The organism is Streptomyces sp. NPDC018610 (assembly GCF_044391765.1).
Lineage (GTDB): Bacteria > Actinomycetota > Actinomycetes > Streptomycetales > Streptomycetaceae > Streptomyces.
The window spans coordinates 347,314-394,142 of the sequence record NZ_JBISAL010000011.1; the positions used below are offsets into that span (position 1 = coordinate 347,314).

44 protein-coding genes and 1 tRNA gene are annotated in these 46,829 nt (G+C 68.3%); 37 read left to right on the forward strand and 8 right to left on the reverse strand.

Going from position 1 to position 46,829, the window contains the following annotated elements; translation table 11 throughout:
- Positions 1-401: 401 nt before the first annotated feature.
- The 3 genes from ACH5A8_RS27980 to ACH5A8_RS27990 all read left to right on the forward strand — a co-directional run bounded on the left by ACH5A8_RS27980 (position 402) and on the right by ACH5A8_RS27990 (position 2,693).
- A complete protein-coding gene (locus ACH5A8_RS27980; RefSeq protein WP_399006478.1) occupies positions 402-785 on the forward strand; it encodes a very short patch repair endonuclease in 384 nt (127 codons plus the stop codon).
- A 180-nt stretch (positions 786-965) separates the two neighbouring features.
- The gene (locus tag ACH5A8_RS27985; protein WP_399006480.1) at positions 966-1,274 is read left to right on the forward strand and encodes a hypothetical protein; all 309 of its coding nucleotides are present in this window, start codon (positions 966-968) and stop codon (positions 1,272-1,274) included.
- Positions 1,275-2,276: 1,002 nt separating this feature from the next.
- Positions 2,277-2,693 carry a hypothetical protein gene (locus ACH5A8_RS27990; RefSeq protein WP_399006482.1) on the forward strand — a complete coding sequence of 139 codons (417 nt, stop codon included), beginning with the start codon at positions 2,277-2,279 and terminating at the stop codon, positions 2,691-2,693.
- A gap of 248 nt (positions 2,694-2,941) precedes the next feature.
- Here the strand turns inward: ACH5A8_RS27990 and ACH5A8_RS27995 are convergent, their stop codons facing one another.
- A complete protein-coding gene (locus ACH5A8_RS27995) occupies positions 2,942-4,300 on the reverse strand; it encodes a hypothetical protein (protein ID WP_399006484.1) in 1,359 nt (452 codons plus the stop codon).
- A gap of 41 nt (positions 4,301-4,341) precedes the next feature.
- Positions 4,342-6,222 carry an N-6 DNA methylase gene (locus tag ACH5A8_RS28000; protein ID WP_399006486.1) on the reverse strand — a complete coding sequence of 627 codons (1,881 nt, stop codon included), beginning with the start codon at positions 6,220-6,222 and terminating at the stop codon, positions 4,342-4,344.
- Positions 6,223-6,870: 648 nt separating this feature from the next.
- Between ACH5A8_RS28000 and ACH5A8_RS28005 the strand changes: the two genes are divergently transcribed.
- A complete protein-coding gene (locus tag ACH5A8_RS28005; RefSeq protein ID WP_399006488.1) occupies positions 6,871-8,106 on the forward strand; it encodes a PIN domain-containing protein in 1,236 nt (411 codons plus the stop codon).
- Between the two features lie 1,488 nt (positions 8,107-9,594).
- Here ACH5A8_RS28005 and ACH5A8_RS28010 read toward each other — a convergent pair.
- Complete coding sequence (locus ACH5A8_RS28010; protein WP_399006490.1) at positions 9,595-10,689, reverse strand: DUF1152 domain-containing protein; 1,095 nt, start codon at positions 10,687-10,689, stop codon at positions 9,595-9,597.
- 81 nt (positions 10,690-10,770) lie between these two features.
- Here ACH5A8_RS28010 and ACH5A8_RS28015 point away from each other — a divergent pair, with 81 nt between their 5' ends.
- The 16 genes from ACH5A8_RS28015 (at position 10,771) to ACH5A8_RS28090 (ending at position 21,261) form a co-directional block, all read left to right on the forward strand.
- On the forward strand, positions 10,771-11,511 hold the full coding sequence (locus tag ACH5A8_RS28015; RefSeq protein ID WP_399006492.1) for a GntR family transcriptional regulator: 741 nt from the start codon (positions 10,771-10,773) through the stop codon (positions 11,509-11,511).
- Positions 11,512-11,787: 276 nt separating this feature from the next.
- Positions 11,788-12,225, forward strand: coding sequence for an ATP-binding protein (locus tag ACH5A8_RS28020; protein ID WP_399006494.1), 438 nt, complete (start codon positions 11,788-11,790; stop codon positions 12,223-12,225).
- A gap of 92 nt (positions 12,226-12,317) precedes the next feature.
- Positions 12,318-13,046 (forward strand): GntR family transcriptional regulator, encoded by a 729-nt coding sequence (locus ACH5A8_RS28025; RefSeq protein WP_399006496.1) that lies wholly within the window; start codon positions 12,318-12,320, stop codon positions 13,044-13,046.
- Positions 13,047-13,173: 127 nt separating this feature from the next.
- Entirely contained in the window at positions 13,174-13,524 is a 351-nt protein-coding gene (locus tag ACH5A8_RS28030; protein ID WP_399006498.1) for a hypothetical protein, read from the forward strand.
- Positions 13,525-13,529: 5 nt separating this feature from the next.
- The gene (locus ACH5A8_RS28035) at positions 13,530-14,909 is read left to right on the forward strand and encodes an FtsK/SpoIIIE domain-containing protein (protein WP_399006500.1); all 1,380 of its coding nucleotides are present in this window, start codon (positions 13,530-13,532) and stop codon (positions 14,907-14,909) included.
- Between the two features lie 85 nt (positions 14,910-14,994).
- Positions 14,995-15,201 carry a hypothetical protein gene (locus tag ACH5A8_RS28040; protein ID WP_399006502.1) on the forward strand — a complete coding sequence of 69 codons (207 nt, stop codon included), beginning with the start codon at positions 14,995-14,997 and terminating at the stop codon, positions 15,199-15,201.
- The gene (locus ACH5A8_RS28045; RefSeq protein ID WP_399006504.1) at positions 15,201-15,830 is read left to right on the forward strand and encodes a DUF2637 domain-containing protein; all 630 of its coding nucleotides are present in this window, start codon (positions 15,201-15,203) and stop codon (positions 15,828-15,830) included. The genes ACH5A8_RS28040 and ACH5A8_RS28045 overlap by 1 nt, the downstream gene beginning before the upstream one ends.
- 18 nt (positions 15,831-15,848) lie before the next feature.
- Positions 15,849-16,049, forward strand: coding sequence for a hypothetical protein (locus ACH5A8_RS28050; protein WP_399006506.1), 201 nt, complete (start codon positions 15,849-15,851; stop codon positions 16,047-16,049).
- Positions 16,049-16,240 (forward strand): mobile element transfer protein, encoded by a 192-nt coding sequence (locus ACH5A8_RS28055; RefSeq protein WP_399006508.1) that lies wholly within the window; start codon positions 16,049-16,051, stop codon positions 16,238-16,240. Before ACH5A8_RS28050 ends, ACH5A8_RS28055 begins: the two co-directional genes overlap by 1 nt.
- Before the next feature lie 16 nt (positions 16,241-16,256).
- Positions 16,257-16,451, forward strand: a complete 195-nt coding sequence (locus tag ACH5A8_RS28060; protein WP_399006510.1) for a hypothetical protein — start codon at positions 16,257-16,259, stop codon at positions 16,449-16,451.
- A gap of 14 nt (positions 16,452-16,465) precedes the next feature.
- Positions 16,466-16,714: a SpdD protein gene (locus tag ACH5A8_RS28065; protein ID WP_399006512.1), complete on the forward strand. Its 249-nt coding sequence runs from the start codon at positions 16,466-16,468 to the stop codon at positions 16,712-16,714.
- Positions 16,715-16,844: 130 nt separating this feature from the next.
- Positions 16,845-18,164, forward strand: coding sequence for a replication initiator (locus ACH5A8_RS28070; RefSeq protein WP_399006513.1), 1,320 nt, complete (start codon positions 16,845-16,847; stop codon positions 18,162-18,164).
- Positions 18,140-18,334: an AlpA family transcriptional regulator gene (locus ACH5A8_RS28075; protein ID WP_285563476.1), complete on the forward strand. Its 195-nt coding sequence runs from the start codon at positions 18,140-18,142 to the stop codon at positions 18,332-18,334. Before ACH5A8_RS28070 ends, ACH5A8_RS28075 begins: the two co-directional genes overlap by 25 nt.
- Positions 18,331-19,704, forward strand: a complete 1,374-nt coding sequence (locus tag ACH5A8_RS28080) for a tyrosine-type recombinase/integrase (RefSeq protein ID WP_399006516.1) — start codon at positions 18,331-18,333, stop codon at positions 19,702-19,704. Before ACH5A8_RS28075 ends, ACH5A8_RS28080 begins: the two co-directional genes overlap by 4 nt.
- Positions 19,705-19,892: 188 nt before the next feature.
- Positions 19,893-20,747 carry a nuclease-related domain-containing protein gene (locus ACH5A8_RS28085; RefSeq protein WP_399006517.1) on the forward strand — a complete coding sequence of 285 codons (855 nt, stop codon included), beginning with the start codon at positions 19,893-19,895 and terminating at the stop codon, positions 20,745-20,747.
- 226 nt (positions 20,748-20,973) lie between these two features.
- Positions 20,974-21,261 (forward strand): hypothetical protein, encoded by a 288-nt coding sequence (locus ACH5A8_RS28090; RefSeq protein WP_399006519.1) that lies wholly within the window; start codon positions 20,974-20,976, stop codon positions 21,259-21,261.
- A 256-nt stretch (positions 21,262-21,517) separates the two neighbouring features.
- Here the strand turns inward: ACH5A8_RS28090 and ACH5A8_RS28095 are convergent.
- Positions 21,518-21,589, reverse strand: a tRNA-Arg gene (locus ACH5A8_RS28095).
- A 190-nt stretch (positions 21,590-21,779) separates the two neighbouring features.
- On the opposite strand from ACH5A8_RS28095, the gene ACH5A8_RS28100 reads away from it, so the two are divergent.
- The 16 genes from ACH5A8_RS28100 to ACH5A8_RS28175 all read left to right on the forward strand — a co-directional run bounded on the left by ACH5A8_RS28100 (position 21,780) and on the right by ACH5A8_RS28175 (position 40,920).
- Entirely contained in the window at positions 21,780-22,295 is a 516-nt protein-coding gene (locus ACH5A8_RS28100) for a response regulator (protein WP_399006521.1), read from the forward strand.
- Between the two features lie 224 nt (positions 22,296-22,519).
- Positions 22,520-23,665 carry an ArgS-related anticodon-binding protein NrtL gene (gene nrtL, locus ACH5A8_RS28105; protein WP_399006523.1) on the forward strand — a complete coding sequence of 382 codons (1,146 nt, stop codon included), beginning with the start codon at positions 22,520-22,522 and terminating at the stop codon, positions 23,663-23,665.
- A gap of 24 nt (positions 23,666-23,689) precedes the next feature.
- Positions 23,690-25,081 (forward strand): diaminopimelate decarboxylase, encoded by a 1,392-nt coding sequence (lysA, locus tag ACH5A8_RS28110; RefSeq protein WP_399006525.1) that lies wholly within the window; start codon positions 23,690-23,692, stop codon positions 25,079-25,081.
- A gap of 227 nt (positions 25,082-25,308) precedes the next feature.
- Entirely contained in the window at positions 25,309-26,601 is a 1,293-nt protein-coding gene (locus tag ACH5A8_RS28115) for a homoserine dehydrogenase (protein ID WP_399006527.1), read from the forward strand.
- A gap of 6 nt (positions 26,602-26,607) precedes the next feature.
- On the forward strand, positions 26,608-27,666 hold the full coding sequence (gene thrC / locus ACH5A8_RS28120; RefSeq protein WP_399006529.1) for a threonine synthase: 1,059 nt from the start codon (positions 26,608-26,610) through the stop codon (positions 27,664-27,666).
- Positions 27,667-28,336: 670 nt separating this feature from the next.
- A complete protein-coding gene (gene thrB, locus ACH5A8_RS28125; RefSeq protein WP_399006531.1) occupies positions 28,337-29,254 on the forward strand; it encodes a homoserine kinase in 918 nt (305 codons plus the stop codon).
- Positions 29,255-29,659: 405 nt separating this feature from the next.
- Positions 29,660-31,708: a transcription termination factor Rho gene (gene rho / locus ACH5A8_RS28130; protein ID WP_399006533.1), complete on the forward strand. Its 2,049-nt coding sequence runs from the start codon at positions 29,660-29,662 to the stop codon at positions 31,706-31,708.
- A 390-nt stretch (positions 31,709-32,098) separates the two neighbouring features.
- Positions 32,099-33,244: an LCP family protein gene (locus ACH5A8_RS28135; RefSeq protein WP_399006535.1), complete on the forward strand. Its 1,146-nt coding sequence runs from the start codon at positions 32,099-32,101 to the stop codon at positions 33,242-33,244.
- Positions 33,245-33,452: 208 nt separating this feature from the next.
- Positions 33,453-33,677 (forward strand): 50S ribosomal protein L31, encoded by a 225-nt coding sequence (rpmE, locus tag ACH5A8_RS28140; protein WP_009190627.1) that lies wholly within the window; start codon positions 33,453-33,455, stop codon positions 33,675-33,677.
- Between the two features lie 115 nt (positions 33,678-33,792).
- A complete protein-coding gene (gene prfA, locus ACH5A8_RS28145; RefSeq protein ID WP_399006538.1) occupies positions 33,793-34,869 on the forward strand; it encodes a peptide chain release factor 1 in 1,077 nt (358 codons plus the stop codon).
- Positions 34,870-34,961: 92 nt separating this feature from the next.
- Positions 34,962-35,801, forward strand: a complete 840-nt coding sequence (gene prmC / locus ACH5A8_RS28150; protein WP_399006540.1) for a peptide chain release factor N(5)-glutamine methyltransferase — start codon at positions 34,962-34,964, stop codon at positions 35,799-35,801.
- Between the two features lie 55 nt (positions 35,802-35,856).
- Positions 35,857-36,504: an L-threonylcarbamoyladenylate synthase gene (locus tag ACH5A8_RS28155; RefSeq protein ID WP_399006542.1), complete on the forward strand. Its 648-nt coding sequence runs from the start codon at positions 35,857-35,859 to the stop codon at positions 36,502-36,504.
- Positions 36,501-37,178, forward strand: a complete 678-nt coding sequence (locus ACH5A8_RS28160; protein WP_399006544.1) for a protein-tyrosine-phosphatase — start codon at positions 36,501-36,503, stop codon at positions 37,176-37,178. Before ACH5A8_RS28155 ends, ACH5A8_RS28160 begins: the two co-directional genes overlap by 4 nt.
- 138 nt (positions 37,179-37,316) lie before the next feature.
- A complete protein-coding gene (glyA, locus tag ACH5A8_RS28165) occupies positions 37,317-38,555 on the forward strand; it encodes a serine hydroxymethyltransferase (protein WP_399006546.1) in 1,239 nt (412 codons plus the stop codon).
- Between the two features lie 130 nt (positions 38,556-38,685).
- Entirely contained in the window at positions 38,686-40,062 is a 1,377-nt protein-coding gene (locus ACH5A8_RS28170) for an MraY family glycosyltransferase (protein ID WP_399006548.1), read from the forward strand.
- Positions 40,063-40,251: 189 nt separating this feature from the next.
- Positions 40,252-40,920 (forward strand): O-methyltransferase, encoded by a 669-nt coding sequence (locus ACH5A8_RS28175; RefSeq protein WP_399006550.1) that lies wholly within the window; start codon positions 40,252-40,254, stop codon positions 40,918-40,920.
- 12 nt (positions 40,921-40,932) lie between these two features.
- Here ACH5A8_RS28175 and ACH5A8_RS28180 read toward each other — a convergent pair whose 3' ends face one another.
- From ACH5A8_RS28180 to ACH5A8_RS28195, 4 genes are all read right to left on the reverse strand, one after another.
- Complete coding sequence (locus tag ACH5A8_RS28180; protein ID WP_399006552.1) at positions 40,933-42,039, reverse strand: HAD-IIIC family phosphatase; 1,107 nt, start codon at positions 42,037-42,039, stop codon at positions 40,933-40,935.
- A gap of 17 nt (positions 42,040-42,056) precedes the next feature.
- Complete coding sequence (locus ACH5A8_RS28185) at positions 42,057-43,196, reverse strand: acyl-CoA dehydrogenase family protein (protein ID WP_399006554.1); 1,140 nt, start codon at positions 43,194-43,196, stop codon at positions 42,057-42,059.
- Complete coding sequence (locus tag ACH5A8_RS28190; RefSeq protein WP_399006556.1) at positions 43,189-43,485, reverse strand: acyl carrier protein; 297 nt, start codon at positions 43,483-43,485, stop codon at positions 43,189-43,191. The genes ACH5A8_RS28185 and ACH5A8_RS28190 overlap by 8 nt, the downstream gene beginning before the upstream one ends.
- Before the next feature lie 103 nt (positions 43,486-43,588).
- Positions 43,589-44,437, reverse strand: coding sequence for a 3-hydroxyacyl-CoA dehydrogenase family protein (locus ACH5A8_RS28195; protein WP_399006558.1), 849 nt, complete (start codon positions 44,435-44,437; stop codon positions 43,589-43,591).
- Positions 44,438-45,030: 593 nt separating this feature from the next.
- On the opposite strand from ACH5A8_RS28195, the gene ACH5A8_RS28200 reads away from it, so the two are divergent.
- Positions 45,031-46,829: type I polyketide synthase (locus tag ACH5A8_RS28200; RefSeq protein WP_399006560.1), on the forward strand; the 1,799-nt coding region annotated here is incomplete at its 3' end.

The following is a 46,829-nucleotide window of genomic DNA, read 5'->3' on the forward strand; positions in this document are numbered from 1 at the left end:
AACAGGCGCGTCCGGATGGGCCGCCTCGGCGCAGGTCGCTGCCTCCGTTCCGGATGCCCCCGAGCGGTTGTGATCACCGTCCAGTCCTACTCCTCCGGGGCCCTGGCCGACGTACGTCCTGTCGACCGTCGTAGACGTTCGGTCGTTCATGATCCTGCTCCCGATACCCCTCGCCCGATGGCACGCGTTGCGCGCTGCTTCTTGCAGGCGCGGCCGCGGTCATTCGGTCGTCAACGTAACTCGGGCCACTGACAGTGATCCCCGTTACTGTCGCCGGTTTTCGCCCCCAGGCACGGACCTGCCGAGCGTGCTGAGGGGGGGAGTGCGGGAGAAGCGCCATACTCGTCTGCGTGAGTGAATCGCGTGAATCGTGGGCATCGACTCCCGGTACGAGGGCGAGCATGCAGGCGAATCGGAGCCGGGACACCCGGCCGGAGCTCGTCTTGCGCCGGGCCGTGCACGCGCTTGGGCTCCGGTATCGGGTCGCGACCCGACCTATCCCGACTCTGCGGCGCACCGCCGACCTGGTCTTCCCACGACAGAAGGTAGCCGTGTTCCTCGACGGTTGCTTCTGGCACGGCTGTCCCGAACATCACACGAAGGCCGCCAGGAACTCCGATTACTGGCAGGCGAAGGTCCGTCGCAACCGCGAGCGCGACCTGGACACCACGGAGCGCCTCGCCGCAGAAGGGTGGCTTGTGCTGCGCTTCTGGGAGCATGAGGACCTCGCGGCGGCCGCGCTGGTCGTACAGCGAGCGATATATGAGCGCCGGGCTAGAACGTAGCGGTCCAGTGCTCAACTTTCAGTCGGCGTCGGAATCCGCATCGGAAGGCTGGGGAGCATGCCCTGACCGCCTGAATCACGAACGCGCTGCGCAGCCTGGGTGACTCGCCCGCTCGTGAGCCACAGCGGTCACTGTAGCCGTTGTAAGACCCGTGAGGGAATAGCGGTCGGGCTCGCCACTGTGACGCTGGCTCTGGCGGAGCAGGAGCAGAAAATGCCGTCACTGGAAGAGCTACGTCCCGCCTTCCGGTGGGTGGTCATCCCGAAGAACTCCGAACTTGACCCGCCGGAGGAGCTTGACGACGCCTACGGGTGGATCTCCAAGAAATCGCTTCTCGTCTCCTCCCTGGAAGACCTGAAGATCCTTCGCCATGTTCAGTATCGGATCCCCTTCAAGCTGGACGGCCCTCCGCGGCAGGGGACACCTCCCGTCGGCGTCGGCGCACGCTCAACACGGCGGTCGAATACGTCATCGAGCGCAGGCTTCTGACGGAAAACCCACTCACCGCCATCAAGAAGGTGAAAAGTGCCTCATCGGACCGTGTGGGCCCCCGTGTTCACGTGAACAAGACGCAGGCTGCTCAACTATTCGCCGAGGTCTCCTACGTCGGGACATGGGGCCGCAAGGGGGGCCTGCGGCTGGTGGGCTTCTACGCGGTCATGTACTTCGCGGGGCTCCGCCCGAGTGAGGCGCCTCAAGTAACGGAAAGAGCTTCCCGACGTCGAGATAGCTCAGCGGATCTTCCCAGTCCGCAGTGGCCATGTACTTGAGAGACTCGTCTCTCTGTTATCTGGTTGTCGCGCTCTGGCCGATGTGGTTCACCCAATCTACGCCGTGAAACGATCGAAGTTCCACGTAGATCAGAGCGTAGGTAAGTCTCTAGCTGCCACCAGCGTGAGTACAAGGCAAGGGTCTCCTCTGGCATTCCACTTGTTGCATACAGTGCCTGATCGATGGCTGCTTTTGTGCCTAGAGAAAAGCGCTGCCACATGCTGCGGGCCCGCATCTGCCTTCATCCCCCTCGCTCTGGTGTTGAACCGTGGCGAGGTAAGCCGTCCGTCTGCACGTTGCGCCGAGGTTTTTAGGGAGAGGCGGCTTGGATGCGTGGCAGACAGACGTGAGTCCGTCGCTGATCGCCCGACCCCTCTATCGCAGGGCTATCGCGATCAGCGTGGACCAACGACAAAGAGCGAGACCCAGTGAAACTGGTTCCCGCTCTTCATGCTTGGCATCTGCGCTGGTCAACCGCATCATTGTGCTGGTTGAGGCGAAGTGCCCCCGGCAGGATTCGAACCTGCGCACACGGCTCCGGAGGCCGTTCGGCTACCGGGCAACGCTGCTGGTGAGGAGGCTGTGGAGGCTCAGTGGGGCGAGATCAGTCCACAGATGGTCCACGGAGCCTACCTCTACCCCTGTCCGCCGCTCCCCTTGCACTTCAAGCTGCCAGTCTGCCAGACTCCAAAGTTCAAAGCTTGAAGTAGGAGGCCGTCCATGTCTAATCGATCTATCGAGATCGACGACGACGTTTTCGCGTTCTTGCAGCGTCACAGCGAGCCCCTGGTGGACACACCGAACACCGTGCTCCGCCGTCTGCTTCTGAGCGACGAGGACTTGTCCACCGGAAAGACTGCTGTCCGCAGGGCTGGCGATTTGTTGCCCATCATCGAAGCCGGCCTGGCTGCCCCCGGAGATAAGCTGCGGCACCACCAACCCCGACGCCAGCAGACCCACGAGGCTACGATCACTGCTGACGGCTGGGTGGAACTGCCGGACGGTCGAGCGTTCCAAAAGCCGTCGCCGGCGTTGAAGGCGCAGACCGGCAGTGAAATCAACGGTTGGGGCAAGTACATCCACGTCCCAAGCGGGCGTGTCCTCCAAGAACTTCGTGAGCAGGTCCGTCACATTTGAGCGGCCCGGCGCCTTCCGCCCGGTCTAGTAGGGGGTAGCTGGCGGCGTTGACAGAACCATCAACGCCGCCGGGAGTTGTCGAACGCGCAACCCACAAAGCAAATAAATTGATCAATAGTCCCGCATGGGCTTACGCCATGACTAAGGGAGGGTTTGATCAGGGACTTGACTTGCCCTTCAGGGTGACGAAGGAATGGGGTCAAGTCGACATCATTTTGTGGGTTTCGGCGTAGCCTCTGGCCTAGCACCTATTCAGCCGGGTTCGGTTCTTCCGGTCCGCTGATCGGCGTAGCTGACGGCATCCCCAGCATGTTCTCAAGAGACATCACTCCACTCGCCCAAACAGCGTCGAGATTTCGCGCGTGTGCTTCCACGGACCTGAAAGCTTGAGAAATTTCTGCGACGCTCTCTTTCGGCGGGATCAGTAGCCGCGCCAGTTCCACTGTGTTGTAAGACCTGAAACGTACACCGGTCCCACTTCGCAGGATCTGTTCATGCGCCCCCTTGGACAGGAGGTAGGCGGCGACAAACCGTGCCTCATCGATGGAGGGAAGTGAAAGTACGTGAAAACCGCTTGAAGCAATACTTTCGGACTCTGCTTCGGAGACTAGAGCTACACGCTTCAGGCTTTCAACCAATGATGGTGCAAGAACGTGCCCTGGGTGGCAGCGCCACTTAGCTCGAGATGGCGTCTGCCAGACACGTTGAGTCGTCGCCTTGTTGATACGCCCGGAACCCTCCTGTACCGATGAGAGTGCAACGTATTCGACGAGCCGGCTGTCAGTGTCCTTCTCTCTATCCCAAACCCAAGACTTCTGGTTGATGTAGGAGATGTCGCCTAGGCTTCGCCATCCCTGCCTTATCGCTTCGTCACGTGCTTTTGCTTGGCTCGGCCGATGATGCTCTGGGTCCATCCTGCGCCGCAGATCTTCCATTGCATTGAACGTGTAGAAGAGGTGGCGCTGAGAGTTCCGAACGAACGGATCGGAAGTTTCGATGAGCTCCGCCAGCTCGCTCTTGGCTCTATCGTATTCCTTACGAGCCTTAACGAGGGAGTCATAGTTGTTTTGAAGCGTAGCCAGTTGGCTGGAGGATAGATGGGGAATGGGGAGCGTCTTTAGGCGCTCCACAGTCAGGTGTGCTTGAACCTGACGCGAGGCGCCGCGGAGGAGTAGCGAGCGTCCCACAGAACTTGCGAGGTAGAAGAGTAGAAGGCTCAGGTCCTCATGGGCCCGAGGCTTGAGCGCCATTACGTCACGGGAGAGCGCCAGGAGATCCGTGGAATCGACGGCACCCACGTTACCGACGGATCCACCCTTAGTGACGAGTGCCAGAGGGCCGTTAATCGCCGTCAGGCCGTCTGTGCTGACAGCGACGTCGTAAGGAAGGTAGACAAGATCTGAGTCATCCAGCGACCCATCACGCACGTCACCGACACGAACGAACGGCACACCAGAATCTGTATACCGTTCCACCAGACCTTCGTAAAAGGCACTGGCATGGATGGTGGCACGAGTGGAGAGATGTGAAAAATCTAGCCGCTGAGCGTTGTCTGTTAGCCACTGATCGCTTGACAGAGCAGAGGGCGAGTAGTATGCGGGATCCATGCGATCGGCAGGATCAATACCTGAAGCGATAGATGTAAACACTAGAAGGGCAGCCCTTCGCTCACCTTGAAGCGTTCGAATTCCTTGAGAAGCTGAGGAATTTCAGTATCGATCATGGGCCTGCCGCTTCCATCCCTTAGGACGTCTCCCTCTTCACCGCGCAAAAAGAGTAGAGGGGCGGTCTTTTTGATCAGGTCGTAGCCAATCCGATCCAGCTCCGCCATGAACACTCGGTCTTCGTTGGAGTCGTCTTGCTTTTCCTTCTTGATCCCAAAAATCACTGAGGTCTTCGGGTTCACTCCGGACTGCCGGAACGTGCCGTCGGGCAGGGAAACGACAGCAAAGATCTGGAGATGATCGACGATGTAGTCGCGAACATAACGAAGACTGGTGTTGGTCAAGATTCCATCAGGAAGGACCAAGGCCAAGCGTCCGCCGGGGTGGAGTAGCTGAACGCACCTTTCGATGAAAAGGATCTCCGGGGTTTGTCCGCCTGGGCGCAACTTAGAAGAAGGCACGAAGCGATCCCCTTGCTTCGTCCAGTTTCGCCCGAGCAGGTACTCGGAAAGCTTCTCTTTACTTGTAATCTTGCCCTTTGTGCCGAACGGTGGGTTCGTTACGACTACGTCGAAGAGGCCGTCTCGAATTTCACCTGCACCTGAAGATAGAGCTTGAGTGTTGAGTCGACTACTTGGCAGCAGTGAGTCTGCGTTGACGATTCCCGTGTGGCCATCGTCATAGAGGACCATGTACATCTTAGCGACTTTGGCCAAGTCAGGGTTGAAGTCGATCCCGCGCAGGTAAGTGCGCGCATACCTCAGTCCTGCATCCCGACGTTCCCCCTCCGTCATGTCGGGACGTGCAGTCGTTATCCTCGACATGACGTGCCGCAGAGCTTCTACCAAGAAGCCACCGGATCCGCAGGCCGGGTCGATGATGAACTCGTCATCTCGCGGATTAAGCATCTTGATGCACATCTGCAGGATCGGAGCCGGCGTGAAGAACTCGCCGCGGTCTCCACGTTGGTAAGCCCCAACAAAGGTTTGGAAAGCAACGCCCTTGATATCGGCTTCTGTGCGCGTCAGCGAAATCTTTTGAAGTGCTGATACGGCGTATGCCAGGCAGTCGTCGTTGAGGCGAATCTCCTCCGAGCTGTCGAAAACATCCCGGTATTCGTTCTTGACGCGAGAAAACAGCTTAGCGATACGAGCAATGAAGGACGTATTTTTACCCTCGATCAGATTCGTGAGCTCATCGTCCGTGATGGAAAAGTCGCATTCAGCCTTCGCCGACTTCTCATCGGCCAGCTTAAGGAAGAGCAGCTTGAGGATCTCTTTGAAGGTGGCGTCTTTCAGGAGCCCCTGGTTTGCGAAGATGTAATTGTGGACACTTTCGAAGATCGACCGGAGTTCCGTTGCAGGCTCAAGGTCAGATTTCTTGTAGCGTCCTACCTCTGCAAGCGTCTGGCCGTATTTCGGAATGTCTGGGATGCGTCGGAAGTAAGGGGCTTCTGTGTGTGAGCTGAAGCACTTGGTGCTCGTTCCATTGAACCAGACTCCGAATGGCGCCTTAGTCGGGCTCATATAAGAAGTTAGCTGGTCGACGCCGTCCTTGGAATCTTGGCGCTTATTTTCTACAACAATGTAGAGATTGCTCTGCTCGTGTACATCTGAGTGAAAAATTGCGATATCGGCTGGGCCGATCAGCTTCGACCCTTTCCGGATCTCGAATTCCGTGCGCATGTGGCGCTTCGGGTACCCGTACTCCTCGACGAGGCGCCTCAGGTGTACTTGGCGGACTCGCTCCTCGGGTCGATCAAGTACCGGTTCGCCCGTCAGGTAGTCTTCAAGATATCCCGGCTTGGAGACGACGACATCAGCGCCAATGCCTGCTTCCGCCGCGGCGCTCGCCTTGTTGGCCATCAGCCAACCTCCCAGGGTCGGTGCTAGTCGATGAGGGGCTAGTGCATCTTAGCTGGCGCAGGGGTTCGCCTAGGTGCTGATGCTGCAGGCAGAGGTTGCGGTCGGTGGAGCGGCTTTGGGCTGGAGTTTCAATGACCGAGTCAAGGCTGCAGTCGCCCTCCACCCGTGAGGACGCACCTCCTCCACCCGTGAGGACGCACCTCGTCCCGGAGATCGTCTGTGCCTCAGCCGACGAAAGTCAGCCACGACGGCGGGCACGCCGACCGGTCAGGTGCGCGTGTGTCTCGCTACAGCCCCACCGGCCTCAGCCACGCTGCCGGCTTTGTGGCCATGCTCAAGCCGTCTGCGTGATGGGCGGGGTGGGCACGGCGCGACCGCTTCGTCCCGATGCAACTTGGGCGAAGGCTTGACCTAGGTCGGTGGGGCCGTCGCTGCTCTTGGTGGAGCCCCGCCCTGGCGGCCGCCTCGACCTGCTCATCTATGACCAGGCGGGTGCGGTTGTCGCTGGGTCTCACGTGCCGGCGGAGTTGGGCAATTATGCGACGGCGGGGAGAAGGACGGGGGCGTGATCGAAATACCGTGACGACATCTCAGCGGTCCTGGCAGGCTTGTCCTCCACTAAAGATCACACAAGCCGGGGGGGCAGCCTTGATCATCCTGGACACCAGCATCTTGTTCCGCACGACGCTCAGGCACGCGAACGCTGACCTCATCAGAACGATCCGCGCGGCAGGGGTTGAGGAGGTGGCGGTCCCCTGGACGGTGATGGAGGAACTCGCCGCCCAAAAGGCCATCGCTTACCGGGACAAGCACGCCGCCGCGAGAGCGGCCCTCGACGCGTTGCAGGGGGACACTCCGTGGCGGCTGCCGCAGAACCTGCCGTCACTGGACCTGGAGCGTGTACGCGAGCACTGGCGGAAGGAGTTCGCGGAACTGGTGGTCGTGCTGCCCGTGAGCGAAGGCGTCCTACAGGAGTCCCTGTTCAGAGAGGCGAACGCTCTGGCTCCGTGCAAGCGCGTGTCCGTCAAGGGCCAGGACAAGCCCGAAAAGGTGGGGGCTCGGGACGTCTCCATCTGGCTGACGGCGGTGGAGTACGCCCGCAACCACGTAGACGAGACGGTCTATTTCGTCAGCCGAAACACCACCGACTTCGGAGATGGCAGCCCCGGCTCCTACCAGTACCCGATGGACCGGGACGTCCGGGACCTCGGCGATCGGTTCGTGCACTACACGTCACTGGATGACGTCGTGAAGAAGTTCACCGACGAGACCGAGGTCAACGAGGACGGGCTGCGCGCAATCCTCGTCGACAACCAGACGCTCATCGCCCACGAAGCATGGGAGGACATGCGATTCCTCCCGAGCACCGGCGATCCGATGGCAGCCAACTTCATGTTGTGCACGGTGCACCCGGGCTTGGAACTGAGCGGGGAGCCAGTCGGGGACGGCGGCCGGACCGTGTCCCTGGGCTGGCTCATGCAGCCGGATGCCAAGCTGGAGTCCGTGAAGGACGTCAGCGCCTACAGGATCGGTGATCACGTATGGTGTACGGCCACGACCCGGTGGTTGCTGAGCGGTACAGCGGCCCTGGCGCAGATGCAGGTAAGCCGCGCGGTGACGGCCTGGGAAGTCAGGGTGTTGTTGAACACGACGAACCCCTCATCACCCCTGTACATCCTCCGCACTGATCAGCCGCAGGCCGTTTCCCAGGAAGAGGCGTCCATGCTGAGCGGCCCGGGTTGGGGGAAGATCTGGTCGAACCCGTCTAGCGCCGGGCAGTTCGAGCGCGGTTCGCTCGCCGACGTGCTTAGCAAGCTGGCACTCTCGCTGACGGCGAATTGGCCCACCCGCGCTCCGGCAACGCTCGAGTCGCCCGCCGAGTAGTAGCCGGCTGGCGCGAGGCGTCGCCTACCTCGACAGGCGGCGCTCAGTCATGCGGCGGTCCTACTATCACGGTGAACTGCGTACCTCAGGGAAGAAAGAAAAGGGGATATATGGCGGGTCGGCGAGGGCCTGAGGTAACCGGAAGCGTTAAACGGCTCCTATGGCGTCTAGCGTTGGGCATGTGTCAAATGTGTCGGCAAGAGCTGGATCCCGGGGTTCAAGGGTCAAATCCTACCGCCCAAATAGCACATATCGTTGCGCTAAGCGATAGTGGGCCGCGGGCTGAACCGAAGATGCCCTTGTATCAGCGAAATGCGGCTGAAAATTTGCTGCAACTATGTCCAAACTGTCATGATCTTATTGATAAGGATGAAACGAAATTCGATATTGATAGGTTGCGTCAGATCAAGGCATCCCAAGAGACCTGGGCTGCTGGTATCAGGCAAGCGGGGCGGAGCTGGCATGCACGCTTTCGCACCGTCGACTACGTTAACCTTCCGCGGATCCCCTTACTTCCTGGTGGACATGCCATCTATGAGGCGGCCGCGCGAGTTGGCCTCGACGGCTGCCACGGTTTCCACACTCAAGGCATGCGTATTGGCATGTTCCTGGCTCAGGTTCAAGCAATATTCGAGAGCTGGCATGCCAACGCCTGGCCCATCGGGGAGCTTGGACAAGACGATTTCAAGCGGGAAACTCTCGTCTCCTTCAACCATCCGATGCGAGGCCGAAACACGCCAACCCTTCCGCCTCAGCCACTCATCGGAATTCCCAACCGAGATCCGTACCTCCACTGTAAGCGCGAGAGCCTGACCTTCCGGATCCGATTCGACCCAGCGTGGCTTACAACTGCTACAGCGACATCTGATCTATACCTGTCCCGACGTAGTCCAGTGACATACTCAGGACTCGGTAGGGTCGTTCAGGTGGTTGACGAGGAAGTCTGGATTTCGGCTCTCCTCTTTGGTCAGCCCAGAACCCGGGCTGATGAAGATTGGGACGTCGCCGTAGCGAACCATGTGAGCACTGGAGAAAGGCTCACATGGCATGGCGATGAAGATTTGCCCTTTTGACTTTGCTCGAACCGCATCACTCAGCCAGAACAAGCGAACGGTGCTCCCGGGCGCCGAATCAAACGGATCATAGGGGAGCCTGCCGGCACTAATATCCGCGTTCATCTGAATGAGTCGCTGGATGATGTCCGCATCAGTGAGGGCGCCGCTATCCCATCCGTATGCCGCGAAGATCGCCTTGTCTAGGTGCTCGTGCAGTGTGCGGATCTTCCTATGTGCGCCGGAGGGAGTTGGTCTGTGTCACGCGCTCTGGCGTGGGCGAACCGTCCACTGCTCGCCCCCCGGGGGCCTGAGCGCGGCACGGGCGCCGGCCGGGCTGGAGCGGGGCGGAGACAGGAGCGCAGGCCCGGCCGGGGGCCGGGCCGCGCGCGGTGAGCGGAGCGAGCCGCCTTGAACCCGTAAAGAAGGTTGTAACTCAGTCGGCGGCAGGGATGCGCCACAAGGGCGCCGCGTACTGTTCTGGGCAGCTCCTGATGAGGAGTTGGCGCAGCTCACCGCGGTGAGAGCCGCTGAGGTTCAGGGCCTCGGTGATGTGGCGGAAGGTCGTGTGGGTGACTCCGCGGGCTCGGGCCTCACGCTGGAACTGGTCGAGCCGGGACAGCACGTCGTCAGGGTCGAGCTTCGTCGGTGGCTGCTCGGTGAGCCATGCCGCCTTGTTGCGCTCGTAGTCGATTTCTGAGAAGCCGCAGATCTCGCGACTGTACGCCTCGGTCTCGTCCAGGGTGGCCGTCGTCATGATGGCGCGGGCCAGGGTGTTGCGGCTGATGGCGTCGTCCAAGTCGACTTCGTGGACCGTAGGCCCCTCGTCAGTGAGGGGTACGGCGAAGCCGGCGTCCCGGATCTCGCAGATGCCGCGGGCTCCCCGGGCCGTCGCAGCGAGCATCGCTGTGGCCTCGGAGGGGTGCCACTCCAGGACGCTGCCGACCGACTCCACGTCCTGTGCTGTGAAGCTGTGGACGAGGGGCCCGAAGAGGGGGCGCAAGTCGTCGGGCGGGACTTCACCGTCCAGTCCCGGGCCTGCGACCAGCAAGCGGATCGGGGCGTTGACCTGGCAGCAGGCGGCGAGTGTGAGGGCGTCGGCGAGCGGGCTCTTGAGCGTGGGCTCGTCGCCGTGGGCGAGGATGTCGCCGCCCACGTCCAGCAGATCGATCGACGCGGGGGCCAGGTGGTCGATCAGCTCTTCGAGCTGGCGTGTGATGCCCTCGGCGCCGTGGTGCGGGTCGAGCAGGGCGACGTTGTGCGGGAGCTCTGCCGCGAGTCGGGGGAGTGTGGAGCCTGCCGGTGCGATCGGCTCGGCCGTGGTCGGCACCGACCAGACGGAGCGAGTGACCGGCTCGAGCCCCGTGAAGTTGTCCGCTCCTCGCGGGCCCGGGATCGGGTCGATCAGGAGACGGTCCCAGGCATAGGTGAGGATCACCGCCTGGTCGTCGTCGCCGTACAGGGCGGCGTGAAGCATTGCGGCGGCGACTGCGTCGCCACCTCCTCCTGCTGCGACGATCAACCGCGTCATGTGCTCAACATTACGGGTTGGGGGCCTAGCCACTCACCCTATAGTGGCCAGAGGCCATAGCCACTTGGACGAGGAGGGCACATGCCGCAGATCGAGGAGGCTCAACCGAAGTATCTCCAGATCGCCCACTACATCCGCGATCAGATCCTTCGAGGCGACCTACGGGCAGGGGACGAAGTTCCCTCGGAACGGCAGCTGGCTGCCGACTGGAAGGTGTCCCGGCCTACGGCGGCCCGGTCGCTGGAGGCGTTGAGCCATCAGGGGCTCGTCGAGAAGCGCCAGGGCTCGGGTACCTACGTGCGCAGTCTCGAAGTGAACCGGCGAGCACGGGAGTTGTACGGCCGCGCTCGCCAGACCGGGAAGATCTACACCCCCGGCGAGTACGCGGTCATCACGTCCGCCGGCTGGCTGGACGCGCCCGATCACGTCGCCGAGGCCCTGGGGCTGACGAGGGACCGTCGGGCGGTGCATCGCCGACGGGTGACCAACAATCAGGGCGGTCCGATCACCCTGTCCACTTCCTGGTTCGCGCCTGACGTCGGTCAGCGTGCGCCCAGGCTCATGGAGCCTGAGCGCATCCAGGAGGGGACCCTGATGTATGTCGAGACGATGACAGGGCGCAAGGGCAGTTACGCCGAGGACCGTATGTGCGCCCGGGGCGCCACCGATGAGGAGGCCTCGGACCTGCAACTGGACGCTGGGTCGGCCGTGTTGGTCGTCCATCACGTGGTCTATGACCTTCAGGACCGGCCGCTGGAGTTCGCCGAGGCCACTTACCCGCCGCGCCGCTGGGCGTTCGAGCAGGGGTACCCCCTCACCTGATTGCAGGTCACTTCGCGCGAACGGCTTGCGCGGTCAAAGTGGCTAATGCCACCATCCAGTAAGTGGCTAAGGCCACTGAGGAGAAGGGGGCACGGCGTGACGAGTCAGCGGCCGGATCAGGGCACGCGCTTAGCTTGCCGGGGATGCCGGGGGCGCGGCTGGAAACGCGTCGGTTCGCGCACGGAGGTGGCTCTGGCCACGGCCGATGACCGGACTCGTGCCACATCGAAACGGCGCTGCCTCGACTGCGACGGCAGCGGCAAGGAGTGAGCACGGATGACCTACATGATCGACCTCTACCCCTGCGAGGACTCGCCGCGGCTCGGGGCGATGACCTTGCAGCCGACGCCGGAGTCCGTACCCAGGGCCCGGCGCTGGTTCCGCAAGTTCATCGCCCCGTACAACCCGCTCTGCTCGGTCGACGACTGCACGCTGATGATCTCGGAGCTGGTGACCAACGCGCTCTGCTACGGACGGTCGGACGAGGAGTGGCTCGTACGGGTGGAGTGGTTCCGGGAGGGAACTTCGCTGCGGGTGGAAGTGCACAACCCCGGATTTCCGGCGAATGTGCGTCTCCGCCGGCCGGACGCGGACGACGCGCATGGGCGCGGTCTGCTCCTGGTCGACTCCATCGCCGAGTCCTGGCACTCCGGACCGAGCCGCTTCGGGGGAACGGTCGTCTCCTTCGTGATGGCCGATGCCTGGCCTTCATGAGCCCACCCTGCCCCCCTTCTACTGCCGCACGGGCATAGTCGCTAGTCTGGTTGACTGGTTGACTTGGCCATTCTCGACAGGCGGCGGCGTTCATGGCGTATGAAGTGGAGGCACCCAAGTACGTGCGCCTCGCGCAGACGATCCAACGTCGCATCGAGGACGGCACGTACGCGCCTGGCGCGCGGGTTCCCAGTGAGAACCAGTTGGTGCAGGCGTTCGGGATGTCGCGCCCCACGGTCGTGCGAGCGCTGGAGCTGCTGAAGCGGGACGGCTGGCTGGAGTCCCGGCAGGGGTACGGGACGATCGTGCGCGGACGTCCCGCGGTCGTCGAGAGCAAGGATCGGCGCGGGCTCGACGCCCTGACGCGTGACGAGTCGCAGACCCATGGGCGCCTGGTCGATGTCGGGGAAGTGGCGGTCCCGCCGCGTGTGGCCTCAGCTCTCGGGCTGCCCAAAAGCGCCAAGGTGCTCCGTCGGCGGCTCCTGGTCGAGGAGGGTGGCGAAGTGGTCGAGCTGGTCTCGTCGTACTTCCCCGCCGGCCTGGTCGACGGCACCGATCTGGCAAGCGGTGACGCGTTGGCATCCGGTGTGCGCGAGCACCTGGAGACGCGTAAGAAGGTTCGCTTCGACCATGTCACGGAGCGGGTGTCCGCCAGACTGCCCGACGCTGCCGAAGCTGGGTTGCTGGGACTCCCGGACGGCGTCCCCGTCCTGAGCGTTCTTGTCATCGCCTGCGATGCATCCGGCCAGGCACTCCAGGTTTCTGACGTGCTCCTGCCTGCCGATGGGCAGGAACTGGAAGACACCTACCGCTTGAACTGAGCTGCCCTGACGTCCCCTCAACTCGCCCTCGCAACTAGCTTGACAAGTCAACTTGGCATCCCTAACTTCGGACTTGCTAAGTCAACTTGTCAGGTGACAGTTGATCGACTCAGAAGGAGACATCTCTGTGCGTGTGATCCGCGTTGACGCCTCGACCGCCACGATCCTGCTGACCGAAGCGCCGGCACCGAAGGTGCGTGACCGGCAGACCGGTGAGATCGCCAAGGATGCCGTGAGTGGTGAGGCCCTGATGACCGTCGGCGTCGTCTACATCGACGAGGGCGAGTCGTCGCTGATCCAGGTCACCGTCCCCGAGAGCGGGGTATCGGAAGGACTGACCGTCGGCGCTCCGGTCGCCCTGCCGGGGTTGGTGGCCCGGCCTTGGGAAAGCGTGTTCAACGGGCAGCAGCGGCACGGCATCGCCTACCGGGCCACTGCCGTTGCCCCCGGTGCCTTCCCGATGACTCAGGCGGGCTGATCGCCGTGACGGACCTGGGGACGGTGGCCGAGCTGGGTGGGTCGCTCGCCGCGATAGGCGGTGCGGCCTACGTCCGGCACGCTCACCCCGCGGCGTACTGGTCCACGGTCGGGCTGCCGCTGTCGGTGGCCCGCCTGCTGGCCTCGTACTCCTCGACCATGGACGCCTGCGGCCTGACCGTCGAGCCGCCGCGCTGGCGTGCCCTGGCCGTCCGGGCCACCACCCGGCGGGAGGTCCGGCCGGTCCCGCCCCGCCGGGGGCTCATCCGGCCCACCTCGACCGGCCTGCGCATGCGGCTGCGGCTGGCTCCCGGGCAGGAGCCGGCGGACGTGGCGGCCTCGGCCGAACGGCTTCGGCACGCCTGGGGCGTCCACGCCGTGCACGTCCGGGACATCAAGCCCGGAGTCGTCGAACTGCGGCTCGTCGGCTTCGACGTCCTACGGAAGGTGCGGATGCCCCGCGGCCGTACGGGCCCGGGACTGCTCCAAGTGCCGGTGGCACTGCGGGAGGACGCGACTCCGTACGTCCGCGACTACCGCGCCGTACCGCATGAACTGGTCCTCGGCGCCACGCTCTCGGGCAAGTCCATGTACCTGCGGAACCTGCTCGCCGGACTGGCCACTCAGCCGGTCGTCCTGGTCGGCATCGACTGCAAGCGCGGTGTCGAACTGGCGCCGTTCGCGGCCCGGCTGTCGGCGCTGGCGACCGACCCTGACCAGGCGGCGGAGCTGCTGCCGGTGCTCGTGAAGGAAATGGAGGACCGATACGACCTGATCAAGGCCCGGCAGGGCATCGCTCCCGGCACCCCGGACGAACTGATCACTTCCGACGTCTGGGGACTGCCGGACACCGACCGCCCGGCGCCCATCGTGCTGTTCGTCGACGAGGTGGCAGAACTCTTCCTCGTCGCCACGCGGAAGGAAGAGGAACGGCGCGACGAGATGGTGACCCACCTCATCCGTCTCGCCCAACTCGGCCGCGCGGCCGGCATCTACCTGGAGGTCTGCGGACAGCGCTTCGGCGCCGAGCTGGGCAAGGGCGCGACCATGCTCCGCGCACAGCTCACCGGCCGCGTCTGCCACCGGGTCAACGATGAGGCGTCGGCCAAGATGGCACTCGGGGACATCTCGCCGGAAGCCGTCTGGGCCGCGTGCTCGATCGCCTCCGAGCGGCCCGGCCTGGCCGTCGTCGGCGACACCTCGGGCGGCTGGTCCCGCATCCGCACCCCGAACCTCTCCCTCGCCGACGCCGCGGCCACCTGCCGTGCTGCGGCCCACTGCGCCCCCGACGTACCGGCCCTCTCGCCCTTCCGGCCCTCCACACCGCCCGTGGCGCCCGTGAAGTCCGCCGAAACACCGCGCTGCCCTCAGCCGGTCACCGAGTAACGACGACACCTCCACCTCCACGGCAGGCGCGGCCGTCACGCGCCAAGTCCTTACCCCGTCATGCCCAACGGAAGGAAGCACCGTCATGTGCCCTGACTGCGAGGACTTCACCCGAACCGTCTTCTTGCTGGGCCAACTCGCCCTCTACGCCGACACGTCGAGCGCTGACGAGAAGTTCGTCGATGCCGTGGCTCCGTCCCTGGCCGTGTCCCTTCCAGAGCCGCCACCCGGCGTCTTCCTGTCCGGCTACGACCCCGACGGCGGCCCGGACTACCCCGGCGAGTCGTCCTGATGGCTCGGCCCGCTCTCCGCGCGGACGCGGTCCTGGTCCAAGCCGTCATCGCCGGAGCCCTGTCCTTCGCCCACCTGCACGACCTCGCCGCCGCTGCGGGACAGTCCGGGTGGAAGGCGTGGGCCTACCCCGTCTCCGTCGACCTGCTCCTCGTTGCTGCCTGGCATCGGCTCCGTTCCGGTGGATCGAAGCCGGCCGCCTGGTGCTGGTTCGTCGTCTCCCTGACCGCGTCGCTCGGTGCGAACGTCGCGACCGCCGGCCTCCTCGACCTGGGCGACGTACCGGCCTGGCTGCGCATCCTCGTCGCCGGATGGCCCGCGGTCGCCTTCCTCGGCGGAACCCTGCTCGCTCACGGCACACGCGCACAGGCCCCCATGCCGTCACCGGAACCGGTCCCGGCGGACAACAGCGCTCCCGGGGCTTCAGACCCGGCTCCCGAGCTGTCCACGGCCTCCGTTCCCGCGTCCGTTCCCGCGCCCGTTCCCCCTGCACTCGTCGCTCTCGCTCGCAAGGTGGCCGACGAACACCGGGCCCGGACCGGGACAGCCATCGACACCTCGACCCTGCGGGCCCGCCTCGGTGTCCCGCTGCCGCTCGCCGAAGCCATCACCGCCCACCACCTCACCTGACCCGGAGGACATCCCACCGTGCGTCCGTCCACGCTCCGCGCGCTCAACCGCGCAGCCGAGCTGACCCGTCAGAACCGCCTCACCGAAGCCATGCTCATCGCCGAACCCGTGATCCTCACCGCCGACGAGTACGAGGGCGAGGAGATCCGGCGGTGGCTGCTCGACCACGTCGCCGACTTCACCGGCGAGAACCACCAGGACGTCAAGGAGCTGCCCTGATGCCCGCGAACCCGCGCTTTCGCCGCGTCGTCCGCATCGGCCCCGTGCAGGTCGCCACGTACTACGACGGCCGGGGCCGCGAGAAGCACACCGCGGCCTGCACCGCTCCGCGCTGTGGCTTCGCCGCCGAGTACGACAGCCGGGCCGCCGCCGAGCTGGCCGCCCGTACCCACCGCTGCCGCGTCCGCTGATTCCCCGGGAGCTCCCGTGACCGTCTCACTGCCGCTCGTCCTGGTCCTGGGCCTCATCGCCTGGGGCGCGGTCAAGTTCCTCGGCGTCCGCGTCTGGCTCGTCGTCGTGATCGCCCTGTTCGGCTTCCTGCTCTCGAAGACCTTCCTCGCGCCGGCCATCGACTCCGGCACCCGCTCCGGCGTCGACGTCGTCAACGGCACCCACCACTGACAAGGAGATACGCCGTGCTCCGCCCCAAGCTGCCCGACATCCCGACCCTGCCCACGTCGAACACCGTCAGCACCCAGCACAGCCACGCCCCGGCGCCCTCGGCCGGCCGCACCCTCGCCCCGTGGGTGGGCGCGGTCGCCGCGGTGGTCGTCGTAGGCGTCGTGCTCACCGCGCTCCTGGCGGCGGTCGCCGTCTCGGCCGTGTCCCTGGCCATCGCCGCTGTGGCGCTGCGCTCCCTCGTCAGCGGCGCGCGCAAGCGCTGACCGGCCGCCGGGGCGGCAACAAGCCGCCAAGCATCCCGCCGCCCCGGGGCCGTCCCTCCCACTGCCGAAACAGCTGAAAGGAACTCCCATCATCACCCGGCAGACTCCGCCACCGCTGGCGGAACTCTCCATGCTGGCCTCGCTGGGTACCTTGCCCGAGCTGGCCCACCAACTGTCCGGCCTGGGCGGCTGCACCCGCCCTGTACGCCTCGACGGCCACCGCACGGAATACGAGATCGACACCACGACCGGCGAGATCGGCCGCACCCTGCATCACCTGGACTCCGCCGCCCTCCCTGCGGGCCAGCTCCTCGTCCGCTGCAACAACCGCCGGGCCACCCGGTGCGCGGCGTGCGCCGAGACCTACCGACGCGACACCTTCCACCTGATCACCGCCGGCCTGCGCGGCGGCAAGGGCACTCCGGAACGGGTCGCCACCCACCCGCGCGTCTTCGCCACCTTCACCGCCCCCAGCTTCGGACCGGTCCACAACCGACCCTCCAGCGGACGCCCCTGCCGCTGCGGCATCCGCCATGACGACCAGGACCCTGCGCTGGGCACGCCACTCAACCCGGACGCCTACGACTACGAGGCGGCCGTGCTCTGGAACGCGCACGCCGGTGCCCTCTGGCAGCGCTTCTCGATCTACCTCCGCCGGGAGGTCGCAAAGCGTGCCGGCCTGACCCAACGGGCCTTCCGTGACCATGCGCGCGTCTCCTTCGCGAAGGTGGCCGAGTACCAGAAGCGCGGCGCCGTCCATTTCCACGCGGTCATCCGCCTCGACGGTCCGGAGGGCGGAGAGACGGAACCCCCGGCCTGGGCGGCGGCCGAGCTGCTGACCGACGCCATCCGCGCTGCCGCCGCTGCCGCCCGGGTCGACGGCCCGGTGGTCGACGGCCGGTCGCACGTCTTCGTCTTCGGCCGCCAACTCGACGTCCGCCCGATCCGCTCGGCCGACTTCGGCGACGGCCAGGACCTGACCGAACGGGCCGTGGCGTCGTACGTCGCCAAGTACGCCACCAAAGGCGCCGAGACGGCGACCGGCACTCTTGACCGGCCGCTGCGCTTCCTCGCTGAGCTGGCGCAAGCGCGGATCACCGAACACGCCCGGCGCATGATCCGCACCGCCTGGACCCTGGGCGCACGCCCCGAACTGGCAGACCTCCGTCTGCGGGCCTGGGCCCACATGCTCGGCTTCCGCGGCCACTTCTCCACCAAGTCCCGCCGCTACTCCACGACCCTCGGCGCCCTCCGCGACGCGCGCGCCGACTGGCGCCGAGCCCAAGCGGCTCCGCCCGTCCCGCAGGACGGCGAAACCACGCTCGTCCTCGCGCACTGGGTCTTCGCCGGTACCGGCCTGTCCCGCGCCGAAGCCTGGCTCGCCGCATCCCTCGAACCCGCTCCCGGAACGGAAGGAGAGCCGACATGGACGCCCGCCGCGACGAACTGATGACTGTGCGCCAAGTCCTGGACGAGCTGGGCGGCGTTTCTCGACGGACGTTCTACCGCTGGCGCGAGCTGGGACAGGGGCCGGCCGCATTCAAGCTCCCCAACGGCGAGCTACGGGTCTGGCGCAGTGATTTCACCTCGTGGCTCCGGCAATTGGAGGAGGCGGCATGAAGTCTCTCGACGTCAAGGTCTGGAGCGTACGCAAGCGGGACACCAAGACGCCCTCGTACGGCGTCCGCTGGTCCGTCGCGGGCAACGTCTTCTCTGACTCGTTCCGTACCAAGGCGCTCGCTGATCACTACCGAGCGAAGCTCATGAGTGCGATGCGGGGCGGCGAAGAGTTCGACACGGAGACTGGTCTTCCGGCCTCGATGGAAGAGAAGAAGTCGCCGTTGTCCTGGTACGGCTTCGCCCTCAGGTATCTCGCAATGAAGTGGCCGCACGCTGCACCCAATACGCGAGACGGAATCAACGAATCTCTGACCAGCGTGACCATGGAACTGCTGGCGGAGCGCGCAGGGCGACCATCCGACGAGGAGATCCGTAAGGCACTACGCAACTGGGCCTTCGTGCTGCCAGGGCCCGACGACCGGGAAGTCCCGGACGACGTCCGGAACGTTCTGCACTGGGTGGCGAAGGCTTCCCGGCCGCTCGCGGACCTCGCTGAACCGGCAACGGCTCGTGCGGTGCTCGACGGGCTGAAGCTCAAGCTCGACGGCACCGCGGCAGCTGCCGAGACCGTGCGGCGGAAGCGGCGGACCCTCGTCAACGCTGCGAACTACGCGGTCGACCTGGGGGAGCTGCGGGAGAATCCGATCACCGCTGTTCGCTGGCAGAAGCCCAAGGTCTCGAACCAGGTCGACCCGCGCGTTGTGGCCAACCCGGAGCAGGCACGCAATCTCCTGGCGGCAGTGTGCTACGTGGGCGGATACCGGCGTGCTCGCGGCCGGCGTCTCGTCGGGCTGTTCGCGGCGATGTACTTCGGTGGCCTCCGGCCCGCTGAGGCGGTCGGCCTGGTCGAGACTGACCTTGCCCTCCCTGAGCAGGGCTGGGGATCGGCGCTGCTCCACCGGACCCGTCCTTCGGTCGGCAAGCAGTGGACGGACTCGGGGGAGACCCACGACGACCGCGGGCTCAAGAATCGACCGGCTGAAGACGTTCGGCGTGTGCCTATCCCGCCCCAGCTCGTCGCCGTGCTGCGCGGGCACCTGGCCACTTTCGGCACGGCGGAGGACGGTCGGCTCTTCTTCAGCGAGAAGGGCTCGGTCGTCCCGTCCTCGACCTACTACCGCGTGTGGCAGGAGGCTCGGCTCCTGGCGCTTCCGCCGGCTGTCGCGGCCTCGCCGCTCGCGAGTAGGCCATACGACCTCCGGCACTCGGCGCTGTCGACGTGGCTCAATGCGGGAGTGGATCCCACCGAGGTTGCTGAGCGCGCCGGCAACAGCGTCGAAGTCCTGCTGACCCGCTACGCGAAGTGCCTCGACGGTCGGCAGGACGTCGCCAACCGTCGCATCGAGGACCTGCTCCGCGAGTACGAGTGAGACAACCTGCACTCACACTGAGGCCTCGGGCATGCCGCCTGGGGCCTCCCTCGTTTTGTGCCCTACCTGCGCCGATGCCTCGTTCGGAAAGGGCGGCTGAGTCGAGCGGCGTACCCGGCGGTCTTGTGGCCTCGTCTCGCTTGCTGCTGGCATGTCGGCAACGTCAACGCGGGAGCACAGGGGGCCTTGTGGAACTGCACGTCACGCGCTGGAAGCGGTACGGGCGTGATCGTCTGTACGCCAACCTGCCTGATGGCACCGCGGTCGGTTGGGCGGACGTCACGACGGGGGACATCACGGTTTTGCGGGCCGAGTGTCGTGACGACGTGATCGCCGTGCTCGCGAAGCACTTACAGAACCTCATCGAGCCTGCCCCTCCGGGGAGGGCGTCGGAGGTTCGGGCGCGTCCGGTGCTGCCGCCTCTGACGCCGGGTGACGACCTGGCCGTCAACCCTCCGGGGTGGGCCTTACGCGACCTGCTCGACGAATCCGGCCCGCGGCTGATGGAGCGAGTCGTCTCACGGCTTCTGCGGCGCCCCTCGGAATGGGACTCCTGGCGAAAGGGATTGGCGGGGGAGCGGCGAGTGGGAGCCGAGTTGAACCGGTTGGGGCGCCACGGATGGCGCGTCCTGCACTCCATCCCCTTGGCCAACAAAGTGGATATCGATCACTTACTGATCGGGCCTGGTGGAGTGTTCAGCATCAATACGAAGCATCACGACAAGCGGGCCGTATGGGTCGGGGACGATTCCGTGAAAGTCGATCACGGGAAACCGGCGCCCTACGCACGCAAGAGCCGGGCGGAGGCCAAGCGGGTCGCCCGAGTGCTTGAGCGTTACTGTGACTTTCCGGTACCGGTGGAGCCGGTGCTGGTCTTCGTAGGTGTCACCGAACTGAAGGTGGCCGCTACGCAGCTCGATGTCCGGGTGTACCAGGAGCGCCAGATATCGGCCCTCGGTCCGCTCTCAGGCCTTCTCACGGCCGACCAGGTGGAGCACGTGTACAGCGTTGCTCGCCATCGTCAGGCTTGGAGCCACGCCTGATGTGGTGGTCTCGGCCAGGACCTCTCGTTTGGAAGACGCCGGGCTCGCGGGCCTTGGTGACGCACCTCGTGACGTTGGCCCCCTGGTCCCTCCGCCGACGATCCGGCGGGCCCCCTGCCTGCTCCCGCAACGCGCCCTGCGGTATTTCAACTCCTGGTCGCCGGAGATAGCTTGAGAGGGACAGCGGCTAGCGGGCGATGTCTTAGTGCTAAGGGGTGAGCAACGAATGAAGAGCGCGAAGCTGGTGGCGCTGACTGGTTTGGCGGGTGCGGTTGTGGTCTCGGGACTGGCGGCACTGATGAAAAACGATCTGGTGAAGAGCCCGCTGTTCAAGGATGCAGCGCAGAAGCAGCAGGGCGAGACAAGGAGGCAGGAGGAAGAGCAGCAGGGCGAGATAAGGAGGCAGGAGGAAGAGGAGGCGCGGCGTCGGCGTGCCATCAAGCGAAAGGACGACTACTTCAGGAAGCAGCGCGAGGAGGCGGCCCGCCAGGCCCGCAGCAACAACCACGACTAGGTGTCGGTAGTCCTCGAGGGAGCCCGATGGAGCCCTGGTGGCGTGATGACGTGTATCAAAGCGGCGGCACCTGGCGCCGGTGCCGGCCTCGCCTTTTCCCGGACCTCACCTGCAGCGATGCTCCAAGATCCCGTCCACGCCTCGTCCACGGACCTCGACATACGCCCGCTCTGCGCCGCACACGACTGCACATACACAAAGACCCCGCACTCAGCGTTTCCGCTGGTCACGGGGTCTTTAGGCACCTCCTTCGAGGTGCCCCCGGCAGGATTCGAACCTGCGCACACGGCTCCGGAGGCCGTTGCTCTATCCCCTGAGCTACGGGGGCGTGTCGGGTGCGTTCCTCGCGCCCGGCGACGAGTAGAACACTACCAGCTCCGGTGGGGTGGTCATGAACGTTTTCCCCGGGTGGCCCGTGTGCGAGGGGCCGGCGGCGCCCCGTGTCCCCCTCGGAGGGGCGGCCTCCTCCCCGCACCGCCGCCGGCGTCCACCCGCGAAGCCCCCGTCCCTCGGACGGGGTGGAAGTAGGGAAAACACGGACGCGGTGGCCGGTCTGGACCTACTCTCGAGTTGTGTCCGGCGCTTCGGGACGGGTGCTTGTTGTGGACGACAACAAGGTCATCCGGCAGCTGATCAGGGTCAACCTCGAGCTTGAGGGTCTCGAGGTCGTGACCGCGGCCGATGGTGCCGAGTGTCTTGATGTGGTGCATCAGGTGCGGCCCGATGTCGTCACCCTCGATGTCGTCATGCCTCGGCTGGACGGGCTCTCGACCGCCGCGCAGTTGCGTGCCGATCCGCGCACCCGTGATCTTCCCCTCGCCATCGTCAGCGCCTGCAGTGAACTCGAGGTCGAGGCGGGGGTGGAGGTCGGGGTCGACGCCTTTCTCGCCAAGCCCTTCGAGCCCGCGGACCTCGTGCGGACCGTGCTGCGGTTGGTCCAGGGGCGGGGGCGGCAGGCCGGGACCTCGGGGGACGGCGGGTTCGGGCATGGGCCCGGAGGGGCCGGGTGGCGGGCCGGGCGGCCCGGTGGTTGAGCCCACCCGTTGAGCGTTCTCGTTGAGCACGACGATTGATCGTTCGAGGGTCGGGGGGATGGGTGCGCGGTGTCTTCCTGGGACCTTCTCCGCGCTTCCGAGGGCCCTTTGGCGCCCTTGCCGCGTCGTTCCGATCTTGCGTATTGGTATCCGGGCGTCCACATCCCGATACCGCGGCCAAATGAACTCGCCTACCCACCCCCCTCCTCCCCTACGCTTGTCCCGTGACCCCCGTCGAGCTCTCCCGCACCGTGCTGCACGCGGTGCGTCGCGCTGTCGACGTGGGGGAGCTGAGCGTGGCTCTGCCGGAGCGGGTCGTCGTGACTCCGCCCGGGGCCGGCGGGTGCGGTGACTACGCCACCAACGTCGCCCTCCAGCTCGCCCGGCCCGCCGGTCAGCCCGCCCTGCGCGTCGCCGACCTGCTGCGCGCCCACCTCATCGGTCTCGACGGCATCCGTGACGTCGCCGTCACCGGGCCCGGGTTCCTCAACATCAGTCTCCGCGAGGCGGACGCCGACGCCGGAGCCCAACGTCTCGTCGAGGACATCCTGCGCCGTGGGGAGCGGTATGGGCACGGCGGCTCCGGTGTCTCCCATGGCGTGCAGCACCTTCGCTGCCCCCGCGAACCCCGCGCGCTCGTCCACGCCGATGTCGTCGCGCGGCTGCTGCGGGCGGTACGGCCCGCCACCGTCGTTCGGATCAGCTGCGTCGGCTCGCCCCCGCCACAGTGGGAAGAGTTCCTCGAAGGTCCAGCCGGCGTCGGCAGCGGTGAGGCCGGCGGTCTCCATGTTCCCGGCGGCTCCCTCGGCGACCTCCCTGGCGACGTCGTCGACCCCGTCGACTCCGTCGCCCCCGTCGACATCCGCCCCGTTCCCGTCCCCGCCTCCGCCGAAGGCGACCTCCTCGCCCTCGGTCGCGACGCCGCCCGTTGGGCCCTGCTGCATCCCGCGCCCCACGACCGGCCGCGCATCGGCCGTGAGCACCTCGTCCAGCGGGAGAGCAACCCTCTCTTCCGCGTCCGGTACGCCCACGCCCGCACCCGGGCGCTGCTGCGCAACGCCGCCGATCTGGGCTTCGGGCCCGAACCCGGCCCCACCGACGGGCCGGCCGCGCGTGCGCTGCTCGCCGTTCTCGCCGATCATCCCCGCGTCCTCGGCCGGGCCGCCGAGCACCGTGCGCCCGACCGTCTCGCCCGGCACCTCGTCGACGTCGCCGATGCCGCCCTCCCGTATCTCGCCACGGTCCTGCCGCTCGGCGAGGAGAAACCCTCGGCCGCCCACCGTGCCCGGCTCGCCCTCGCCGAAGCCGCCGGGACGGTGCTGGCCGGTGGCCTGTCCCTGCTCGGCGTCGACGCACCCGACCACCTCTGAGAGAGTCCAGAGAGACACACCGACATGAGCCGTTCCGCACATCCCGCCGGGCCCCGTCACGCCGATGTCCTGCCCGAGGGGCATTACGCCGCCCCGCCCGCCGACCTCAACACCCTCGACCCCAAGGTGTGGGCGCAGACCGTCGAGAGGGGCGCGGACGGTGTCGTGGCCGTCGGCGGAATTCCCGTCACCCGGCTCGCCGAGGAGTTCGGCACGCCGGCGTACGTCCTCGACGAGGCCGACTTCCGTGCCCGCGCCCGCGCCTGGCGCGGCGCCTTCGGGCACGACGCCGACGTCTTCTACGCCGGCAAGGCGTTCCTGTCCCGGGCCGTCGTCCGGTGGCTCGACGAGGAGGGGCTCAACCTCGACGTCTGCTCCGGCACGGAGCTGGCCACCGCGCTCTCGGCCGGGATGCCCGCCGACCGGATCGCCTTCCACGGCAACAACAAGTCCACCGCCGAGATCGAGCGCGCCGTCGGCGCCGGGGTCGGGCGGATCGTGCTCGACTCGTTCCAGGAGATCGTCCGCGTCGCCCACATCGCGCAGTCGCTCGGGAAGCGGCAGCGGGTGCAGATCCGCATCACCGTCGGCGTCGAGGCGCACACGCACGAGTTCATCGCCACCGCCCACGAGGACCAGAAGTTCGGGATCCCGCTCGCCGGGGGACAGGCCGCCGAGGCGGTGCGGCGGGCGCTCCGGCTGGACGGTCTGGAGCTGATCGGGATCCACTCCCACATCGGTTCGCAGATCTTCGACATGTCCGGGTTCGAGGTCGCCGCCCACCGTGTCGTGGGGCTGCTGAAGGACATCCGGGACGAGCACGGCGTCGAGCTGCCCGAGATCGACCTCGGCGGCGGGCTCGGGATCGCGTACACCAGCGCCGACGACCCGCGCGAGCCGCACGAGATCGCCAAGGCGCTCACCGAGATCGTCACGCGCGAGTGCGAGGCCGCCCGGCTGCGCACCCCCCGGATCTCCGTGGAGCCCGGGCGCGCGATCGTCGGGCCGACCGCCTTCACGCTCTACGAGGTCGGGACCGTCAAGCCGCTGGAAGGGCTGCGCACCTACGTCTCCGTCGACGGCGGCATGTCGGACAACATCCGCACCGCGCTCTACGACGCCGAGTACAGCGTCGCGCTCGTCTCCCGCGCCTCCGACGCCGAGCCCATGCTCGTCCGTGTCGTCGGCAAGCACTGCGAGAGCGGCGACATCGTCGTGAAGGACGCCTTCCTGCCCGCCGACCTCGCTCCCGGCGACCTCGTCGCCGTGCCCGCGACCGGCGCGTACTGCCGTTCCATGGCGAGCAACTACAACCACGCGCTGCGCCCGCCGGTCGTCGCCGTCACCGATGGCGAGGCCCGGGTCATCGTCCGGCGGGAGACGGAGGACGACCTCCTCCGCCTCGACGTCGGATGAGGGGCGCGGAAGGCGTGGACACGCCGGACGTGGACACGCCGGACGTGGACGCACAAGACGTGGACACGCAGGACGTGCACGCGCGAGACGTCGTGGCGCCGGAAGATCTTCGTCTTCCGGCCCGGCGAAAATGAAATAAACGTCTCACGATCCGGACAAATGACAGAAACTCCGGTCCGGTGCGTGAGACTGGTCGAACCGTAGACGGTATGAGGAAACGAGGTCGGATGATGCGTACGCGTCCGCTGAAGGTGGCGCTGCTGGGCTGTGGGGTCGTCGGCTCAGAGGTGGCGCGCATCATGACGACGCACGCCGACGATCTCGCCGCCCGGATCGGGGCCCCGGTGGAGCTCGCCGGGGTCGCCGTCCGCCGGCCCTCCAAGGTCCGCGAGGGCATCTCGCCCGACCTCGTCACCACCGACGCCACCGCCCTCGTCAAACGCGGCGACATCGACGTCGTCGTCGAGGTCATCGGCGGGATCGAGCCCGCCCGGACGCTCATCACCACCGCCTTCGAGCACGGCGCCTCCGTGGTCTCCGCCAACAAGGCGCTCCTCGCCCAGGACGGCGCCGCCCTGCACGCCGCCGCCGAGGAGCACGGCCGCGACCTGTACTACGAGGCCGCCGTCGCCGGCGCGATCCCGCTGATCCGGCCGCTGCGCGAGTCCCTCGCCGGCGACAAGGTCAACCGCGTGCTCGGCATCGTCAACGGCACGACCAACTTCATCCTCGACAAGATGGACTCGACGGGGGCCGGCTACCAGGAGGCCCTGGACGAGGCGACCGCCCTCGGATACGCCGAGGCCGACCCGACCGCCGACGTCGAGGCGTTCGACGCCGCCGCCAAGGCCGCCATCCTCGCCGGGATCGCCTTCCACACCCGCGTACGCCTCGACGACGTGTACCGCGAGGGCATGACCGAGGTCACCGCCGCCGACTTCGCCTCCGCCAAGGAGATGGGCTGCACCATCAAGCTGCTCGCCATCTGCGAGCGGGCCGCCGACGGCGCCTCCGTCACCGCGCGCGTGCACCCCGCGATGATCCCGCTCAGCCATCCCCTGGCCTCGGTGCGCGGCGCGTACAACGCCGTCTTCGTCGAGTCCGAGGCCGCCGGCCAGCTGATGTTCTACGGGCCCGGCGCCGGCGGCGCGCCCACCGCCTCCGCCGTCCTCGGCGACCTGGTCGCCGTCTGCCGCAACCGGCTCAGCAAAACCACCGGGCCCGGCGAGTCGGCGTACGCCGCACTGCCCGTCTCACCCATGGGCGACGTCGTCACGCGCTACCACATCAGCCTGGACGTCGCCGACAAACCGGGCGTCCTCGCCCAGGTCGCCACCGTGTTCGCCGAGCACGGCGTGTCCATCGACACAGTTCGCCAGCAGGGCAAGGACGGCGAGGCCTCCCTCGTCGTCGTCACCCACCGAGCGTCCGACGCCGCCCTCACCGGCACCGTCGAGGCGCTGCGCAGCCTCGACACCGTGCGGGGCGTCGCCAGCATCATGCGGGTTGAAGGAGAGTAACCAGCAATGACCCACCAGTGGCGCGGAATCATCGAGGAGTACCGGGACCGGCTGCCGGTGTCCGACAGCACGCCGGTCGTGACGCTCCGCGAGGGCGGTACGCCCCTCGTCCCCGCGCAGGTGCTCTCCGAGCGCACCGGCTGCGAGGTCCACCTCAAGGTCGAGGGCGCGAACCCGACCGGGTCCTTCAAGGACCGCGGCATGACGATGGCGATCAGCAAGGCGAAGGAGGAGGGCGCCAAGGCGGTCATCTGCGCCTCCACCGGCAACACCTCCGCCTCCGCCGCCGCCTACGCCGTACGGGCCCAGATGGTGTCCGCCGTGCTCGTGCCGCAGGGCAAGATCGCGCTCGGCAAGATGGGCCAGGCCCTCGTGCACGGCGCGAAGATCCTCCAGGTCGACGGCAACTTCGACGACTGCCTGACCCTCGCTCGCTCGCTCAGCGACAACTACCCCGTGGCGCTGGTCAATTCGGTCAACCCGGTGCGCATCGAGGGCCAGAAGACGGCCGCCTTCGAAATCGTCGACATGCTCGGCGACGCGCCCGACATACACGTCCTCCCGGTCGGCAACGCGGGCAACATCACCGCGTACTGGAAGGGCTATCGGGAGTACGCCGCCGACGGCATCGCCACGAAGACCCCCCGCATGTGGGGCTTCCAGGCCGCCGGCAGCGCCCCGATCGTGCGCGGCGAGGTCGTCAAGGACCCCTCGACCATCGCCACCGCCATCCGCATCGGCAACCCGGCCTCGTGGACGTACGCGCTCGCCGCGCGCGACGAGTCCGGCGGCGCCATCGACGAGGTGACGGACCGTGAGATCCTGCGCGCGTACCGGCTGTTGGCCGCGCAGGAGGGCGTCTTCGTGGAGCCCGCGTCGGCAGCGTCCGTCGCCGGCCTGCTGAAGGCCGCCGAGCAGGGCAAGGTCGACCCGGGCCAGCGGATCGTGTGCACCGTCACGGGCAACGGCCTCAAGGACCCCGACTGGGCCGTCGCCGGCGCCCCGCAGCCGGTCACCGTCCCGGTCGACGCGGCCACGGCGGCGGAACGGCTGGGACTGGCCTGACCCGGCCCGACGGCTCCGGGCGGCCCGCCCATCGGGCCCGCCACCCGGAGCCGTCGGCCCCGTGTCCGCCGCACGCGGCGGCAGGGCTCCGTCCGGCGCACTCGTGCGGACGGTGCGCGGTGCACTCCGTGCCGCCCGCCGAACCACGGTCCGCACCCACACCCCCGCACAACCGGCCCGCAGCCGCCGGACGGACGGGAGCGGGCCGTGGCGGTGCGTGCGCCGCGTGCTGCGGTCCCTCCTGACCTCGGCGCATGAGACTCAGGGCCGTATGTCCGTGTGCGGCGGGCTGCACGCACCACCACGGCCCCGACCCCTCACGCATCCCAGGCGCGACGGCGCCCGACCGAACCGCGCCGTGCACCCCCGCCACCCTCGCTGACCTCCCCTCCAGGGACGCCGTACGAGGGTGCACAGGGGGCATGCGACACGCATCGTGCGCCTCCCGTGCGCCCTATGTCGCCACAGAACCTTCCTTCGATAGGCTGTACTGGAACCCGCCCGCCGCATATGCCCCCGCATAGCGTGCGGCACCGCGCCGTCCCCGCGGTCGCGGCCCCAGGGTCCTCACGTCCCTGTCGAACGTCAGCCGAACGTCGGTCGAATGTCCGTCGGATGCCCCGTCGAAAGTCATTCGACCACCCCGCAGTTCAAGGAGAGTCAACGAGCGATGGCCGGTCCAGCGTTCCGCGCCGCCGCCGTCCGGGTGCGCGTCCCCGCCACCAGCGCCAACCTCGGGCCGGGCTTCGACGCCTTCGGCCTCGCGCTGGGGCTCTACGACGACGTGGTCGTCCGGGTGGCCGACTCCGGGCTTCACATCGACATCGCGGGCGAGGGCAGCGAGACCCTGCCGCGCGACGAGAAGCACCTGCTCGTACGGTCGCTGCGCACCGCCTTCGACGTGCTCGGCGGGCAGCCGCGCGGCCTGGAGATCGTCTGCGCCAACCGCATCCCGCACGGCCGCGGCCTCGGTTCGTCCTCCGCCGCCATCTGCGCCGGCATCGTCGCCGCCCGCGCCGTGACCATAGGCGGCGAGGCCCGGCTCGACGAGGCCGCGCTGCTGGAGCTGGCCACCGAGATCGAGGGCCACCCGGACAACGTCGCGGCCTGTCTGCTCGGCGGGTTCACCCTGTCCTGGATGGAGGGCGGCTCCGCCCGCGCGATCAGGATGGAGCCCTCCGATTCCATCGTTCCGGTGGTTTTCGTGCCCGGGAAGCCGGTACTGACCGAGACCGCGCGCGGACTGCTGCCGCGCACCGTGCCGCACGTCGACGCGGCCGTCAACGCGGGCCGTGCCGCGCTGCTCGTCGAGGCCCTCACCCGGCGCCCCGAGCTGCTGCTGCCCGCCACCGAGGACCGTCTCCACCAGGAGTACCGCGCCCCGGCCATGCCGGAGAGCGCGGCGCTGGTGGAGCGGCTGCGGGGGGACGGGATCCCCGCCGTCATCTCCGGCGCCGGCCCCACGGTCATGGCGCTGGCCGACGCGGACAGCGCCGACAAGGTGGAGCGGCTGGCCGGTCCCGAGTGGGCCGCCAACCGGCTGAGCCTGGACCCGCGCGGCGCGAGCGTGCTCCCGCTGTCGGGCTGACACGCGATTGCCGGATTTCGAGAGGGGGAATGTTTGTTGGATCCGGTAGTGTTAATCTCAAGTCTGCACCCGACCCCACCATGGCGAGGTGCTTCGTGTCCCCGTCCGGGACCAACATTCTTCCGGGAGCTCCCCAAGTCGCTCTGTGTTCCGTACGCCGTATCGGGGCAGTACGTCGCACGCGGACGCTGAGCGGTCGACAGGGCACGCTCCGGAACCGGTGCTACCACGCCACGTGACACTCGGTGCCATGTGGATCGTCGGGAAGCGCCGATCACCAGATATCTCTTCCGCCGCGTTGGCGGACCACCGCCCCGGCACGGTCCACAGCAAGGACCGAAAGCCGGACAGCACAACCGGTCGCCGAGCCAGAAGGCCGACGTCCGCTCCAGGGAAGGACCCTTCGTGAGCGACACCACCGATCTGATGGGCGCACGTGTCGAGGAGACCGCTGCCGCGCCCGCCACGGACGCCTCCGCGCCTGCCACCGGTGCCGGCTCCCGGCGGCGCCGTGGTACCGGCCTCGAGGGCATGGTGCTGGCCGAGCTGCAGCAGGTCGCGTCCGGCCTCGGCATCAGGGGCACCGCGCGGATGCGCAAGAGCCAGCTGATCGAGGTCATCAAGGAGGCGCAGGCCGGAGGGGGCGCGGCCCCCGCGAAGACCGCCGCCGGCGACGCCGAGGCCAAGCCGAAGCGCCGCACCACCTCCCGTACCCGCACGGGCGAGGAGGCCGCGGCCAAGAAGACGGCCGAGGCCCCCGCCGCCGAGAAGGCCGTGGCCCAGCAGCAGATCGAGATCCCCGGCCAGCCCGCTGGGAGCGTCGCCCGCGCGAGCGAGGCCGAGCGTGGGGCAGAGGACGCTCCCGTCGAGCGCCGCCGCCGTCGTGCCACCGCCGACGCGGGCAGCCCGGCCGCCGCCGAGACCGTCGCCGCCGAGGCGAAGAGCGAGCCGAAGGCCGAGGCCGCCGCTCCGGCGCAGCAGGGCGACGCCAAGGGCGACGCCGACGGCGGCGAGGGCCGCCGTCGCGACCGCCGCGAGCGCGGCCGGGACCGCGACCGTGACCGTGACCGCGGCGACCGTGACCGCGGCGACCGCCGCAAGGGCGACGACCAGCAGGGCGGCGGCCAGGACGGCCGGCGTCAGCAGCAGGGCCAGCAGCAGGGCGGCGGCCGTCAGGACCGCCAGGACCGCAACAACGGCCCGCAGGACGACGACGACTTCGACGGCGGACGCCGTGGCCGTCGCGGCCGCTACCGCGACCGCCGTGGCCGCCGTGGCCGCGACGACGTGCAGGAGCCGCAGATCGCCGAGGACGACGTCCTGATCCCGGTCGCGGGCATCCTGGACATCCTCGACAACTACGCCTTCATCCGGACCTCCGGCTACCTGCCCGGTCCGAACGACGTGTACGTCTCCCTCGCCCAGGTCCGCAAGAACGGCCTGCGCAAGGGCGACCACATCACCGGTGCGGTCCGACAGCCGAAGGAGGGCGAGCGCCGCGAGAAGTTCAACGCGCTGGTCCGCCTCGACTCCGTCAACGGCATGGCGCCCGAACACGGCCGCGGGCGGCCGGAGTTCAACAAGCTCACCCCGCTGTACCCGCAGGACCGGCTCCGTCTGGAGACCGACCCGGGCGTGCTGACGACCCGCATCATCGACCTGGTCTCGCCCATCGGCAAGGGCCAGCGCGGTCTGATCGTGGCCCCGCCGAAGACCGGCAAGACCATGATCATGCAGGCGATCGCCAACGCGATCACGCACAACAACCCCGAGTGCCACCTGATGGTCGTCCTGGTCGACGAGCGTCCGGAAGAGGTCACCGACATGCAGCGGTCAGTCAAGGGCGAGGTCATCTCCTCGACCTTCGACCGCCCGGCCGAGGACCACACCACCGTCGCCGAGCTGGCCATCGAGCGCGCCAAGCGCCTGGTGGAGCTGGGTCACGACGTGGTCGTCCTGCTGGACTCGATCACCCGTCTGGGCCGCGCGTACAACCTCGCCGCCCCGGCCTCCGGCCGCATCCTGTCCGGTGGTGTCGACTCCACGGCCCTGTACCCGCCGAAGCGCTTCTTCGGTGCGGCCCGCAACATCGAGGACGGCGGTTCGCTGACCATCCTCGCCACCGCCCTGGTGGACACCGGGTCCCGCATGGACGAGGTGATCTTCGAGGAGTTCAAGGGCACCGGCAACATGGAGCTCAAGCTCGACCGCAAGCTCGCCGACAAGCGCATCTTCCCGGCGGTGGACGTGGACGCGTCCGGTACCCGTAAGGAAGAGATCCTGCTCGGCGCGGAGGAGCTGGCGGTCGTCTGGAAGCTGCGGCGGGTGCTGCACGCGCTCGACCAGCAGCAGGCCATCGAGCTGCTGCTCGACAAGATGAAGCAGACGAAGTCGAACGTCGAGTTCCTGATGCAGATCCAGAAGACGACGCCGACGCCGGGCAACGGCGACTAGTCGTCCCGCCCGGTGGCCGTGCGGCCGCCGGCCGCTCGTCGGGTGCGGGTGAGTCGTGGCTGGTCGCACGGCTCCTCGCGCCTCTGACGAGCAGTGCGCGCACTCGACCGGTTGGGCCGCCCCCGTCCTTGTGACGGGGGCGGCCCTTTTCCGTGTCCGAGAGGTTTGACACAGCGATCGGAGTGCCGGGAGCACAGGACCCTGTGCAACCCTTTGGCCCGTTGTGCCGTCTGAAGGTGCGAGCGACTAAGCGGTGCCCGGGGGACTTCTCCGGACTTCCCCCGCGAGCGAAGTGCGAGGCTCGGGGGTACTCGCGAACGAGGACGGACACACCGGAGCCCGACCCCGCACACAGGGGGTAACCGACCGGATACGAGAGCTGAGGAGCGCATGTCCGCCGAGAGCACGCCGGACCCGGCCATACCGGGGGAGACCGGCTCCACGAGCAGCAGACGACAGGCCGCCGCCAAGGGCCGCCGCCGCAAGCCCCCCACGGGACGGCACCGGGCGCTGACGGCCACCGCGTGGACCGCGGCGGGGATCGTGGTGCTCGGCGGCACGGGCGCCGGCTACCTGTACTTCAAGCTCAACGACAACCTCAAGACGGTCGACATCAACCAGGCCCTCGGCACCGACCGGCCCACCAAGGCCGACAACGGCTCCGAGAACATCCTCGTCCTGGGCTCCGACACCCGCGCCGGCGGCAACAAGAAGCTGGGCGGCGGCACCGACGACGGCAGCGCCCGCTCCGACACGGCGATGATCGTGCACGTGTACGAGGGCCACAAGAAGGCGAGCGTGGTCTCCATACCCCGCGACACCCTCGTCGACCGCCCCGAGTGCACCGACGCCAAGGGCGACGCCCACCGGGCCGCGCACGGCGTGATGTTCAACGAGTCCTACGGCACCGGCGGCGCGGCCTGCGCCGTGAAGACCGTGGAGTCGCTCACCGGGCTGCGCATGGACCACTACCTGGAGGTCGACTTCAGCGGCTTCCAGAAGCTCATAGACGACCTCGGCGGGGTCCAGGTCACCACCACCAAGGCCATCCACGACCCCAACAGCCACCTGGACCTCACCGCCGGCGCCCACACCCTCGACGGACGGCAGGCCCTCGGCCTGGTCCGCACCCGGCACGGCGTCGGCGACGGCTCCGACCTGGGCCGCATCCAGCTCCAGCAGGCCTTCGTCAAGGCCCTGCTCACCCAGGTCAAGCAGGTCGACCTGTTCGGCAACCCGAAGAAGCTCTACGACCTCGCCGACACCGCCACCAAGGCCGTCACCACCGACTCCGAGATCGGCTCGGTGAACTCGCTGATCTCCTTCGCCGACGGCCTCAAGGGCATCGGCGCCGGCCAGATGCACATGATCACCATGCCGGTGCAGTACGACACCGCCGACGCCAACCGGGTCGTCATCGACGAGGCCAAGGCGAAACTGGTGTGGAACGCGCTGAAGAACGACCGGCCGATCCCGTCGAGCGCCACCGAGGGCACCGCCACCGGCGAGGCCAAGAACGTCGTGAGCTCCGCCTGAACCGTCGTCCCCGCGCCGGCGGCCGGCCGTCGGCGCGGGCCGCGACGCCCCGCGCGGCCGGCCGTGGGCGGGCCTCGGGAATACCTCGGACCGCCCCCCGGTTTTGGGGGATGGCGCCAGTCCTGGCAGACTGGTACGTCGGCCCCGGTTCACGCTCCCGCATCCCGCGGACGGCGACCCGGCGCCCTCCCGGAACCTAGGAGACACCTTGAAGCGCGAGATCCACCCCGAGTACGTCGAGACGCAGGTCAGCTGCACCTGTGGCGCGTCGTTCACCACCCGCAGCACCATCGAGTCCGGCACCATCCGGGCCGAGGTCTGCTCCGAGTGCCACCCGTTCTACACGGGCAAGCAGAAGATCCTCGACACCGGTGGCCGTGTGGCCCGCTTCGAGGCCCGCTTCGGCAAGGCTGCCGCCGGCTCCAAGAAGTAGCGAGCCCCTCTTCGCCGGTCCACGGCCCTGCCCCCTCGCGGGGCGGGCCGGGACCGGCGTTTTTGGTCGCTCGCCTTCCCCTTACCAGCAGTACAGGCAGTACAGGAGCCGAAAGATGTTCGAGGCCGTCGAGGAGCTCGTCGCCGAGCACGCCGACCTGGAGAAGAAGCTCGCCGACCCGTCGGTCCACTCCGACCAGGCCAACGCGCGCAAGCTGAACAAGCGATACGCCGAGCTCACCCCGATCGTCGCCACGTACCGCTCCTGGAAGCAGACGGGCGACGACATCGAGACCGCGCGCGAACTGGCCGCCGATGATCCGGACTTCGCCGCCGAGGTCAAGGTGCTGGACAAGCAGCGCGAGGAGCTCACCGAGAAGCTGCGCCTGCTGCTCGTCCCGCGCGACCCCAGCGACGACAAGGACGTCATCCTGGAGATCAAGGCGGGCGCGGGCGGCGACGAGTCGGCGCTGTTCGCCGGCGACCTGCTGCGCATGTACCTGCGCTACGCCGAGCGCGTCGGCTGGAAGACCGAGATCATCGACGCCACCGAGTCCGAGCTCGGCGGCTACAAGGACGTCCAGGTCGCGGTGAAGACCAAGGGCGGCCAGGGCGCCACCGAGCCCGGCCAGGGCGTGTGGGCCCGGCTGAAGTACGAGGGCGGCGTGCACCGCGTGCAGCGCGTGCCGGCCACCGAGTCCCAGGGCCGTATCCACACCTCCGCCGCGGGCGTCCTGGTGACCCCCGAGGCCGAGGAGGTCGACGTCGAGATCAATCCGAACGACCTGCGCATCGACGTCTACCGCTCCTCCGGGCCCGGCGGCCAGTCCGTCAACACCACCGACTCCGCGGTGCGCATCACGCACCTGCCCACCGGGGTCGTCGCCTCCTGCCAGAACGAGAAGAGCCAGCTGCAGAACAAGGAGCAGGCGATGCGTATCCTGCGCTCCAGGCTGCTCGCGGCCGCGCAGGAGGAGGCGGAGAGGGAGGCCGCGGACGCCCGCCGCAGCCAGGTCCGCACCGTCGACCGCTCCGAGAAGATCCGTACCTACAACTTCCCGGAGAACCGCATCTCCGACCACCGCGTCGGCTTCAAGGCGTACAACCTGGACCAGGTCCTGGACGGCGACCTCGCCGCGGTGATCCAGGCCTGCGTCGACGCGGACTCGGCCGCCAAGCTCGCGGCCGCGTAAGGCACCCGCAGACGGCACGAAGCACGAAGCACGAGCACCGGAGGACCAGCGTGCAGCAAGAATTCGGGGGGCGCCCCCCAGGCCCCCGCAGCGTGCTGCTCGCGGAGGTGGCCCAGGCCACCCAGCGGCTGGCCGACGCGGGCGTGCCCTCGCCGCGCAACGACGCCGAGGAGCTCGCCGCGTTCGTGCACGGCGTCAAGCGCGGCCAGCTGCACACCGTCAAGGACGCCGACTTCGACGCCCGCTACTGGGAGGTCATCGCCCGGCGCGAGCAGCGCGAGCCGCTCCAGCACATCACCGGGCGGGCCTACTTCCGCTACCTGGAGCTCCAGGTCGGCCCCGGCGTCTTCGTGCCCCGCCCCGAGACCGAGTCCGTGGTCGGCTGGGCCATAGACGCGGTGCGCGCCATGGACGTGGTCGAGCCGTGCATCGTCGACCTGTGCACCGGCACCGGCGCCATCGCCCTCGCCCTCGCCCAGGAGGTGCCGCGCTCCCGTGTGCACGCCGTGGAGCTGAGCGAGGACGCGCTGCGCTGGACCCGCAAGAACGTCGAGGGGTCCCGGGTGGACCTGCGCCAGGGCGACGCCCTGACCGCCTTCCCGGACCTCGACGGCCAGGTCGACCTCGTCATCTCCAACCCGCCGTACATCCCGCTCACCGAGTGGGAGTACGTCGCCCCGGAGGCCCGCGACTACGACCCGGAGATGGCGTTGTTCTCGGGGGAGGACGGTCTCGACCTGATCCGCGGCATCGAGCGCACCGCGCACCGGCTGCTGCGCCCGGGCGGGGTCGTGGTGATCGAGCACGCCGACACCCAGGGCGGGCAGGTGCCGTGGATCTTCACCGAGGAACGGGGCTGGGCCGACGCGGCCGACCACCCCGACCTCAACAACCGTCCGCGGTTCGCCACCGCCCGCAAGGCGCTGCCGTGACCGCGCCCGCCAGGACTTCAAGCCAGCAGTACGTGTACGAGGAGGCCCGCTGACAATGGCACGGCGATACGACACCAACGACGCGACCGACCGCGTGACGGGTCTGCGCGAGGCCGCGTCCGCCGTCCGCCGGGGCGAACTCGTGGTGCTGCCGACCGACACGGTGTACGGCATCGGCGCCGACGCGTTCTCCTCCGAGGCCGTCGCCGATCTGCTCGCCGCCAAGGGCCGCGGCCGCAACATGCCCACCCCGGTGCTCATCGGCTCCCCGAACACGCTGCACGGGCTGGTCACGGACTTCTCCGAGATGGCCTGGGAACTGGTCGACGCGTTCTGGCCGGGCGCCCTGACCCTCGTCGCCCGCCACCAGCCGTCCCTCCAGTGGGACCTCGGCGACACCCGCGGCACCGTCGCGGTGCGCATGCCGCTGCACCCGGTGGCCATCGAGCTGCTCACCGAGGTCGGCCCGATGGCCGTGTCCTCGGGCAACCTCACCGGCCACCCGGCGCCGGAGACCTGCGACGCCGCGCAGGAGATGCTCGGCGACTCCGTCTCCGTCTACCTCGACGGCGGCCCCACCCCCGGCAACGTCCCCTCCTCCATCGTCGACGTCACCCGCGAGGTGCCCGTACTGCTCCGCGAGGGCGCGCTGTCGCCGGAGGAGCTGCGGAAGGTCGTACCCGACCTCGAGGTGGCGAATTGACGGCCCCTGACGCGGGGCGTGGCATAGGCGCCAAGGCCCGGCCGGTCATCCCGGCCCAGCCGGGGCCGCCCGGCGACACCTTCCGCATCCTCCACGTCAGCACCGGCAACGTGTGCCGCTCGCCCATCACCGAGCGGCTGACGCGGCATTTCGTCGCGGACCGGCTCGGCGATCCGGCCGGCGGCGGGCTGATCGTGGAGAGCGCGGGCACCTGGGGCCACGAGGGCGCGCCCATGGAGACCAACGCGGAGACCGTCCTCGCCGACTTCGGCGCGGACTCCTCCGGCTTCACCGGCCGTGAACTGCTCGACGAGCACGTGATCATGGCGGACCTGGTGCTCACCGCGACCCGCGACCACCGCGCCCAGGTCGTCTCCATGGGCCATTCGGCGGGCCTGCGCACGTTCACGCTCAAGGAGTTCACCCGCCTGGTCAAGGCGATAGACCCGGCCACCCTGCCGCCCCTGGAGGACGGCGTGGTCGAACGCGCCCGCGCCCTGGTGCGCGCCGCGGCGGCTCTACGCGGGTGGCTCCTGGCGCCGACCGCTGAGGCCGACGAGGTCTACGACCCCTACGGCGCCCCGCTCCCGTTCTTCCGCTCGATCGGCGACGAGATACACCAGGCGCTGGATCCCGTCGTCACGGCGCTGACGGGGGTCGCGGCGCGGGCCTGACCCCGGGCGGGGCGGACGGCCGCGCGCCGCGGACGGCGCCGGGACGCGGCGTACCCGTGAGGGCGCGACAGCCGCGCGGGGCCCCCGTGCCGGGCCTACATTGGACGTACGTCACCGTCGACCTGTCCGGAGACCACCATGTCGGTCATCCCCGCCCTCGAGGGCGATGTCCTGCTGCGGCAGGACCGCGAAGTGGCCGATCTGCTGCTGGGGGAGTTGGCGAGGCAGTCGACGACGCTGCAGCTGACCGCGGCGGAGAACTTCACCTCGCCGGCGGTCCTGGCCGCCCTCGGCTCGCCGCTGGCGAACAAGTACGCCGAGGGCTATCCGGGCGCCCGCCACCACGGGGGCTGCGAGTACGTCGACGCGGCCGAGCGGCTCGCCGTCCAGCGGGCGAAGGCGCTGTTCGGCGCCGAGCACGCCAATGTGCAGTCGCACTCCGGCTCCTCGGCCGTGCTGGCCGCCTACGCGGCGCTGCTGCGGCCCGGCGACACCGTCCTCGCCCTCGGCCTGCCCCACGGCGGGCACCTCACGCACGGCTCGCCCGCGAACTTCTCCGGCCGCTGGTTCGACTTCGTCGGGTACGGCGTCGACGCCGAGAGCGGGCTCATCGACCACGTGCAGGTGCGCGCCCTGGCCCGCGCGCACCGGCCCAAGGCGATCGTGTGCGGGTCGATCTCCTATCCGCGCCACATCGACTACGCCTTCTTCCGCGCGGTCGCCGACGAGGTGGGCGCCTTTCTGATCGCGGACGCCGCGCACCCCATCGGCCTGGTGGCCGGGGGAGCGGCGCCCAGTCCGGTGCCGTTCGCCGACGTGGTGTGCGCCACCACCCACAAGGTGCTGCGCGGGCCGCGCGGCGGGATGATCCTGTGCGGCAGCGAGCTGGCCGAGCGCGTCGACCGGGCCGTGTTCCCGTTCACGCAGGGCGGCGCCCAGATGCACACCATCGCGGCGAAGGCCGTGGCGTTCGGCGAGGCGGCCACGCCGGCCTTCGCCGCCTACGCCCACCAGGTGGTCGCCAACGCGCGCGTCCTGGCCGCGTACCTGACCGCCGAGGGGCTGGCCGTCACCACCGGCGGCACCGACACCCATCTGATCACCGCGGACCCGGCGCCGCTCGGTGTGGAGGGGCGCACCGCGCGGGGACGGCTGGCCGCCGCCGGCATGGTCCTGGACTGCTGCGCGCTGCCCCACACCGACGCCCGGGGCCTGCGGCTGGGCACCGCCGCGCTGACCACCCAGGGCATGGGGCAGGAGGAGATGGCGCGGATCGCCGTGCTGCTCGGCAAGGTGCTGCGCGGTGAGCTCGACGGGGCGCGGGCACGGGCGGACGTGCGTGAGCTGACCGGGGCATTCCCCCCGTATCCAGGCTGAGGAGGGGTACGCGCACCCGCGTGCACAGCCGTCCGTGCAACCATCGCGGGGTACCCGGCAGTCCTCATCGATGTGCCTGCGGCGCTAGGGTGTGAGGCTGAGATGCCCAGTGAGACTAGTGGGGAAGCCCGTGCGTGAATACCTGCTGACGCTCTGCGTCACGGTCGCGGTGACGTATCTGCTGACAGGGCCGGTACGGAAGTTCGCGATCGTGGCCGGGGCGATGCCGGAGATCAGGGCCCGTGACGTGCACCGGGAGCCCACTCCGCGCCTCGGCGGGATCGCCATGTTCTTCGGCCTGTGCGCGGGCCTGCTGGTCGCCGACCACCTGAACAACCTCAACGAGGTCTTCGCCAAGTCGAACGAGCCACGGGCCCTGCTCTCCGGAGCCGCGCTGATCTGGCTGATCGGCGTCCTGGACGACAAGTTCGAGATCGACGCCCTGATCAAACTGGGCGGCCAGATGATCGCCGCCGGTGTGATGGTCATGCAGGGTCTGACGATACTCTGGCTGCCCATCCCCGGCGTCGGGAACGTGGCGCTCACCCAGTGGCAGGGCACGCTGCTGACCGTGGCGCTCGTCGTCATCACGATCAACGCCGTGAACTTCGTCGACGGCCTGGACGGCCTGGCGGCGGGCATGGTGTGCATCGCGGCGGCCGCGTTCTTCCTGTACGCGTACCGGATCTGGTACTCGTACGGTATCGAGGCCGCCGCTCCCGGAACGCTCTTCGCGGCGATCCTGATGGGCATGTGCCTGGGTTTCCTGCCGCACAACATGCATCCCGCGCGCGTCTTCATGGGCGACTCCGGCTCGATGCTGATCGGCCTGGTGCTGGCGGCCGGCGCCATCTCGATCACCGGCCAGCTCGACCCGGACGCGCTCAACCTGTACGCCGGTTCGGAGAAGGCGGCGGTGCACCAGACGGTGCCGGTCTACATCCCGCTGCTGCTGCCCCTGACGATCATCGCCGTACCGGCCGCCGACCTCATCCTGGCGATCGTGCGCCGCACCTGGCGCGGCCAGTCGCCGTTCGCCGCCGACCGAGGCCACCTGCACCACCGCCTGCTGGAGATCGGCCACTCGCACAGCCGGGCCGTCGTGATCATGTACTTCTGGTCCGCGCTGATCGCCTTCGGGGCGCTCGCGTACTCGGTGAACTCCGCCTCGATGTGGATCGTGCTGGGCGTGGTGTTCCTCAGCGCGGTGGGCCTGGTCCTGCTGCTCCTGCCGCGCTTCACCCCGCGCGTGCCGGTGTGGGCCCAGCGGTTCGTCCCGCCGCGCTACCGGCGCCGCGGCGTCAGCGCCGTCGCGCCGGACTCCGCCACTCCCGCTCTGGTGCCCCCGGCGCCTTCGGCGCACCATGAGCCGCGCCACGCCGGCGAGCCCGGCGAGGCCCCGCAGCACGCGGTGCTCGCGGTCCGGATGCGCACCGCCAACGGCGCCACCGCCGTCGGTCACCGCGCGCGACTGCGGGACGGCCGGGAGGCCGGCACCTCCCGCTGAAGGCTTCCTGAGGGCGAGGGCCCCCACGGACCGGTTCGCCGCCGGACCGTGGGGGCCCTCGTACTGTCGCCCCGGCGACCGAATCCGCCCGGCGACGCGACCGTGTATTCTCGCCCGGCCGAAGCGCATTAACGGACCGAATTCCGTCGGCCCTTGCGCCGCAATCCGCGCGGCCACTATGTTGAGACAGTGGCTGATCAAATCATCTCTGCACCAGGATTAATCCCCTACGTGCGCGACGTGTCATTGCGCGAAGACGAGACATTGCGGGACCTGCGGGAACTGACGGGCGAGCTGCCCATGGGCTCGGCCCTGCAGGTCATGGCGGAGGAAGGGCAGCTGCTCGGCTTCCTGGTGGGCCTGATCGGCGCACGCGACGTGCTGGAGATCGGTACCTTCACCGGCTACAGCACCCTGTGCATGGCCCGCGCCCTGCCGCCCGGCGGGCACCTCGTCACCTGCGACATCAGCGACAGGTGGCCCGGCATCGCGCGCGAGTACTGGGCGAGGGCAGGCGTGGACGACCGCATCGACGTACGCGTCGGAGCCGCCGCCGACACGCTGGCCGGCCTGCTCGCCGAAGGAAAGGGAAACAGTTTCGACTTCGCCTTCGTCGACGCCGACAAAGCGAATTACCGCCGCTACTACGAATTGTCTCTGGAATTGGTGCGGCCGGGCGGACTCATCGTCCTGGACAACACCCTTTTCTTCGGCCGGGTCATCGACCCCGCCGCCCAGGACGCCGACACCGTCGCCATCCGGGAATTGAACCTCTTCCTGCGCGACGACCATCGGGTGGAGATCTCCCTCCTCCCGATGGCCGACGGCATCACCCTGGTGCGCAAGAAGACGCAGTGAGCACCACCGCGGTCAGCGGACCGTACCTGCCGCGGTCGCCGGACGGCCCGCGGCCAGGTCCGGTGCGCTGATCCGGATCGCCGCGTGCCGCTCGCGCCGCGCCGGCACCAGATGCAGCCGCTGCACCTCCCCGGCGCCCGCGGCGGGCAGCCCGTCCCGGCAGCCGCACGAGGCCTCGTCGAAACCGGCGAACCGGTAGGCGATCTCCATCATGCGGTTGCGTTCCGTGGCCCGGAAGTCGGCCACCAGATGCGCACCCGCCTGCGCGGCGTGGTCGATCAGCCAGTTCAGGATGGCCGCGCCCGCCCCGAACGACACCACCCGGCAGGACGTCGCCAACAGCTTGAGGTGCCAGACGTCGGGCAGGGTCCGCAGCAGCAGCACACCGACCGCGCCGTGCGGACCGAAACGGTCCGCCATCGTCGTCACCAGCACCTCGTGCCCGGGATCCGTCAGCAGCTCCCGCAGCTCCGCGTCGGAGTAGTGCACCCCGGTCGCGTTCATCTGGCTCGTGCGCAGCGTGAGCTCCTCGACGCGCGAGAGCTGCTCCTCGCTCGCCCGGGCGATGCGCATCTCCAGCCGCAGCGACCGCAGGAACTCCTCGTCCGGACCGCGGAACGCGGCCTGCTCGGCCTCACGGCGGAAACCGGCCTGGTACATCTGCCGGCGCCGCCGCGAATCCACGGTGACACTCCGCGGGCTGAACTCCGGCAGACCCGCCAGCTGCGCCACCTGCTCCGCGGTGTAGCAGCGGACCTCCGGCAGATGGAAGGCGACCTCGGCGCGCTCGGCGGGCTGGTCGTCGACGAAGGCCACCGTGCCGTGCGCGAACTTCAGCCCCTCGGCGATCTCGCGCACCGAGTCCGACTTCGGCCCCCACCCGATCCGCGGCAGCACGAAGTACTCGGCGAGGCCCAGTTCCTCCAGCTTCGCCCAGGCGAGATCGTGGTCGTTCTTGCTGGCGACGGACTGCAGAACGCCCCGGGAGTCCAGCTCGACGATCAGCTCCCGCACACCGTCGTGCACGCTCACCGCGTCGCCCTCGGACAGCGTGCCCCGCCACAGCGTGTTGTCCAGATCCCAGACCAGGCACTTCACCGTGGTCGGCGCGTCAGACATGGCAATCCCTCCAGGGGTCACGGCGCCGCCGCCACGGCATGCTGCGCCAGGATCAGCTGGCAGATCTCGTTGCTGCCCTCGATGATTTCCATGAGCTTGGCGTCGCGGTACGCGCGCGCCACGACATGGCCGTCCCGCGCCCCCGCCGAGGCCAGCACCTGCACCGCCGTCGCCGCGCCACGTGCCGCGTGCCCGGCACTGACGTGCTTGGCCAGAACCGTCGCCATGACGAGATCGAGGGAACCGGCGTCCCAGCACTCGCTGGCGTGCGCGCACGCCTGGGCCGCGATCTGCTCGGACACGTACAGCTCCGCCAGGTGCCCCGCCACCAGCTGATGCTCGTGCAGCGGCTTGCCGAACTGGATCCGCGAGGCGGCATGGCGCGCCGAGACGCTCCGGCACGCGCGCAGGATGCCGACACAGCCCCAGGCCACCGAGATGCGGCCGTAGGCGAGTGCGGTGGTGACCAGCAGCGGCAGCGGCATGCCCGGACTGCCGAGCAGACTGCCCAGCGGCAGCCGCACCGAGTCGAGACGCACGTTCGCGTGCCCGGCCGCCCGGCATCCCAGCGGGTCGGCGACCCGCTCCACGTGCACCCCGGGCGCCGAGGCCGGCACCACGACGACCGCCGCACCGCCCTCGCACTGCCCGAACACGATCAGCAGGTCGGCGTAGTGGGCTCCGGTGACCCAGACCTTGTGGCCGCTCACCACCACCGAGTCGCCCGACACCTCGATCTTGGTCGTCATGGCGGTCACATCGGAGCCGGCCCCGGTCTCGCTGAAGCCGACCGCGGCCAGCCGCCCGCTCACCAGTTCGGGCAACAAGGCGGCCGACTGGTCCGGATTGGCCAGCCGCTGGATCGTCCAGGCGGCCATGCCCTGCGACGTCATCACGCTGCGGAACGAGCTGCACACACTGCCCGCGTACGCCGTCAGCTCACCGTTCTCGCGGCTGCTGAGCCCGAGTCCGCCCAGCTCACGCGCCACCTGCGCGGACAGCAGCCCTCGCCGCCCGGCCGTGCGCAGCACCTCGACGGGGATCTCGCCGGCCAGGTCCCAGGCCTCGGCGTCGCCGTCGATCAGCTCGTCGACGAGGGCGAACTCGTCGACGAGCCGCTCGGCCGGGGCCGGACCGCCGGCACGCCGGTCAGGCATCGCCGGCCGTGGCCGAGGCGCCGCGCAGCCGAAGGACCAGCTCCGTCATCCGCCGCACGGTGCGGAAGTTGTCCATCTTCAGATCGGCGCCCACGATGGCGACCCGGTACTCCTGCTCGAGATGGACGACGAGTTCCATGGCGAACATGGAGGAGACCAGACCGGACGCGAACATGTCCTGGTCGGGCGACAGTACGACCTTGGTCTTCGTCTCCAGGAACCCGAGCAGCTCACGCTCCACGGTCTCCGGGCTCAACGCGGCTTCCTCGGCGATCTGTTCAGCGCTCACCGCAACACCTTTCAGCTATCGGTCAGGACTATCAGCAGTGCGATCAGCAGTGCGATCAGTGGGGCGATCGGCAGGGTGATCAGTAGGGCGATCAGTGGGGCGATCAGTAGGAATAGAAGCCCCGGCCGGACTTGCGGCCGAGGTGACCCTGGCGGACCTTGTCCAGCAGCAGATCGCACGGCTTGCACGAGGCGTCGCCGGTGCGCTCGTAGAGGACCTGCAGGGAGTCGGCCAGATTGTCCAGTCCGATCAGGTCGGCGGTGCGCAGCGGTCCGGTCGGGTGCCCGAGGCAGCCCTCCATCAGCTCGTCGACCGCCTCCACCGTCGCCGTGCCCTCGCCGACGATCCGGGCCGCCGCATTGATCATCGGATGCAGCAGCCGGCTGGTGACGAAGCCCGGCGCGTCCCGGACGATGACCGCCTTGCGGCCCAGCGCCGACAGCAGCCCGACCACCGCCTCCACCGCACTGTCACCGCTCAGCGGCCCCCGGCTGACCTCGACCATCCGGATCAGGTAGGACGGGTTCATGAAGTGCGTCCCGAGCAATTCCTCGGGCCTGGCCACCGATGCGGCGAGCTCGGCGATCGGGATGCCGGACGTGTTGGAGATCAGCGGAGTCCCGGGCCGCACGGTGGCCGACACCTCGGCCAGCACCTTGGTCTTCGCCTGCGGGTCCTCCACGATCGCCTCGATGACGGCGGTCGCCTCGGCGACGTCCGCCAGGGACGTGGTGGTCACCAGCTCGCCGGGCGCCGTGCCGGCGGGCAGCGCGCCCATCAGCTGCGCATGCCGCAACTGCTGCCGGATCCGGGCGTCCGCCTCCCGCAGCGTCGTGTCGTCGACGTCCACCAGGGTGACGGGGATGCCGTGTCCGAGCACCAGTGTGGCGATCCCCGAACCCATCACCCCCGCCCCGATGATGGCCACTTGACGGGTGGTTGGCTCGCTCATCGTGCCGGGCACACTCCTTCGCGCTCACTGGGCCGATCGGTTGCGGCTGTCAGGACGGCGGACATGCTCAGGTGCGTGGGCCGCTGCCGCGGTCGGCACCGGCGGAGCCGGCGGACAGCACGGTGGGCCTGCTGCGCAACAGAGGGACAGAGGACGGGTGTTGGCTGGGCGGTGGACACGTCCGGAATGAGACGCACCCCGGGGAGGCCGAGAACACCGGAACCATCGCCGTCTACAACTAGGCGGACTGGTCTGCCCGGTGATGCCGGGTCATAGACGCACCGGCTCTCCCCCTTGATCTTCAGGCAACCTAGCACGCCGTCCACGGCGGGTGGAAGAACCGTCTGACGGACGCCCAGGTCGCATAAGGCAATGGTTAGTTGAGCCATTGACAACACTTGTGACCTAGAACACTTCGCAAGTGCAGTCGCGGTGTGGCGCCTCGCCGGACGCGGGTCAGGGATGCGTAGGGGCGGGCAGAACTTCCTTGACTCCGCAACGGCTTGGCGGGTTACAGTGACGAGGCCTTGCAGGTCGTATGTCGGCACGGGTGCGATGTCCGCTTTCGGTGCCAGACGGGGGAACTTCACACCATGTCGGTCGGTGCGCGTGTTTTACTTCACAATTACATCGCCATCATTGGTGTTTCTTGCCGTTTTCCGGGCGTAGCCGGTCCTGCCGAATTCTGGCAGCTACTGCAAGACGGTCGTTCCGTCGTCACCGCAACACGCGGCCGTGATTCGGACGGACGACTCCGCCCTTCTTTGAACGATGCCACGGAAAGTGCTTCCGCACCTTCGGGCGCCTTCCTGGAGAAGGTCGATGAATTCGACCCGGAATTCTTCGGGATATCCCCACGCGAAGCCGCGGCGATGGATCCGCAACAGCGCCTCGCCCTGGAACTGGCGTGGGAGGCGCTCGAAGAATCCGGCATCGATCCGACCGCGCTCGCATCTCGCCCGACCGGTGTCTTCATGGGCGCCATGTGGGACGACTACGCGATGCTCACACACCGTCGGACGCCCCCGGCTGTCGGCCGGCACGCCATGACCGGCCTGGCCCGCAGCATCATCGCCAACCGCATCTCCTACGCCCTTGGCCTGCGCGGACCCAGCATCACCGTCGACACGGGCCAGTCCTCGTCGCTGGTCGCCGTGCACCAGGCGGTCCAGGCGCTGCACACCGGGGAGTGCACTCTCGCACTGGCCGGCGGCGTCAACCTCGCCCTCGCCCCCGAAAGCGCCGACCGCTCCGAAATGTTCGGCGGGCTTTCGCCGGAAGGTGCATGCCGCACGTTCGACGCGCGCGCCGACGGATATGTTCGCGGTGAAGGCGGCGGAATAGTCGTACTGAAGAAGCTTTCCCAGGCCCTCGCCGACGGGGACCGCGTCCTGTGTGTCATCCGGGGAAGCGCGGTGAACAACGACGGCGGCGGCGAGGGACTCACCGTGCCGCACGGCGCGGCCCAGGAAGAAGTCATCGGTCTCGCGCGTGAACGCGCCGGCATCGATTCCTCCTCCGTCCAGTATGTCGAACTCCACGGCACGGGCACCCGTGTCGGCGACCGCATCGAAGCGGCCGCACTCGGCGCGACAATGGGCTCGGAACGCACGAGTGGAAACCCGCTGCGGGTCGGCTCGGTGAAGACCAATATCGGCCACCTGGAGGGCGCGGCCGGAATAGCCGGGCTCATAAAGACCGCATTGTCGATCAGGCACAGGCGCATTCCGGCGAGCCTGAATTTCGAGGCGCCGCCCGCCGATATCCCCCTGGATTCGCTCCAGCTACGGGTTCAGACGACGCTGGGCGCATGGCCCGACGAGGGACGTTCGCTGGTGGCGGGGGTGTCGTCGTTCGGCATGGGAGGGACGAACGCGCACGTCATCCTGGAGGAGGCGCCCGAGCCGGTGGAGGTGCCGGAGGCTGCTGTGGCGTCCGTTTCGGGGGGTGTGGTGCCGTGGGTGGTGTCGGGGCGTGGTGTGGGTGCGTTGCGGGCTCAGGCTGCCGCGTTGGTGTCCCGGGTCGAGGGGGATGCGGGGCTTTCGGTGGCGGGTGTGGGGTGGTCGCTGGCTTCGGGTCGGGCCGCTCTTGAGGACCGGGCGGTGGTGATCGGTTCTTCCCGTGATGAGCTGGTGGCGGGGCTGAACGGTGTGGTGCTGGGTGAGTCGTCACCGGGTGTGGTGACGGGTCCGTCTGCGTCTGCGTCTGCGTCTGCGTCTGCGGTTGTGTCTGGTGGCCGGCTTGCTGTGTTGTTCTCGGGTCAGGGTTCTCAGCGGGCCGGTATGGGCCGGGAGTTGTATGACCGGTTCCCGGTTTTTGCGGGGGCTTTTGATGAGGTGTGTGCGGCGTTGGATGCCGAGTTGGGTGAGGGGGTGTCGGTTCGGGAGGTTGT

Bases quoted from the DNA above. Each gene is read 5' to 3' on its own strand.
- ACH5A8_RS27980 (WP_399006478.1), top strand. From the start codon at position 402: ATGCAGGCGAATCGGAGCCGGGACACCCGGCCGGAGCTCGTCTTGCGC.
- ACH5A8_RS27990 (WP_399006482.1), top strand. From the start codon at position 2,277: ATGTCTAATCGATCTATCGAGATCGACGACGACGTTTTCGCGTTCTTG.
- ACH5A8_RS27995 (WP_399006484.1), bottom strand. From the start codon at position 4,300: ATGGATCCCGCATACTACTCGCCCTCTGCTCTGTCAAGCGATCAGTGG.
- ACH5A8_RS28000 (WP_399006486.1), bottom strand. From the start codon at position 6,222: ATGGCCAACAAGGCGAGCGCCGCGGCGGAAGCAGGCATTGGCGCTGAT.
- ACH5A8_RS28010 (WP_399006490.1), bottom strand. From the start codon at position 10,689: ATGACGCGGTTGATCGTCGCAGCAGGAGGAGGTGGCGACGCAGTCGCC.
- ACH5A8_RS28015 (WP_399006492.1), top strand. From the start codon at position 10,771: ATGCCGCAGATCGAGGAGGCTCAACCGAAGTATCTCCAGATCGCCCAC.
- ACH5A8_RS28020 (WP_399006494.1), top strand. From the start codon at position 11,788: ATGACCTACATGATCGACCTCTACCCCTGCGAGGACTCGCCGCGGCTC.
- ACH5A8_RS28025 (WP_399006496.1), top strand. From the start codon at position 12,318: ATGGCGTATGAAGTGGAGGCACCCAAGTACGTGCGCCTCGCGCAGACG.
- ACH5A8_RS28040 (WP_399006502.1), top strand. From the start codon at position 14,995: ATGTGCCCTGACTGCGAGGACTTCACCCGAACCGTCTTCTTGCTGGGC.
- ACH5A8_RS28045 (WP_399006504.1), top strand. From the start codon at position 15,201: ATGGCTCGGCCCGCTCTCCGCGCGGACGCGGTCCTGGTCCAAGCCGTC.
- ACH5A8_RS28055 (WP_399006508.1), top strand. From the start codon at position 16,049: ATGCCCGCGAACCCGCGCTTTCGCCGCGTCGTCCGCATCGGCCCCGTG.
- ACH5A8_RS28070 (WP_399006513.1), top strand. From the start codon at position 16,845: ATGCTGGCCTCGCTGGGTACCTTGCCCGAGCTGGCCCACCAACTGTCC.
- ACH5A8_RS28075 (WP_285563476.1), top strand. From the start codon at position 18,140: ATGGACGCCCGCCGCGACGAACTGATGACTGTGCGCCAAGTCCTGGAC.
- ACH5A8_RS28080 (WP_399006516.1), top strand. From the start codon at position 18,331: ATGAAGTCTCTCGACGTCAAGGTCTGGAGCGTACGCAAGCGGGACACC.
- ACH5A8_RS28090 (WP_399006519.1), top strand. From the start codon at position 20,974: ATGAAGAGCGCGAAGCTGGTGGCGCTGACTGGTTTGGCGGGTGCGGTT.
- lysA (WP_399006525.1), top strand. From the start codon at position 23,690: ATGAGCCGTTCCGCACATCCCGCCGGGCCCCGTCACGCCGATGTCCTG.
- ACH5A8_RS28115 (WP_399006527.1), top strand. From the start codon at position 25,309: ATGATGCGTACGCGTCCGCTGAAGGTGGCGCTGCTGGGCTGTGGGGTC.
- thrC (WP_399006529.1), top strand. From the start codon at position 26,608: ATGACCCACCAGTGGCGCGGAATCATCGAGGAGTACCGGGACCGGCTG.
- thrB (WP_399006531.1), top strand. From the start codon at position 28,337: ATGGCCGGTCCAGCGTTCCGCGCCGCCGCCGTCCGGGTGCGCGTCCCC.
- ACH5A8_RS28135 (WP_399006535.1), top strand. From the start codon at position 32,099: ATGTCCGCCGAGAGCACGCCGGACCCGGCCATACCGGGGGAGACCGGC.
- prfA (WP_399006538.1), top strand. From the start codon at position 33,793: ATGTTCGAGGCCGTCGAGGAGCTCGTCGCCGAGCACGCCGACCTGGAG.
- ACH5A8_RS28155 (WP_399006542.1), top strand. From the start codon at position 35,857: ATGGCACGGCGATACGACACCAACGACGCGACCGACCGCGTGACGGGT.
- glyA (WP_399006546.1), top strand. From the start codon at position 37,317: ATGTCGGTCATCCCCGCCCTCGAGGGCGATGTCCTGCTGCGGCAGGAC.
- ACH5A8_RS28180 (WP_399006552.1), bottom strand. From the start codon at position 42,039: ATGTCTGACGCGCCGACCACGGTGAAGTGCCTGGTCTGGGATCTGGAC.
- ACH5A8_RS28185 (WP_399006554.1), bottom strand. From the start codon at position 43,196: ATGCCTGACCGGCGTGCCGGCGGTCCGGCCCCGGCCGAGCGGCTCGTC.
- ACH5A8_RS28195 (WP_399006558.1), bottom strand. From the start codon at position 44,437: ATGAGCGAGCCAACCACCCGTCAAGTGGCCATCATCGGGGCGGGGGTG.